The sequence below is a fragment of the Streptomyces sp. NPDC002795 genome, from assembly GCF_042888725.1.
Classification (GTDB): domain Bacteria; phylum Actinomycetota; class Actinomycetes; order Streptomycetales; family Streptomycetaceae; genus Streptomyces.
On sequence record NZ_JBIAQB010000013.1, the window covers coordinates 115,343 to 159,104 of the forward strand.

A 43,762-nucleotide genomic window follows, 5' to 3' on the forward strand; every position below is an offset into this window, starting at 1 on the left:
CTTCGAGGGCCTCAAGGCCTACCGCCGCCCCGACGGTTCGGTCGCCACCTTCCGCCCCGACATGAACGCCAAGCGCTTCCAGCACTCCGCCTGGCGCCTCGGCATGCCCGAGCTGCCGGTCGAGACCTTTGTCGAGGCCTGTGACCTGCTCGTCCAGCAGGACAAGGACTGGGTGCCCGCGCACGGTGGCGAGGAGTCCCTCTACCTGCGCCCGTTCATGATCGCGACCGAGGTCGGGCTGGGCGTGAAGCCCGCCAACGAGTACCTCTTCATCGTCATCGCCTCGCCCGCCGGCGCGTACTTCCCCGGCGGCGTGAAGCCCGTCTCCATCTGGCTCTCCGAGGACCGCGTGCGCGCCGTCCCCGGCGGCGTCGGCGACGCCAAGACCGGCGGCAACTACGCGGCGTCCCTGCTCGCGCAGGCCGAGGCCGCCGCGAAGGGCTGCGACCAGGTCGCCTACCTCGACGCCGTCGAGCACAAGTGGGTCGAGGAACTGGGCGGCATGAACCTGTACTTCGTGTACGGAAACAAGATCGTCACGCCCACCCTCACCGGTTCGCTGCTCGCCGGCGTCACCCGTGACTCGCTCCTCCAGGTCGCCCGCGACCTGGGCTACGAGTCGGAGGAGCGCCGCGTCTCCATCGACGAGTGGCAGGCCGCCACCGAGTCCGGCGAGCTGACCGAGGTCTTCGCGTGCGGCACCGCCGCCGTCATCACGCCGGTCGGCACGGTCAAGCGCGCGGGCGCCGAGTGGCAGCAGTCGGGCGGCGAGGCCGGCGAGGTCACGATGAAGCTGCGCAACGCGCTCCTGGACATCCAGCGCGGCAAGGCCGAGGACAAGCACGGCTGGATGCACGAGCTGGGCTAGTCCGGCTTACGCCTGAGCAGTTCGGCCCCCGTCCCGCGCCCGCGGAACGGGGGCCGACGCGTGTCCGGGGGCAGGTCAGTCGCCGCCGGACCCGCTCGACCGGCTGCCCGAGCCCTTCTTCGAGGCCTGTCCCAGCGCGCCGAGAACGATGAGCAGGACCTGCCCGCAGCGCAGGAGCCCGGCGGCGGTGTACTTCGCCGCGCGGATCGCCCTCGTCCGGGCGGGAGATCTCGTGGTCTCTGTCATGGGCCGGAACTTCCCACTTCTCCGGGCTCCAGTCATTGGAACCGCGATCTATACGCTCACTTCAGTACGGCAGGGGTCGGTGTGCAACTGAGCCGCTGGCGTTTAGAGTGGCGTTCTAAGTACGACGAGGAGGCGTGACGGCGTGAGACTGACCCCCACGGAACGTGACCGGCTGCTGCTGTTCGGTGCCGCCGAGCTCGCACGGGCCCGCAAGGCGCGCGGCCTGCGGCTCAACGTGCCGGAGGCGACCGCCCTGATCGCGGACACCGTCTGCGAGGCGGCCCGCGACGGGAGGCGGCTCGCCGAGGCGATCGAGGCGGCGCGCTCCGCGCTCGGGCCCGACGACGTGCTGCCGGGCGTCGCCGACGTGGTGACCGAGGTGCACGTCGAGGCGGTCTTCGACGACGGCTCGCGGCTCGCGGTCGTGAGCGATCCGATCGGCTCCGGCGAGGACTCCGGCTCCCTGGGCGAGGACGCCCCCGGCGCCCTGCTGCCGGGGCCCGAGCATGAGGACCCGCGGCCCGTGCTGACGCTCACCGTCACCAACACGGCGACCGTCCCGGTCTCCGTCACCTCCCACTTCCACTTCTTCGAGGCCAACCCGCGCCTGGACTTCGTACGGGACGAGGCGTACGGGATGCGGCTCGCGGTGCCCGCGGGGTCGTCCGTGCGGTTCGGGCCCGGGGAGACCCAGGACGTGGGGTTGCTGCCGATCGGCGGGGCCCGCGTCGCCATCGGGTTCGCGGGCCTCGTCGACGGACCGCTGGACGCGCCCGGAGCCCGCGAGGAGGCGCTGCGCCGCGCCGCCGCCTGCGGATATCTGGGCGTCGAGACTGAGGAGGATGGCCGATGAGCCGCCCCGGAGGCCACGCCGCCGAAGCCCGCCGACTGACCCCGTACGAGTACGCGGGGACGCACGGCCCGCGCGCCGGTGACCGCGTCAGGCTCGGGGACTCGGGACTCACCATCATGGTCGAGTCCGACTCCCAGAGCTACGGGGACGAGTTCCTCGCCGGGTTCGGCAAGACCGCGCGCGACGGGCTGCACCTGAAGGCCGCCGCGGTCCGCGACACCTGCGACATCGTGATCAGCAATGTGGTCGTGATCGACGCCGCGCTGGGGATCAGGAAGGTCTCCATCGGGATTCGGGAGGGGCGGATCCACGCCGTCGGCCGGGCCGGCAACCCGGACACCATGGACGGCGTCGACGTCGTGGTCGGCACGGGCACGACGATCGTCTCGGGCGAGGGCATGATCGCCACCGCCGGGGCCGTCGACACCCACGTGCACCTGCTGTCGCCGCGCATCATGGAGGCCTCGCTCGCCTCCGGCGTCACCACGATCATCGGCCAGGAGTTCGGCCCGGTCTGGGGTGTCGGCGTCAACTCGCCGTGGGCGCTCAAGCACGCGTTCTCCGCCTTCGACGCGTGGCCGGTCAACATCGGCTTCCTGGGCCGGGGTTCGTCCTCCGACGGCGCCCCGCTGGTCGAGGCCCTCGCCGAGGGCGGCGCCTGCGGGTTCAAGGTGCACGAGGACATGGGCGCGCACACCCGCGCCCTGGACACCGCCCTTCGCGTAGCCGAGGAGCACGACGTCCAGGTCGCCCTGCACAGCGACGGTCTGAACGAGTGCCTGTCGGTCGAGGACACCCTGAAGGTGCTCGAAGGCCGCACGATCCACGCCTTCCACATCGAGGGCTGCGGCGGCGGCCACGTACCGAACGTCCTGAAGATGGCGGGCGTCCCGAACGTCATCGGCTCCTCCACGAACCCGACCCTCCCCTTCGGTCGGGACGCCGTCGCCGAGCACTACGGCATGATCGTCTCCGTCCACGACCTGAAGACGGATCTGCCCGGCGACGCCGCGATGGCCCGCGACCGGATCCGCGCCGGGACGATGGGCGCCGAGGACGTACTGCACGATCTGGGCGCCATCGGCATCACGTCCTCGGACGCGCAGGGCATGGGGCGCGCGGGAGAGACCGTGCGCCGTACGTTCGCGATGGCCGGGAAGATGAAGGGCGAGCTCGGCGACCCGGGAGTCGGCCACGACAACGAGCGCGTCCTGCGCTACATGGCCAAGCTGACCATCAACCCCGCCATCGCACACGGCCTCTCGCACGAGATCGGCTCCATCGAGCCCGGCAAGATGGCCGATATCGTCCTGTGGCGCCCCGAGTTCTTCGGTGCGAAGCCGCAGCTCGTCCTGAAGTCCGGCTTCCCCGCGTACGGGGTGGTGGGCGACCCCAACGCCGCCACCGACACCTGCGAACCCCTCGTCCTCGGCCCGCAGTTCGGGGCGTACGGAGCGACGGCCGCCGAGCTGTCGGTCGCCTTCGTCGCGCAGGCCGCCGTCGACGACGGGCACGACACGATGCCCACCCGCAGGCGCCGCGTCGCGGTCCGCGGCACGCGCGGCATCGGCCCGGCCGACCTGCGCCTCAACTCCCGTACCGGAGCGGTCGACGTCGACCAGCGCACCGGCCTCGTCACCCTCGACGGCGACCCGCTGCGCTCCGAGCCGGCCGAGTCCGTCTCCCTCAACCGCCTCTACTTCCTGTGAGGACCCAAGCGATGACGACCTATGTGATGCCGCCCGAGTGGGCCCCGCACGAGCGCACGTGGATGGCGTGGCCGGGCCCCAACCCGACCTTCTCCGACGCGAGCGAGCTGGCCGGGGCGCGCTCCGCGTGGGCGAAGGTCGCCAACACGGTGCGCCGCCACGAGCCGCTGACGATGGTCGTCGGCACGGGTCAGTCGGAGTCCGCGAGGGCGCTCCTCGACCCGGCGGTCGAGCTGGTCGAGCGGGACCTGGACGACGCGTGGATGCGCGACATCGGCCCTACGTTCGTCACGTCGCGCGAGAGCGGTGAACTGGCCGCCGTGGACTGGACGTTCAACGGCTGGGGCGCGCAGAGCTGGGCCCGCTGGGAGCACGACGCGAAGATCGCGCGCCATGTCGCGGACCTCGCCGGTGTGCCCGCGCACTCGACGTCGCTCGTCAACGAGGGCGGCGGCATCCACGTCGACGGCGAGGGCACGGTGCTCCTGACGGAGACGGTGCAGCTCGACGCGGGCCGCAACCCCGGCCGGACGAAGGAGGAGGTCGAGGCCGAGATCCACGCCCGGATCGGCACGTCCAAGGCGATCTGGCTGCCGCGCGGACTCACCGCGGACTACGGCGAGTTCGGCACGCGTGGACATGTCGACATCGTGGCGGCCTTCGCGGCTCCCGGCGTCGTCCTCGTCCACTCGCAGCGGGACCCGGCGCACCCGGACTTCGAGGTCAGCAGGGAGATCATCGGCGTACTGTCCGGGCAGACCGACGCGCAGGGCAGGCCCCTGGAGATCGTCGAGATCCCGGCCCCGACGGTGCTCTCCGATGACGAGGGCTGGGTCGACTACTCCTACATCAACCACTACCTCTGCAACGACGGCGTGGTGCTGTGCGGCTTCGACGACCCGAACGACGAGGAGGCCGCGGCGATCTTCCGCAGGCTCTTCCCGTCCCGGACGGTCACCCTCGTCGACGCCCGCACGATCTTCGCGGCGGGCGGCGGCATCCACTGCATCACCCAGCAGCAGCCGCTCGGGGGGGCCTGAGCGGTGACCGGGACGCAGCGCAGGCGCACACCGGCGCCGCCGCGCGAGGACGTGCTCGCCGCGACCATGGCGATGATCGCCGAGCACGGCCTCGAACGGCTGACGCTCGCCGCCCTCGGCCGCGAGGTCGGCATGAGCAGCGGGCACCTCGCGTACCACTTCGGCAGCAAGGACGAACTGCTGCTGCGCACGCTGGAGTGGAGCGAGGGCCGGCTGGGCGCGCGGCGCAGGGAATTGCTGGTCCGTGCGGCCGGGGTGCGTGAACGCCTCGACGCGTACGTCGACCTGTACGTCCCAAACGCGCCGCGCGACCCGCACTGGACGCTGTGGCTTGAGGTGTTCAACCGCTCGCGCAACGCCGACGACGACGCGCGCGCCCGCCAGGCCGCCATCGAGGGCGCCTGGCACCGCGACCTCGTGGCGCTGCTCGCCGAGGGCACCTCACGCGGTGAGTTCACCACGCTCGACCCGGACCGCTTCGCGACCCGCCTGCGGGCGCTGCTCGACGGCTTCTCCATCGCGGTGGCGATCGGCCTGCGCGCGGACCGGGACCAGGTCATGGGCCACGTACGGGAATTCCTGGACGAGGGTCTGGAACCTAAAGCGTGAAGCGGATCGGGGTCCCGGGCGCCGCCTGGGCCGCCGCCGCGAGCGCGGCCTCCTCCACGACGGCGATCACCGGGTAGCCGCCGGTCGTCGGATGGTCGTGGAGGAACACCACGGGCCGCCCGTCCGGCGGCACCTGCACGGCACCCAGGACCATCCCCTCGCTGGGCAGCTCACCCTCCAACTCCCGTTCCAGGGCGGGCCCTTCGGTACGCAGCCCGATCCGGTTGCTGTTGCCCGAGACGGTGTACGTGGCGGTGCGGAAGGTCCGGCGCGCGGCCTCGGTGAACCAGTCCTCACGCGGCCCGAACCGCACCGGCAGGACGAGCTCGGCCGGGGGAGCGGGCCACGGCGCCGCCACGGGTGCGGCGGGCCGCGTACCGGGTGCCTCCCCGACGGGCAGCACGTCGCCCGTGCTCAAGGGGACGGGCCCAAGCCCGGAGAGCAGATCGGTGGACCGGCTCCCGAGTACGGCCTCGACGGCGATGCCGCCGGCGACGGCGACGTAGCTCCGCACACCGGCACTGGCGGCCCCCACGTCGAGGGTCGCTCCGGCGGGTACGTGCACGGGGGCACCCCAGGCCGCGGGCGCCCCGTCGACGGTGACCGGGCAGGGTGCCCCGCCCACGACAACGGCGACCCCGCGATCGGGGCGCAGCGCACACCCGGTGAGCGTGGTTTCGAGCACGGCGGCGTCCTCGGGATTCCCGACGAGCCGGTTGCCGAGCCGCAGCGCGCTTTCATCAAGCGCGCCCGACCGGGGCACGCCAAGGTGGGCATGCCCACCCCGCCCGAGATCCTGCACGGTGGTGAGCGCTCCGCCGCGGGTGACGGTGATCTTGCCGCTCACGGCTCCACCACCCCGTGACCAGGCCCCTCCGAGCGCCCGACACCGGGCATATCAAGCCCCGCCGGCGATTGAGGCGCGGGGTCCGGGGCGGAGCCCCGAGGCGTCAACGCCGCCGCGGCGAAACGAACCCGGGTCCCGGGGGCCAAGAGCGCCGCGGGCTCCCGCGACGGATCCCACAACCCGGCAGGGTCCCGCATCGTCCCGATCAACTGCCACCCACCCGGCGTAGCCCGCGGATACACGGCCGAGTACCCCCCGGCCACCGCAACCGCCCCGGCAGGGACCCGCGTCCGCGGCGTCGCCCGCCGCGGCACATGCAACTCCTCCGGCAACCCGGCCAGATACCCGAACCCCGGCGCGAACCCGCAGAACGCCACCCGGTACGTATACGACGCGTGCCGCGCGGCCACGTCCTCCTCGGACACCCCCCACAGCTCCGCCACCTCGGCCAGGTCGGGCCCGTCGTACACGACAGGAATCGTCACGACGTCCCCGTCCGCCACGGCGCCCAACGGCACATTCCACTCGCCCAGTTGGCGCGCGAGCGCATCCCGCTCCGCCACCCCGTCGAGCAGCACCGTCCGCGCCCCCGGCACGATCTCCCGCACCGGCGGCAGCACCCCCGCGCCCCGCCTGCGCAGCACCTCCGCGTGGAACGCCCCCGCCTGCTCGGCGTCGGCGAACTCCACCAGCAGCGCGTGCCGCCCGGCGGGCCTGACGCGCAGCTCCACGCTCACGTGAACGCCCCGACCTTGACCCCGGCCGCCTCAAGCGCAACCCGCACCCGCGCCGCGATGGCCGCCGCGCCCGGGGTGTCACCGTGCACGCACAACGACCGCGCGGCGACGGCGACTTGAGTACCGTCGACCGCCTCGACCCCGCCGTCCACCGCGAACGCGACGGACCGGCGCACCACGGCGTCCGCGTCCTCGACGACGGCGTTCGGCTCGCGGCGCGGCACGAGCGTGCCCTCGGGGGTGTAGGCGCGATCGGCGAAAGCCTCACGCACCGGACGCAACCCCAACTCCTCAGCAATAGCCAGCAGTTGAGACCCTTGAAGCCCCAGCACCGGCAGCTCCCCACCCGCGAGCCGCACGCCCTCGACGACCGCGCGGGCCTGTTCCCCGTCGCGCACGGTCCGGTTGTAGAGCGCCCCGTGCGGCTTCACGTACGCCACCTCGGCACCGGCTGCCTCCGCGAACACCCGCAACGCACCGATCTGGTAAGCCACTTCGGCCGCCAGCTCGTCCGGCGGCACGTCCATCGCGCGCCGCCCGAACCCGGCGAGGTCCCGGTACGAGACCTGCGCCCCGATCCGTACACCGCGCTCGGCGGCCAGGTCGCAGACCCGGCGCATCACGGAGGGATCGCCGGCGTGGAAGCCGCAGGCGACGTTGGCACTGGTCACCACGGAGAGCAGGGCCTCGTCGTCGGTGAGGGTCCACCGGCCGAAGCCTTCGCCGAGGTCGGCATTGAGGTCGATGACGTCCTGGATCACGGGCTCAACGTAGAGGATCGTTCAACGATCCGACAAGGGTCAGGATTTTCGCGCCCTGGAAAGTCCGCCCGGACGTCCGAACTCCGGAACCTCTTGTTAGATCGTTGAACGATCCCCTAAGGTCCGTGCATCTCTCATCCATAAGTGCGTCCCTCATCGAAAAGGCCGCCGCATGATCGTTCTGCTCGGCGTGCTCGTGGTGATCCTCGGATTCGTCACGCGCCGCAATCCCGTCCTCGTGGTCGGCGTCGCCGGTATCGTCACCGGACTGCTCGGCAAGATGAACCCGCTGGAGATCCTCGCCGCCTTCGGCACCTCCTTCGCCGACAGCCGCTCCGTCACCGTCTTCGCCATCGTGCTGCCGGTGATCGGCCTCCTGGAGCGCTACGGCCTGCGCGAACAGGCCCGCACGCTCATCGGGAAACTCGGCAATCTCAGCGCCGGCCGCTTCCTCACCGCGTATCTGCTGGTCCGCCAGGTCACCGCCGCCTTCGGCCTCAACAACCTCGGCGGCCCCGCGCAAGCCGTCCGCCCGCTCGTCGCCCCCATGGCGGAGGCCGCCGCCGAACGCAAGGCGGGGTCCGTACTGCCGGACAAGATGCGCGAGAAGGTGCGCTCCTACTCGGCGTCCGCCGACACCGTCGGCGTCTTCTTCGGTGAGGACTGCTTCATCGCGATCGGCTCGATCCTGCTGATCACCGGATTCGTGAACTCGACGTACCACGAGCACCTCGAACCCACCCAGCTCGCGCTGTGGGCCATCCCGCTGGCCGTCTGCGCCTTCGTCATCCACGGCGCACGGCTGCTGCTCCTCGACAGGCAGCTGGAGCGCGAGATGGCGCTCGCCGTCGCCGAACACGAGATCCCGCTGCCGAAGGAGCCCTCGAAGTGATCAAGGTCGAATGGCTCTACTGGCTGATCGGTCTCGTCTTCGTCGTCATGGCCGTGCAGATGGCGACCGACCGGACCAACCCCAAGCGCTGGACATCGGCGGCCTTCTGGGGACTGCTCGGACTGACCTTCCCCTACGGCACCGGGGTCGCGGGCGGCTCGAAGGCGCTGCCCGCCGAACCCCTCGGCGTCGCCGTCCTCGTGCTGATCGCGCTCGCCGGGTTCAACTTCATAGGCAAGGGCGAACCGGTCACCACCACGCAGGACCAGCGCGAGAAGTCGGCGGCCCGCCTCGGCAACAAGCTCTTCATCCCGGCGCTCACCATCCCGATCGTCGCGATCGTCTGCGCCTCCTTCCTCGACGAATCGGGCCTCTTCGAGACCGGCCAGGCCACCCTCCTCGGCCTCGGTGTCGGCTGCGTCGTGGCGCTCGTCGTCGGGATGCTGGTCACCGGCGAGCGCAAGGTGTCGACGCCGATCCACTCCGGCCGCTCGATGCTGGAGGCGATGGGCGCGGCGCTGCTGCTGCCGCAGCTCCTGTCCGTCCTCGGCTCGATCTTCGCGGTCGCGGGTGTCGGCAGCCAGGTCGGCAGGATCACCAACGCCGTGCTGCCGGACAACTCCAAGTACCTGGCCGTGATCGCGTACTGCGTCGGCATGTTCCTGTTCACCGTGATCATGGGCAACGCGTTCGCCGCGTTCCCCGTCATGACGGCGGCGATCGGCTGGCCGGTGCTCATCCAGCAGATGGGCGGCAACGAGCCGGCGGTCCTCGCGATGGGCATGCTCGCGGGCTTCAGCGGCACGCTCGTCACGCCCATGGCTGCCAACTTCAACATCGTCCCGGCGACACTCCTCGAACTGAAGGACCAGTACGGGCCGATCAAGGCCCAGTTGCCGACGGGCTTCGCGCTCCTCGGCTGCAACATCGTGATCATGTCGCTCTTCGCGTTCTAGGAGGTCCGTATGCCGGGGTCGTCGACGCCTCGTGTTCTGCTCACCGGGTTCGAACCGTTCGGCGGTGAGTCCGTGAACCCGTCGTGGCAGGCGGCGGAGGCGGTCGCCGCCGCGCCACCGACCAGCCTGGACGTCACGGCGGTCCAACTCCCGTGCGTCTTCGGCGAGTCACTGACGGTGCTGCGGGCCGCGGTGGCCGAGACCCGCCCCGACCTGGTCGTCTGCCTCGGCCAGGCGGGCGGGCGCCCCGGCGTCACCGTCGAGCGGGTGGCCATCAACGTCGACGACGCCCGCATCCCCGACAACACCGGGTCCCAGCCGATCGACGTACCAGTGGTGCCGGGCGGACCAGCGGCGTACTTCTCCACGTTGCCGGTGAAGGCGTGCGTGGCGGCGATGCGGGAGGCGGGGGTCCCGGCGGCGTTGTCCAACACGGCGGGAACGTTCGTCTGCAACCACGTGGCGTACGGCCTCGGCCACCTCCTGGCGACCGAACTCCCGGGCGTGCGGGGCGGTTTCGTCCACGTGCCGTGGGTGCCGGAGCAGGTCACGGACGGCGCGGCACCGGCACTCCCCGTCGAAACGGTAGCCACCGGCATCCGGGCGCTGCTGCTCGCGGCGGCATCGACCACCGACGACCTCCGAGTAACGGAGGGCGCAACGCACTGACGCTTTTAGGGGCGCGGGGAACTGCGCAAAAGACGCAACCACACGAGAACCGCACCCGGCGACGAACCGAAACGGAAACACATGCCCACCCCGGAGCAAACCGCCCAGCTGGCGGCAGCCAACGTCACCCGCGAATACCCCAACTTCCCCGCACACCTGCTCACTTCACCGGACGACACGACCCGCCCCTCCGAGCTCCACCCCGCCTTCTACGGCGCCTACGACTGGCACAGCTCCGTCCACATGCACTGGCTGCTGCTCCGGACCCGGCCCGAGGCCCACGCCGACGTACTGGACCGCCACCTCACGCGCGAGAACCTCGCCCGGGAAGCCGAGTACCTCCTCGCCCGCCCGAGCTTCGAGCGCCCCTACGGCTGGGCCTGGCTGATCGCACTCGCGGCCGAATGCGAAGGCACGCGCTGGTCGGAGGCCTTCGCCCCCGCCGTGGACGCGGTCGACCGCCTCCTCGCGGACTGGCTGCCCAAGGCCACGTATCCCGTACGCCACGGCAACCACCCCAACAGCGCCTTCGCCCTCGGCCTCATCCTCGACACGGGGGAGCGGGCCGGGCTGCCCGCCCGCACGCTCGACGCCGTACGCGACCGCCTGCGCAGCTGGTTCGCCGACGACCACGACGCGCCCGCCCACTGGGAGCCCTCCGGCCAGGACTTCCTGTCGCCGTCCCTGGCAGAGGCCGACGCGATGCGCCGCGTGTTCGAGCACGGTGAATCCGAGAACGCCGACGACTTCGCCGCCTGGCTCGACCGCTTCCTCCCCGCCCTCGCCACCGGCGCCCCCTGCCCCCTGCTCGACGTACCGGTCGTCTCCGACCACAGCGACCCGCAGATCGGCCACCTCCTCGGCCTCGCGCTCTCCCGCGCCGCCGCCCTGCGCGCGATCGCGAACGCCCTGCCGCAGGGAGCCGTGCGCGAGCGGCTCACGAAGGCCGCGCAGGAGCACCTGGACGCCGGGCTTCCGGCCGTCGAGAGCGGCGACTTCACGACCGACCACTGGCTCGCGACGTTCGCCGAACTGGCCCGTGAATCCCGTGCCTGAACACTATGAACGCAAGTAAGCGTGATCGTTGTCAGGTACACCCTTGCTCTGGGTGAGGCCCGTCCCGCAACCTGCCGATTATGGAACGAGAACAATGGAAGAAGGTCCTGGTCGGCTCGGCCGGGAACATGGTCGAGTGGTTCGACTGGTTTGTGTACGCGAGCTTCGCGACGTACTTCGCGGGATCCTTCTTCCCGAGCGACAACCCGACCGCCCAGCTGATGAACACCGCCGGCATCTTCGCCGTCGGCTTCTTCATGCGCCCCGTGGGCGGCTGGCTGCTCGGCCGGGTCGGTGACCGCAAGGGCCGCAAGGCCGCGCTGACGCTCACGGTCAGCCTGATGTCCGCGTCGGCGGTGCTCATCGCCGTCGCGCCGACCTACGGAGTGGCCGGATACGGCGGCGCCGCGGTGCTGCTGATCGCGCGCCTGCTCCAGGGCCTCTCGGTCGGCGGCGAGTACGCGGCCAGCGCCACGTACCTCACCGAGGCGTCCAGCCCGGAGAAGCGCGGCTTCGCCTCCAGCTTCCAGTACGTGTCGATGACGGCGGGCCAGATCGTCGGCCTCGGCCTGCAGATCCTGCTCCAGCGCACGATGTCCGACGAGGCCCTGCACAGCTGGGGCTGGCGCATCCCGTTCATCGTCGGCGCCCTCGGCGCGGCGGTCATCTTCTACCTGCGCCGCAACATGCTGGAGACCGACGTCTACGAGGAGTCGGCCGACGCCGACGCCACCGTGGGCGGCGACGACAAGGGCACCCTCAAGGCGCTGTGGGCGCACAAGCGCGAGGCGTTCCTGGTCATCGCGCTGACCATGGGCGGCACCGTCGCGTACTACACGTACACGACGTATCTGACGAAGTACCTGTCCAACTCGGCGGGCCTGAGCAAGGAGACGGCGACCCTCGTCTCGTTCTGCGCGCTCGTCGTCTTCGCCTGCCTGCAGCCGGTCGCCGGAGCGCTCTCCGACCGGATCGGCCGCCGCCCGCTCCTGATCACCTTCGCGATCGGCTCGACCTTCCTGACGGTCCCGATCATGACGCTGCTCCAGCACGCGGGTTCGTTCTGGCCGGCCCTCGGCCTCTCGCTGCTCGCTCTCGTGATCGTCACGGGCTATACGTCCATCAACGCCTGCGTAAAGGCGGAACTCTTCCCGACGGGCATCCGCGCCCTCGGCGTCGCCCTCCCGTACGCCATCGCCAACGCCCTGTTCGGCGGCACCGCCGAATACGTCGCCCTCTGGTTCAAGGACGCGGGCATCGAGTCCGGCTACTACTGGTACGTCGCCGGGTGCGCGGCCGTCTCGCTGATCGTCTACCTGCTGATGCGCGAGACCCGCGACATCGACCTGAACAAGGTCAAGGCGGAGGCACCCGTCAGCGGCGAACCCGCGAAGCAGAACGCCTGACCACATCGTGCGCAGCTCTGCCCGCCGAGCGAGTGGGCGGGTGGTCGCGCATCGCAAGGGCCGCTGGTCGACGTCTGTCCGCTGGCGACTCTCCACTGTCGTCAGCGGACAGGCGTCGGGGTTCCTTCTGCGCGGGTGCTGTAGCCGTAGCCGTCTGCTCGTTGGAGGAGGCGGAAGTGTTGATGGCGGATGCCCTGGACTAGGCCGTGGGCGGTTTTGATGTTGAAACTGCCGGTGGCCCGGACGGCGATCCGGCCGGTGTGTGTGCCGGTCTTCTTGCCACTGGGGACAACGGCTCGGGCGAGGTCTCCCGTCTGGTAGCCGAAGGCGTGCTTCCGCCTGGGGAGACGCAGGCGGGGAAAGCCGTACTTGTCGGTGCGGGTACGGGCGTATGTGCCGCGTCCGGTAGCCGCGACCGCGAGGACGCGGGCCGGGATGCGGGCGAGAACGTCGAAACGGCCTACGCACAGGGCGTCCAACGTGTGGGTCTTCGGCGTGCTGGTGCGCTGCCGGTTCCACTTGGTACGGCCACCGGATGCGGTGTGCACCGTGGGGAAGGTGGCGTTCAGGGCGCGCCACAGCGCCCGCCGCGTGGAGTTGACGGCCGCCGCGTCGCGGAGTGGGGTTTTGGCCTGGGCGAGGATGCGCGCCGAACGGCGCGGAGAGTCCCTGAGGAAGTCCTCGACGGGCTGGTTGGACTTCTTGTCATTGCAGGGGATGCAGGCGGTGCACAGGTTGGAGATGCGGTCGCTGCCGCCGCGTGAGCGGGGGTGGATGTGGTCGACGTTGAGGGGTACGCCGGTGGCGTCGCAGTAGGCGCAGGCCCTGCCCCATTTGGCCAGAAGGTATTCGCGAACCTCGGTCCCGGCCAGAGTGCCGTGCTGATACTCGGCTCCCTCCAGAGGGCCGCCGTTGGTGATGGCGTGCACGTCGAAGGCGACACGTTCCACGTGCACGGCGCGAATGAGTGCCCAGCGGGCGAGCCGCTTCGTCCACGACATGGTGGTGTCCACGCGGTGACGAAGCGATGGGGCCAGCCAGCCTTCGGGACGGGTCCGGTTGGCGAAACGAGGCGCACGGTGGCGCAGGTTGCGTGATCGGCGACCACGCCGGTAGGCGGCGCGGGCGGCCAGCTTGTCCCGGATGGTCCCGCCCCGGTGGGACAACTCGATCGCGTACAGGCCACGGCGCTCACCATCCTTGGCGGTGAACACGGCGATCCCGGTGTGCTTGGAGCCGGGGTCGATGCCGAGTTCCACCCCGTCCACCTCGGATTGGGCGACGGTGCGGTCCTTGAGCCGGATGACGAACGGGGTGTGCCGAGCCACGACGGCCCGGCCCTGCTTGAGGAGTTTGCGGGCCCGGGCGGGGTTGGTCGGTTGCAGTGGACGGCCGTGCTTGTCCAGGACGAACACGATGGGGTGGCCCTCACGGGCCCTCTCCCCAGCCGGACGGCTGGGGGTGACGTGCCCGACGCCAGGTGAGGTGTCGGGCATCTCCCCTCGCACATGTTCCACGCCGGTTACCGCACGAGTGCGGTGTCCGGGCCCTGTTTCGTCCCCGATCCGGGGGGTGTCTACTGACTCGGATTCCAGAGCAGACCGCTGAGGAAGCACGGACTGGTGGGTCTTCTCGCCTACGTGAAACGTAGCCAACTTCGTTCACCTCCAATGATGCTGTGTTGGCTGGTGCTGGTAACGGTGGCCCTCAAATGGGAGGGGGATCCCGTTACGGGACGAGAACAATGGACGAAGATCCTTGCTGCTCGTGAAGCTAGCCACCGTGTTGAACTCCAGCCCGCACAACCGATCCGCTTAGCCCATGTGGGTGATGCGCCCGCCTGACCGCATCGTGAGACCACGGCTCGGCCCTCGGCTGGGCTGTGGCAGACTGCGGGCGTGCTCTCGTTGGCAATGATTATTGGCAGCAGGCGCGCCGGTCCGCAGTGACCACCTCGTACGACCCGGTACAGGTGGACACCGTCGTCCTCGACCCGCGCGCAGACCTCTCGCACCCGCGAGGGGTTTTTCTGTTTCTGGCCCACCCTTAGCCGGACGGAGAGCGCGAGGGATCATAGATGGACGGTGGAACCGGTCATTCCGGTAGACCGAGATCCCATACAGGAGCCAGATCAGCATGAGCAGCAACCCGAGCGAACGCACCGGCGAACTCGACGATTCCTCCGACGCTTTCCACGTCTTCGACACCACGCTGCGCGACGGCGCGCAGCGCGAGGGCATCAACCTCACCGTCGCGGACAAGCTGACCATTGCCCGGCATCTGGACGACTTCGGCGTGGGCTTCATCGAGGGCGGCTGGCCCGGCGCCAACCCCCGGGACACCGAGTTCTTCGCCCGCGCGAAGGAAGAGATCGACTTCAAGCACGCGCGGCTCGTCGCCTTCGGCGCCACCCGCAGGGCGAACGCCAAGGCGAGCGAGGACCCGCAGGTGCGGGCCCTGCTGGAGTCCGGCGCCCCGGTGGTCTGCCTGGTCGCCAAGTCGCACGACCGGCACGTCGAGCTGGCCCTGCGCACGACCCTCGAAGAGAACCTGGAGATGGTCCGCGACACCGTCTCCTACCTGGTCGCGCAGGGCCGCAGGGTCTTCGTCGACTGCGAGCACTTCTTCGACGGCTACCGCGCCAACGCCGAGTACGCGAAGTCCGTCGTCCGGGCCGCGCACGAGGCGGGCGCCTCCGTCGTCGTCCTCTGCGACACCAACGGCGGCTTCCTGCCCGCCCAGGTCCAGGCGGTCGTCTCCACCGTCCTCGCCGACACCGGCGCCCGGCTCGGCATCCACGCCCAGGACGACACGGGCTGCGCCGTCGCCAACACCCTCGCCGCCGTGGACGCGGGCGCGACCCACGTCCAGTGCACGGCGAACGGCTACGGCGAGCGCGTCGGCAACTCCAACCTCTTCCCGGTCGTCGCCGCCCTGGAGCTCAAGTACGGCAAGAAGGTCCTGCCCGACGGCGCGCTGCGCGAGATGACCCGGATCTCGCACGCCATCGCCGAGGTCGTGAACCTCACCCCGTCCACGCACCAGCCCTACGTGGGGGTCTCGGCGTTCGCGCACAAGGCGGGCCTGCACGCCTCCGCGATCAAGGTCGACCCGGACCTGTACCAGCACACCGACCCGGACCTCGTCGGCAACCACATGCGGATGCTGGTCTCCGACATGGCGGGCCGCGCCTCCATCGAGCTCAAGGGCAAGGAGCTCGGCGTCGACCTCGGCGGCGACCGCGAGCTGGTCGGCCGGGTCGTCGAGCGGGTCAAGGAGCGCGAGCTCCAGGGCTACACGTACGAGGCCGCGGACGCGTCGTTCGAGCTGCTGATGCGCGCCGAGGTCGAGGGCAGGGAGCGCAAGTACTTCCGCGTCGAGTCCTGGCGCGCGATCGTCGAGGACCGCCCCGACGGCTCCCACGCCAACGAGGCCACCGTGAAGCTGTGGGCCAAGGGCGAGCGCATCGTCGCCACCGCGGAGGGCAACGGCCCGGTCAACGCCCTCGACCGCGCGCTCCGCGTCGGCCTGGAGCGGATCTACCCGCAGCTCGCGAAGCTGGAGCTGGTCGACTACAAGGTCCGCATCCTGGAGGGCAAGCACGGCACGTCCTCCACGACCCGCGTCCTGATCTCCACGAGCGACGGCACCGGCGAGTGGTCCACGGTCGGCGTCGCCGAGAACGTGATCGCGGCGTCGTGGGGCGCTCTTGAGGACGCTTACACCTTCGGGCTGCTGCGGGCTGGCGTGGAACCGGTCGAGTAAGCACCCGCATTTGTGCGCAAAGCGAGTTAGCGTCGATACATGAGGCCCTTTATCGCCGCCCTCGCCGCCCCGCTCCTCGCTCTGGGCGCCACCCTCATGGTGGCGCCACCCGCCTCGGCGGCCACGGACGTGTCCACCGTGGCCGACGCCTTGGAGAAGAGCCCTGTCTACGTCGCGCCCGGCGCGGCCCACGGCCTGACGTCGGACGACGTCGACGCGCTCGAGAGCAGGATCAAGGACGCGGACAAGCCGGTGATGGTGGCGGTGCTGCCCGCCGACTTCCCGACGCAGAAGCTGTTCACCGACCTGCGGTCGAAGACCGGGATCGTGGGCGTGTACGGGGTCCGCCTCGGCGATCGGTTCGACGCGCGCGCGGACTCCCGGGTCATGTCGCAGCAGGCCGTCCAGAACGCGGTGGACAGCGTTCAGGGCCAGTCGACCAAGAGCCAGCTCGACGATTTCGTGAGTACGTCGGTCCGTACGGCCAAGGGCTCGTCCCCGGCCGCCTGGGACGCGGGTGGCGGCGACGGCGGCGTCTCCGTCGGCCCCCTGATCGGCGTCGGCGCGGTCGTCGTGGTCGGCGGAGCCGGTGCGTACGCCCTGAGCAGGCGCAAGCGGCGCCGGCGCGAGGAGGAGCAGCGCGAGGCCCTCGACAAGCTGCGGGTCGTGGTGGACGAGGACATCACCGCGTTCGGCGAGGAGCTCGACCGGCTCGACTTCCACCCGGCGGAGGCCGGGGCCGACGACGCGATGCGCGCGGACTTCGAGCGGGCGCTCGACGCGTACGAGAAGGCCAAGCAGTACATGAACGACGCCCGGCGGCCCGACGACGTACGCGGTGTGACGCAGGCCCTGGAGGACGGCCGGTTCTCCCTCGCGCAGCTCGCCGCGCGCCGCGAGGGCCGCCCGCTGCCCGAGCGCAGGGCGCCGTGCTTCTTCGACCCGCGCCACGGCCCCTCCACCGAGGACGCCCAGTGGACGCCGCCCGGCGGCGCCTCCCGCGAGGTCCCGGTCTGCGCGGCGGACGCGACACGGCTGCGGGACGGCGAGGACCCGCACGTGCGCACGGTCGACGCGGGGGCGGGGGAGCGCCGCCCGTACTACGAGGCGGGTCCCGCGTACGGCCCGTGGGCCGGCGGCTACTTCGGCGGCGGCATGCTGCCCGGCCTGCTCGTCGGCACGGTGCTCGGCTCCATGCTGGCGAGCCCCGCCTACGCCGCCGACTACGGCGGCGGTGACTACGGCGGCGGCGGATTCGACGGCGGCGACGTCTCCGGCTCCGACTTCGACCCGGGCGACTTCGGCGGCTTCGGCGACGGCGGTGGCGGGGGCGACTTCGGTGGTGGCGGGGGAGGCGGCGACTTCGGGGGCGGCTTCTAGCGAACCTCCTGCCGCTCGCCCTCATCGCGGTCCCCGGCCGTGACCGCCGCCCGCGCCTTCGGCACCTGTGTCCCCTCCCCGAACATCCACCGCGACAACGCCACCCGTAGCCGCCGCGCCGCCCGCACCCGACGGCGTACGCCGTGCTCGTCCTCGTCCGGGAGCGGGGCCAGGGCGGCGGGCTGTTCGTGCTGGGTGAGGCGGTAGGACTCGCCCTGGTCCAGGGGCTCGTGGACCTCGACGTACCCGCCGTGGGGGAGGCGCCTGACGCGGCCCGTCTCCCGGCCGTGCAGGACCTTCTCCCGGTCGCGGCGCTGGAGCCCCAGGCACACCCGCTTCGTCACGATGAACGCGAGGACGGGTCCCGCGAACAGCGCCACCCGAGCGAACCACGTGATGGCGTTCACCGAGAGGTGGAAGTGCGTGGCCCAGAGGTCGTTGCCGCCGGCCGCCATCGCGACGAGGAAGCCGGTCAGCCAGGCCGTCCCGAGGGCCGTGCGCACCGGGCGGTTCCGGGGCCGGTCCAGGAGGTGGTGCTCCCGCTTGTCGCCGGTGATCCACGCCTCCAGATACGGATACACCCCGATCAGCACCAGCCACAGCGGGAACGCCAGGAACGGGATGAAGACGCCGAGCGCGAGAGTGTGGCCGCCCAGCACGATCTCCCAGCCCGGCATCACCCGCACCAGGCCCTCCGCGAACCCCAGGTACCAGTCCGGCTGGGCGCCGGTGGAGACGTGGTCCGGGCGGTAAGGGCCGTACACCCAGACCGGGTTGATGGACGCGACCGCCGAGACGAGCGTGACCACGCCGAACACGAGGAAGAAGAAGCCGCCCGCCTTGGCGACGTAGTTCGGGTAGAACGGCTCGCCCACGACGGTGCGTTCGGTCTTTCCCGGGCCCGGATACTGCGTGTGCTTGTGGTAGAAGACCAGGATCAGGTGGGTGACGACGAGGACCGCCATGATGCCGGGCAGCAGCAGGACGTGGATCGAGTAGAAGCGGGCCACGATGTCGTCCCCCGGGAACTCGCCGCCGAACAAGAAGAACGACAGATACGTGCCGACGACCGGAATGGCGAGCGTCATGCCCTCGATCAGCCGCATGCCCGCGCCGGAGAGCATGTCGTCGGGAAGCGAGTAGCCCAGCAGACCCTCGAAGAGGGCGAGGAACAGCAGCAACCAGCCGAACAGCCAGTTCAGCTCGCGGGGCCTGCGGAACGAGCCGGTGAAGAAGTGCCGCATCATGTGCACGAACATCGCCGCGACGAAGATCAGCGCCGACCAGTGGTGGATCTGCCGGATGAGCAGACCGCCCCGCACGTCGAAGCTGATGTCGAGCGTCGAGGAGTACGCCTCCGACATCCGGATGCCCTTCAGCGGCACGTAACTGCCGTCGTACGTCACCTCGTTCATCGACGGATGGAAGAAGAGCGTCAGATAGACGCCGGTGAGGATCAGGATGAGGAAGGTGTAGAGGCAGATCTCGCCCAGCATGAACGACCAGTGGTCGGGAAACACCTTGCGCAGATACGTGCGGCCGAGTCCGTAGATCCCGAGCCGCCCGTCCGCCCAGTCGGCGAGGCGTTCGCCTTTGGCGGGGGCGGGCGCGTTGCGTTCCGTACGTGCGGACATCCGGTTCCTCCCGTGGCTGCTCACGGAGGTGACGGATGGGGGAGTGCGGGGTGTGACACGCGGACGCGGGAATGTGGCGCGCGTCACGCACGCGTCAGTTCCGGCTGAGCGTCCGCGTCACACCGGCGAGCAGCGTCGTCGTCAGGATCCAGCCGACCGCGATCAGCGCGTACGACAGGCCCTGCACGCCCGCTTCGGCCCAGTGCCAGCCCCCGCGCTGGCCGAGGCCGCCGATCGGGATCAGGAGGTCGATGGTGTACGCGACCGGGTTGAAGGGCGCGCCCTCACCCGGCTTGTTCGGTACGGGCCTGTACGCGTGGAAGACGAGCGCGCCGATGAGCGTGAGCACGGCGAGCCAGATCCCGGCGATCCAGGGGCGGTAGCCGTACCCGACGGTCCCGTCGAGCAGCCGCCCCCACGCCTTCCCGGCCGGGCCGAGCGTGCCGCGCCGTCTGCGCTCCCGCACGAGGAGGACCCGGCGGGCCTCGTCCTCGTGCCCTGAACGCCGGTAGTGCGCGGCGAGTTGCTCATACGGCTGCGGCGCGTAGACGGGGTGGCGGCGCAGCCATGCCAGCCGGTTCGCGACATCCTCGCGGCGCGTGGGAGCGACATCGCCCAGCCAGTCGTACGTCAGTCCGTCGAGGCCCAGCGTCGCGGGCCATGTCCGGGGGTCGTCCTGGAGCCTGGCCACGTACGCGTTGCGCAGGTTCACCCCGCCGGCCGGGGTGCGCGCGAACGCGAGGTCGATGGCCTCGGCGCGCATGCCCACGCACATCAACGAGGAGCCGGTGCCGCCGAGTTCGGCGTCCTGGAAGGAGACGAGGTCCGTCACCCTCGCCCCGCGCAGCCTGATCCTGCCGTCGGCCCGCAGGCCCTGGCACCGTACGTTCGACGCGCTGAGGCCGTCGCCGTGGAACGCGTACGCGTCCGCCGCCCCCACGCGTATGCGGGCGCCGCGCATCCACAGTCCGCCCGGCAACTCGGCGCCGGGGAAGCCGACTTCGCCCTCCGCGACGAACCCGTTCTCGCAGAACACTCCGCCCCGTGCCACGGCGCCACCGCCCTCCAGGGCGATCCGCCCCGGTGCGACCAGGTGCGCCCCGTCGAGCCGGATGCCGCCCGCGAGGTCGGCGTGCACCAGGTCCACGGCGCTCCCGGCCCCGTCGCGCTCGCCGATCGTCGACCGCCGCAGGTCGACGCGCCCGCCGAACCGGGCCGTCGAGGCGTGCAGCCCCGGCAGCACGCACTCCGTGAACGCGACGCCGAGCGTGCTCGCCCCCTCCAGGCTCACCGCTTCGTCGAACCGGCAGGCCTCGAACCGCACGGCCCGCCGGACCTCCGCCCCGTCCAGCCGCAGCGCTCCCGTGACGCGGGTGTCGCGCAGCACGTACGGCGCGGATCCCGCGCTCTCGTCGAGGATCTCCCGTCTGACGCCCTCGGCGTCGGCACGTCGCTCAGGGGGCGCCATAGGAGGCAGTCTCGCACGCGGGTTCGCGCACACACACCGCACACACACCAAGGGCACCCACGTCGAGCTGCTCGAACGGGGCGCCCTCTACGCCGAGTTGGCGGCCACGTACCTCGTGGCCGCCGCAACTCGTGGCTGAACCTCAGGCCTCCTTGATGGCCGAGATGTCGAAGTTCAGCTTGATCTTGTCCGAGATCAGGACGCCACCGGTCTCGAGCGCGGCGTTCCAGGTCAGGCCCCACTCCGAGCGCAGGATCTCGGTCTTGCCCTCGAAGCCGACGCGCTCGTTGCCGAACGGGTCCTTCGCGACGCCGTTGAACTCCAGGTCGATGCTGAGCGGCTTGGTGGTGCCGAGGATCGTCAGGTCGCCCGTGATGCGGTAGTCGTCGCCGCCCAGGGACTCGGCGGAGGTCGACCGGAAGGTCATCGTCGGGAACTCGTCGATCTTGAAGAAGTCGGCGCTCTTCAGGTGGCCGTCACGGTCCTCGTTACCGGTCGAGATGCTCGCCATCTGCACGTCGAAGGAGGCGGTGGACTTCGCCGGGTCCGAGCCGTCCAGGTGCAGCGAGCCCGTGAAGTCGCTGAAGCCGCCCTTCACGTTGGTCACCATGGCGTGCCGGGCGACGAAGCCGAGCGAGGTGTGAGCGGGGTCGACGGTGTAGTCGCCGGTGACGGAGGCGAGGTCCGGGTTCGCCTGCGCGGCGGCAGCGGCGGGGGTGGTGGCGGACTCGTTCTTGCGGCCGAAGATGCCCATGACGTGCTCCTTGGGGACGGGCGGCACGGGTGGTGCCAGGTGGAGAGATGCGGTGATGTTGAAAGTTGAACCATCAACGGATCCGACTGTAGCGCGATGATGTTCAATGTTCAACATCAAACGATGCGTGTCCTCTCGATTACAGCCCGATATGGCCGGTGTCGCCCTTTCGGGCGTGCGTGTAGCGCGCGGTCGCGGAGCTGGTGTGAGGCGGGTCTCAGAGCGCCGCTTTGTGTGACGTCTACAAGACGGACCCGCGCTGAGCAGTCACTTCACCCCCCTCGCGGGAGGGTTCTGTTCAGGGCTACCAGGAAAACGGGCCGGAGACTGTACAGAGTCGACGGCCCGTTTCCCCATGTGCGTTTCGTAAGGTCACTACATGACCGTTTTGGACGACACCGCCTCGAACCCGGGGGACGAGCCCACCGACGCACGCGGACGCGTGGCCGAGCTGCACGCGATCCGTGCGCAGGCACTGGCCGGACCCAGCGAGAAGGCGACGCAGGCCCAGCACGCGAAGGGCAAGCTGACGGCGCGCGAGCGCATCGAGCTGCTCCTCGACGAGGGTTCGTTCAACGAGGTCGAGCAGCTGCGCCGGCACCGGGCGACCGGCTTCGGCCTGGAGGCCAAGAAGCCCCACACCGACGGTGTCATCACCGGCTGGGGCACGGTCGAGGGCCGCACGGTCTTCGTCTACGCGCACGACTTCCGGATCTTCGGCGGCGCCCTGGGTGAGGCCCACGCCACGAAGATCCACAAGATCATGGACATGGCCATCGCGGCCGGTGCCCCGCTGGTCTCGCTCAACGACGGCGCGGGCGCCCGTATCCAGGAGGGCGTCTCCGCGCTCGCCGGTTACGGCGGCATCTTCCAGCGCAACACCAAGGCGTCCGGTGTCATCCCGCAGATCAGCGTGATGCTCGGCCCGTGCGCGGGCGGCGCGGCGTACAGCCCCGCCCTCACGGACTTCGTGTTCATGGTCCGCGAGACCTCGCAGATGTTCATCACGGGCCCGGACGTGGTCAAGGCGGTGACGGGCGAGGAGATCACTCAGAACGGCCTGGGCGGCGCCGACGTCCACGCGGAGACCTCCGGCGTCTCGCACTTCGCGTACGACGACGAGGAGACCTGCCTCGCCGAGGTCCGCTACCTCCTCTCGATGCTCCCGCAGAACAACCGGGAGAACCCGCCGACCATCGAGTCCGACGACCCGGCGGAGCGCCGCGGCGACGTCCTGCTCGACCTGGTCCCGGCCGACGGCAACCGCCCGTACGACATGACCAAGGTCATCGAGGAACTCGTCGACGACGGCGACTACCTGGAGATCCACGAGCGCTGGGCGCGCAACATCATCTGCGCGCTCGCCCGACTCGACGGCCAGGTCGTCGGCATCGTCGCCAACCAGCCGCAGGCCCTCGCGGGCGTCCTGGACATCGAGGCCTCGGAGAAGGCCGCACGGTTCGTCCAGATGTGCGACGCTTTCAATATCCCCATCGTGACGCTGCTCGACGTCCCCGGCTTCCTGCCCGGCGTCGACCAGGAGCACGGCGGCATCATCCGGCACGGCGCCAAGCTGCTGTACGCGTACTGCAACGCCACCGTGCCCCGGATCTCGCTGATCCTGCGCAAGGCGTACGGAGGCGCGTACATCGTCATGGACTCCCAGTCCATCGGTGCCGACCTCACCTATGCCTGGCCGACCAACGAGATCGCGGTCATGGGCGCGGAGGGCGCGGCCAACGTGATCTTCCGCCGGCAGATCGCCGAGGCCGAGGACCCCGAGGCGATGCGCCAGAAGATGGTCAAGGAGTACAAGGCCGAGCTGATGCACCCGTACTACGCGGCGGAGCGCGGCCTGGTCGACGACGTGATCGACCCCGCCGAGACGCGCGAGGTGCTGGTCAGGTCCCTGGCGATGCTGCGCACCAAGCACGCCGACCTGCCGTCCCGCAAGCACGGCAACCCGCCGCAGTAACCGGCACTACTCGTAGGAGACCTGCCACATGTCCATGCCTGACATCCGCGTCGAGAAGGGCCACGCCGAGCCCGAGGAGGTCGCGGCCATCACCGCGATCCTGCTGTCCCGCGCCGCCGCCACTCCTGACGCGCCTCGCCTTCGGCGGGACCGGGCGGGGTGGCGTCGTCTGGAGCGCGAGCCGGGGTTCCGGGCGCCGCACAGCTGGCGTTGAGCCGTACACGTGGCTGAGGCCCTCCTCCCGAATCGGGAGGAGGGCCTCAGTGCGTTTGCCTGCGGTGGGACGGGGGCGCGGACTCGGGGCTCTGCCCCGGACCCCGCGCCTCAATCTCCCCCAGCTAACGCTGGGAGGTGCCCCCTGCGGGGCTTGAAATTACCGCAGCCGCGCCATGAGCGCGTGCTCCACCAAAGTGATCAGCGTCGACTTCGCGTCCGCGCGGTGGCGGGCGTCGGTCGTGATGATCGGGGTGTCCGGGCCGATCTGGAGGGCCTCGCGCACCTCGTCCGGGTTGTACGGCTGTCCGCCGTCGAAGCCGTTGAGGGCGATGACGAAGGGGAGGCCGGAGTTCTCGAAGTAGTCGACCGCGGGGAAGCAGTCGGCGAGGCGGCGGGTGTCGACGAGGACGACGGCGCCGATCGCGCCGCGCACCAGGTCGTCCCACATGAACCAGAAGCGGTCCTGGCCCGGCGTACCGAAGAGGTACAGGATCAGGTCCTGGTCGAGCGTGATGCGGCCGAAGTCCATGGCGACCGTCGTGGTCGTCTTGTCCCCGGTGTGAGTGAGGTCGTCGATGCCCGCGGACGCGGACGTCATGACGGCCTCGGTGCGCAGCGGGTTGATCTCGGAGACGGCGCCCACGAACGTCGTCTTGCCGACGCCGAAACCACCTGCCACCACGATCTTCGCCGATGTGGTGGAACGGCTTGGAGCAGCCGGCCCTCCGCTAGAGCTTGCGAAGTCCACTGAGCACCCTTTCGAGCAATGTCACGTCTGGCTGGCCGCCGGCGCTCTCGTCGCCGCCGGGCTGATGGATGGCGACCAGTCCCGCCTCCGCGAGGTCGGCGACGAGGATCCTGGCCACACCGAGAGGGATCGCGAGCAGGGCCGAGATCTCGGCCACCGACTTGATCTCCCGGCACAGATTGCAGATCCGCTGGTGCTCGGGCAGTTGGCCCTGCAACTGGTGCGGCTGCGCGGTGGTGTGAACCAGCGCCTCGATGGCGAGCTGGTACCGCGGCCTTGTGCGACCGCCCGTCATGGCGTACGGGCGGACCAGCGGGTTGTTCTTCGCGGCGGGTGCGGGATTCGCGTCGGGACGCGGCTGCGGCTGCACGGGCTGGATGCGCGGCGCGGGCGGCTGGTCGTAGGGACCGGGCTGCCGGGTCGGTCGGGCGTGGTTCGCCGACGAGGGGGAAGACGGGAAGTTGTACCGGTTCTGGGATCCGTCGTCACCCATACCCGCCTGGCCGCGCCCCTGGCCGTGGCCGTAGGGCGGCCACTGGGCCGACGAACCGCTCGGGGGTGTTGCTGAACCAGACACGAACTTCCTCCTCCGACTGCGCTGGGCACCATCACTGTGGAGCCGCGTCCCGAAACCTTACGGCCCCGGGACACGAATACGCACTGCCTGTCTGTTAGTTGAGAAGGCTTCCCTGAAGCTCCGCCCGCAGGTCCGGTGTGAGAACCGTGCCCGCCCGGTCGACAAGAAGGGCCATCTCGTACCCAACGAGACCAATGTCCGCCTCGGGGTGTGCAAGGACGGCGAGAGAAGAGCCGTCCGAGATGGACATGATGAAGAGGAATCCTCGCTCCATCTCCACAACTGTCTGGTTCACCGGGCCGCCTTCGAAGATGCGGGAGGCGCCCGCGGTCAACGAGGTCAGACCCGAGGCGACGGCCGCCAGCTGGTCGGCGCGGTCGCGGGGGAACCCTTCGGACATCGCCAGAAGGAGTCCGTCGGCGGAGACCACCACCGTGTGGGACACCCCGGGGGTGTTGTCCACGAAGTTGGTGATCAACCAGTTCAGGTTCTGTGCCGCCTGGCTCATCGGGCTCACACTAACGCTCCTGGTTGTAGGTGCTGTCAGGACCACTGTGCTGATTTGGAGTGGCCTGGCCGTTCGTATCACTGCTGCCCTCGCTGCGTCCCCGCTGTACGCCGCGACGCAGGTTGCTGAGCCTGCCCCTGACGTCCTCGGGGGCGCGGGAGACCTGTGGGCCGCCCTGCGGCGTCGACTCCGCCGTGCCCTCGACCAGGTTGGCCCTGGGTACCCGGCGCGGCAGCCCGGACGCGGTGACCCCGCCCGCCTTCGGCTTCTTGAGCTGCTCGGCGCGCACCCACCGGGCGTCGTTGGCCGAGCGCCAGGTGGTGTCCTCGTCGGGGCCGGTCTCGGGGTCCTGCTGGGGGGCCGGTGCGGGCTCCTGCGGGGCGCCGCCACCGCGCCGCGGCAGACCTGCGTCGGTCAGCGCGTGGGGTGCGGAGGGGGCCGGTCCGGTCGGATCCGCCGAGGGGGTGGCGCCGTGCCCGTCGAAGCCTACGCGTTCCCGGTCCGCTGCGGCAGTGCCCTGAGCGGATTCCGCTTCGGTGCCGAACTGGCCCTGGAAATCGTCCTGGTAGGGCTCCCGGTAGGCGTCCTGCGCCTGCCAGTCGGCCCGCTGCGCGGACGGCTCGAAGGGGTTGTACGGCTCCTGCGGGGATTCCGCATAGCCGTCCTGAGGGGCGTACCCGGAGTCGTACCCGGAGGTGAACCCGTCTGGCTGACCGTTGTCATGAGTGGGCTGCACAGGAACAAACCCGTCGAACCCGTCGAAACCGCCCTGCTGCCGGCCGTCGTAGCCGCCCTGGTACTCGTCGTAGACGCCCTGCTGGGGATCGTCGTAGGCGAGCTGCCGGCGGTTGTCGTACGGGGCCTGCCGGGTGTCGTACGCGTTCTGCTCCGCGAAGGGCGGACGGTCCTGCTGCGGCTGCTGTGGCTGGAAGTCGTCGCGGAAGAGCGGGCGTTCCTGCTGCGGCTGCTGCTGGTCCTGGGCGGGGTCGTGCTGCTGCGCCTCCAGGGCCGCACGGCGCTCCTCACGCATGAGGGAACGGCCGACCGGGTCCAACTCGCGGGCGTCGTCCGGGACGTCGTAACGGCTGTCGTCGAAGCCGAGTTCGGCGGCCGTGCGCAGCGGGGTGTGCTCGAACGCGGCCTGCTTCGGGATCATCGTCGAGACGGTGAACTCGGAGTCCTCCAGGACCCCGCCGCCACCACCGTGCGTGATCGGCTCGGGCAGCATGACGAGCGACGTCGTCCCCGCCTGCTCGCCCGAGGGGCGCAGCTGCACGCGGATGCCGTGCCGGTCCGACAGACGGCCGACCACGAACAGGCCCATGCGCTGGGAGATCGCGGCGTCCACCGTCGGCGGGTTGGCCAGCTTGTGGTTGATGTCCGCGAAGTCCTCGGCGGTGAGGCCGATGCCCTTGTCGTGGATCTCGATCATGACGCGGCCGTCCGGGAGACGGGTCGCGGTGACGCGGACCTTGGTCTGCGGCGAGGAGAACGTCGTCGCGTTCTCCAGAAGCTCGGCGAGCAGGTGCACGAGGTCGGTGACCGCGCGGCCGTGGATCTCGGCCTCGGGGACGCCGGCCAGCTCGATGCGCTCGTACTGCTCCACCTCGGACGTCGCGGCGCGCAGCACGTCGACCAGCGGGACCGGCTGGTCCCAGCGGCGGCCGGGCTCCTCGCCCGCGAGCACCAGGAGGTTCTCGCCGTTGCGGCGCATACGGGTCGCGAGGTGGTCCAGGCGGAAGAGGTTCTCCAGCTGGTCCGGGTCGGCCTCGTTGTTCTCCAGGCTGGTGATGAGGGTCAGCTGGCCCTCGATCAGCGACTGGTTGCGGCGCGACAGGTTGGTGAAGATCGCGTTGATGTTGCCGCGCAGCAGCGCCTGCTCGGCGGCGAGCCGGACCGCCTCGCGGTGCACCTGGTCGAAGGCGCGGGCGACCTCGCCGATCTCGTCGGTCGTGGTGATCGGGATCGGCTGTACGCGGGTGTCGACGCGGCCCGGTTCGGTGCGCGAGAGCTGGTCGACGAGCATCGGCAGACGCTGCTCGGCCACGTCGAAGGCGGCGGAGCGCAGCCGGCGCATCGACCGGGACATCTGCCGCGCCATCTGCCCGGCGATCAGGAAGGCGGCGAGCAGGGCGACCACGACGGCGGCACCGATGATGATCGCTTCGCGCTTGGCGTCGGCGGCGATCCCGGAGGCCTCGGTCACGGCCTTGTTCGCCAGTTCCGACTCGATCGTGCGGTAGGCGTCGAACTTCGCGGTGTTGACCGCCCACCAGTTCTCGGGCGTGACGCCCTTCTGGGCGAGGGCGAGCCGCGCGCTCGGCTGGGTGCTGGGCAGGGCCACCACGGCGCCGACCATCTTCGTGTTCTCGGGCGGCGGGATGTACGAGGGGTTCTTGGCCTTGGCCGCGGCGGCCTGCTTGGCGCCGTCGGACTTCAGCTTCTTGATCGTGTCCTCGAGCTTCTTGAGGTCCTCGGGCGTACCGCCGCCCTTGTACTCCTCAATGGCGATGTTCTCGAGGTAGGCGTAGCTGCCGAGCGCGGTGCGCTGGCGGCTCAGGTTCGTCGCGCCGGGGCCCGGCTTCACCAGGAGGTGCATGCCGATGGACCGCTCAAGCGAGAGCGCCGCCTTGGTCAGCGAGATCGCGTAGACGGTGCGGCCGTAGCTGGTGATGTTTCCGGTGCCGAGGCCGAGCTCGTTGGCGAACTCCATCAGCGGGTGCTGGATGGCGACGTAGCCCTCTTCGGTCTGCACGCCGGGCAGCTTGGAGGTGTACGCGGCCGCGCGCAGCTTCTTCAGCTGGGGCTCGACCTTGGTGAACTGCGCCAGGCGGCGCTCAAGGCCTTCCTTCTGCGGCATGTCCTGGGCCGCGGCGTGGAACTTCTCGGCGGCGGCGTCAGTGGCCTCGCGGGACTCGGCGACCTTGGGGTCGTCCGTCTTGCCCTGGAGGAGGGGCGCGGCGGTGCTGTCGCGCTCCTCGATGAGGCGGTTGCCGAACGTCAGCGAGGCCTGCACGAGACGTGCGGTGCTCTCGGCGTCCTCGGCCTCCTGCCAGGTGTCGATCGAGTTCGACACCTGGAAGCCACCCATGACGAGGCCGACGACCACGGGTATGAGGAGGATGGCGTTCAGCTTGGTGGGTACACGCCAATTTCGGGGCGACATGCGCCCGCCCGACGACGCCGGGGCCGTGGCCTCGGCCGCCGGTGCGGTCCGCGCCGCGTCGCGCGGGGGCGGGGTGAAGTTGCCCCGCGCCGAGACCGGCTCGGGACTGTTCTTGCTTCGCCTCACTCGACCAACAACCTCTCGGCGTCGGCACCTACGTTGTGCCGCTGTATGTCTCCAGGCCCATTCCTACTGGGCAGTTCAGCGCATTCCAGCACGTCAGGAGGCGCACCTCCAAACAGTCGGAAGCGGAAGCTCCGGGTGACGCACACCCCAGATAAAACGGTCATAAAGAGCGAGCCCCGCCAAAAGGCGGGGCTCTTGTGAGCGCAGTGGAACCGGCTGTGCGCGACGTGTGTCGGTGCCCTGGGAATTCTCTTTCGAAACGTTATGAACAGCGCGGCCCGGCGTGTCAAAGGCCACAGGGGTCGCCGAAAACGCTACGACAACTACCGTATGGATCCAGCCACTTGCTGACCGAGATCTGACCGCTTCTGACCAGCCCCGGTTACTTCAAGCGGGCCATGAGCGCGTGCTCCACCAGCGTGATCAGACCGCTCTTCGCATCCGCGCGGTGGCGGGCGTCGGTCGTGATGATCGGGGTGTCCGGGCCGATCTGAAGGGCCTCGCGCACCTCTTCGGGGGCGTACGGCTGGTGCCCGTCGAAGCCGTTGAGGGCGACGACGAACGGGAGGCCCGAGTTCTCGAAGTAGTCCACGGCCGGGAAGCAGTCGGCGAGGCGGCGGGTGTCGACGAGGACGACGGCGCCGATCGCGCCGCGCACCAGGTCGTCCCACATGAACCAGAAGCGGTCCTGGCCCGGCGTACCGAAGAGGTACAGGATCAGGTCCTGGTCGAGCGTGATGCGGCCGAAGTCCATGGCGACCGTCGTGGTCGTCTTGCCCCCGGTGTGCGTCAGGTCGTCGATCCCGGCGCTCGCCGAGGTCATCACGGCCTCGGTGCGCAGCGGGTTGATCTCGGAGACGGCGCCCACGAACGTCGTCTTGCCGACGCCGAAGCCGCCCGCCACCACGATCTTCGCCGAGGTGGTGGCACGGGGGGTCGCGCCCAGCGCGCCGTCAGAGCTTGCGAAGTCCACTGAGCACCCTTTCGAGCAGAGTCACGTCCGGCGCACCGCCGTTGGCCTCGTCGCCGCCCGGCTGGTGAATGGCGACGAGCCCGGCCTCGGCCAGGTCCGCGACGAGGATCCGGGCCACACCGAGCGGCATCGAAAGCAGCGCCGAGACCTCGGCCACCGACTTCACCTCGCGGCACAGGTGGCAGATGCGCTGGTGCTCCGGCAGCAGCGTCATCAGGGCCGCGGGGTCGGCCGTCGTGCTCACCAGCGCCTCGATGGCGAGCTGGTAGCGCGGGCGGGTCCGGCCACCGGTCATCGCGTAGGGGCGGACCAGGGGCTGGTCGCCCTCAGGACCGTATGCGGCGTGGGCGGTGGCGCCGTACGGGTCGTATGAGTCGGTGGGCGGGGTCATGGATCCTCCGGGCGGGACGACAAGTGCGGGGGCCTGCCGTCTGAGGGTGGGCCGGTGGGGGGATTGTGACGGCGGAATATCGGGTGTGCGGATTGCGTGCGCTGACTGGATTCCTGGGCTGCCGATGAAGCAGACTGCGGACGTGGCCGGGGTTACCGGCCGTTACGGTCCTCAGTGCAGCAGGCTGCCCTGGAGCTCGGCGCGCAGGTCGGGGGTGAGCACGGAGCCCGCCCGGTCGACCATCAGCGCCATCTCGTAGCCGACGAGGCCGATGTCGCAGTCGGGGTGCGCCAGTACGGCGAGCGACGAGCCGTCCGAGATGGACATGAGGAAGAGAAAGCCGCGCTCCATCTCCACGACCGTCTGATTCACCGGGCCGCCCTCGAAGATCCGGGACGCGCCGGCCGTGAGCGACGTGAGACCCGACGCCACGGCCGCCAACTGGTCCGCGCGATCGCGCGGGAACCCCTCGGACATCGCGAGCAGCAGCCCGTCCGCGGACACCACGACCGTGTGGGAGACACCCGGTGTGTTGTCCACGAAGTTCGTGATCAACCAGTTCAGGTTCTGTGCCGCCTGGCTCATCTGGCTCAACTAACGCTCCTGCTGGTGAGTGGGGCGGGGGTAGCTGCCGGTGTTGCCGGCCTGCCGCCCCTGCTGGATGCCCCGACGGAGATTGGTCAGCCGACCGCGCACCTCGTCGGGCGCGCGCGAGACCTGGGGACCGGTCTGAGTCTGCTGCTCCTGGGCGGTTCCCGCCACAAGGTTCGCCCTCGGCACACGGCGCGGCAGACCGGAGTGGGTGACGCCGCCCGCGGCGGGCTTGCGCACCCGCTCGGCCTGACGCATCAGGTCGTCGTTGGGGGACTGCCGCCAGTTGGCCTCGGCCGGGTCCGGGGACGCGGCGGGCCGGGCGGGGGCGGCCGAGGGGGCCTGTGCCTGCGGCCGCTGCGGGAGGCCCTGGTCGGGGCGGCCGTTCGGTGACTGCATGCCCTGGCCGCGGCCCTGACCGTTCTGGTTCCGGCCGTTCTGAGCGTGGCCCTGGTTCTGGCCCTGGTTCTGGTTCTGGTTCTGGTTCTGGTTCTGACCAGGGTGCTGACCCTGAGCCGGACCCTGGTTCTGGTTCTGGGCGTTCTGGCCGTGGAACCAGTTCGTCTCCAGCGTGTCGTACAGCGGCGTACGGCCGTCCCCGCCCGACGCGTCGCCCGGCGGCAGGAAGTCCTCCTGCGAGGGCTGCGCCGGGATGCCCTGGCCCTGAGCGTTGTTGCGCTGAGGCGGCTTCGGGGGCGTGAACTCGAACTGGCCGGTGGCCGAGCGGCCCTCGGGCTGCGCGTACTGGCCGGTGTTCGCCGGGTCGCTCGGGGGACGGTTGTACTGGCCGGTGTTCGCCGGGTCCTGCGAGCGCGGGGGTCGCGGGAAGCCGCCGCTGTCCGGCTGGCCCTGCGGCTGGTTGTACTGACCGGTGGCCGACGGGTCCTGCACGCGCGGGAACTGGGCGGTGCCCGGGTCCTGCGGGCGCTGGTGCCTGCCGGTGGCCGGCGGGCCGCCCTGCGGCTGGTTGAACTGGCCGGTGCCGGACGGGTCCTGACGGTCCGTCGGGCCGTTGCCATCGCGCGGGCCGAAGACGTCCGAGCGGACGAACTGGCCGGAGTCCTGCGCCTGGCCCTGGCGGTCGTCGCGGACGCGCGGGAAGCGGGCCGTGGAGTCCGGCTCGTCGTGACCGCGCGGAACGTCCAGGTTCGGCTGCGCGTTCTCGTCGCCCCAACTCGGCGTACGGGGCTGCGGGTTGCCGCCCGGAAGCTCGGCGCGCGGGCCACCGCGAGGGGGCAGCACCGGGCGCCGGCCCTGCGGCTCGTTCGGGTCGCTGTGGGTGCGCTGCTGTGGCGGCACGGGACCGCCGGGCGCCTGCCCCTTGCCGAACATGTCGGGACCGGAACGACCGGCAGGACCGGAAGGACCAGAGGAAGGGGAAGAAGCCGAAGGAGCCGGAGGACCGGAGCGGCCCGAAGGACCGTTGGCACCGGAACCGGCCGGCGCCTGCGGGCCACCGCCGCGTCCGGGCAGCGCCGCACGCGGCCCACCCGTACCGGCACCGACCTGCGGCCGCCCGCCGGGGGCACCGGAGCCACCACCGAGGAGACCGGCCGGACCGCCGGCGTTGCCGGGCGCCTGGCCGCGACGCGCGGCGGCGACACCGGCCGCGGCCTGCGCGGCGGCCGGGCCACCGGAGACACCGGGGCCGCCCTTGCCGGAAGGCTTCTTGCCGCCCTGCGCGACGTCCACGGGGAGCATGACCAGCGCGGTCGTACCACCGGAGTCGGAGGGGCGGAGCTGGATGCGGATGCCGTGGCGCTGCGACAGGCGGCCGACCACGAACAGACCCATGCGGCGGGACACCGAGACGTCCACGGTGGGCGGCGACGCGAGCCGCTCGTTGATCGCGGCGAGGTCCTCGGGGGAGAGGCCGATGCCGGTGTCGTGGATCTCGATCAGCACACGCCCGTCGGGCAGCGCGTGACCGGTCACCTTGACCTTGGTCTGCGGCGAGGAGAACGAGGTCGCGTTCTCGAGCAGCTCGGCGAGCAGGTGCACGAGGTCGTTGACCACACGTCCCGCGACCTCGGTCGCGGGCACGGCGGACAGTTCGATGCGCTCGTACTGCTCCACCTCGGACGCGGCGGCACGCAGCACGTCGACGAGCGGCACGGGCCGCGTCCAGCGGCGGCCGGGCTCCTCACCGGCGAGAACGAGCAGGTTCTCACCGTTACGGCGCATGCGGGTCGCGAGGTGGTCGAGCTTGAACAGCGACGACAGCTGGTCCGGGTCGGCCTCGCGGGACTCCAGCTCGGAGATGAGGGAGAGCTGACGCTGGATGAGGCCCTGCGAACGACGCGAGAGGTTGGTGAACATCGCGTTGACGTTGCCTCGCAGGAGGGCCTGCTCGGCGGCGAGACGCACGGCCTCGCGGTGCACGTCGTCGAAGGCCGCGGCCACCTTGCCGATCTCGTCGCGCGAGTGCACGCCGACCGACTCCACGGACGTGTCGATGTCCTGCGGGTCGGACTCGGAGAGCTCCCTGACCAGCTCGGGCAGGCGGTCCTGGGCGACCTTGGTCGCGGTGTCCTGGAGCCGGCGCAGCGAGCGGATCATGGACCGGGCCACGACGAAGGCGCCGACGAGCGAGACGCCGAGCACGAGCAGGATCAGCGCACCGTTGATGATCGCCGACTGCTCGGAGGCGTTGCGCAGCTCGCGGGCCTGCTGCTCCATCTGGTTGAGCAGCGTCAGCTCGATCTTGGACATTTCCTGGATGCGCGTGGTGTCCGCGTCGACCCAGTCCTTGTACGAGCGCTTGTCCTGCGACTTGATGCCGTCGGACTTCTGCAGCACACGGTTCGCGTAGGTGTCCGCGGCCTTGATCGTGGAGTTGTTCTCCTCGATCGGCTTCAGCAGCTCCTGCGCGGGCACGGCGCCGTAGACGGCCTTGAACGACTGGAGCTGCGACTCCTGGTTCTCGGCGGCCGCGAGACCGTACTGCCGGTCGGTCTCCGAGAGCTTGCCGAACCGGGCGCTGTTGGGCGGCAGCGCGGCCGCGATGATGGCGCGCTGCTCGGAGGCGTACTCCTTGGCGGAGGAGAAGGCCGCCAGGGCGCGCGTGCGCTGGATCATCTCGGGGCTGCTGGTCGCCTGCGCCATGTCCGTGGACAGCGAGAGCAGCTCGTCGATGATGCGGGCGTAGGAGTCGACGGTCTGCGAGGAGTTCGACTTGTCGTCGTACGCCCCCTGCCGGATCTTGTTGAGGTTGATCAGCTCGTGGGCGATCTGCACCGCGTGCTCTCGCACACCGTTGAGGCTGCCGGTCTCGCCGTCGGCCTTGATGTCGGTGGTGCTCTGCAGGAACGTGTCCTGGGCGCGGTCGGTCTTCTCCCGCGTCGACTTGACGTTGAAGTCGCGCGTCGAGGAGCCGTTGGAGAGCGGGCCCGCCGCCTGGTCGCGCTCCTCCTGGAGCGCCGAGGCCAGCTCGGTGGCCTCCTTGGTCATCTGGGTCAGCAGCTTCATGTTGTCGAGCTGCTGGATGTCGTTCAGGGACTCGGCGATACGCAGCGCGCCGAGCGAGGTCGCCGCGACCACGGGCAGCGCGAGCAGCGAGACGAGACGCGTGGAGATGCGCCAGTTGCGCAGCGCCATCCGTGAACCGGGCCCCGTGGGGTTCTTGGGCCTCGCCGAGGACGGCGTGGCAGAGCCCGAAGCGCCGCCCCGGCCGTCGGTCTCCGAGGTGTCGACGGACGCGGTGCGTCCCGGGTTCTGGGCGTGCGGGGGCCGGGTGCCGCCGGCTGTCGAGCCGGTCCCGCCGCGCGGCTCCGGCTCCGCCGCAGCGCTGCCATCCCTGTTCTTACGTCCCTGCACTAGCGTCGCAACCTCTGGACCAGGCGCCCCGCCCGTATGCACGGACAAGACGGTGTCGGCGTCTTTCGGGGGGCGACCTGAAACGTCCCCCTGTGGTCGTGAGTGACCGGCGCTGGTTTCCCCCGTCTCCGCCGCGGCTCGGCGCTGCGATGCGCCCGTGCGCGCCGGTTCTGTACCCGCGGCGGTCCACGCGATTCCAGCACAGTGCAGGATCTCCAACAAGGCCCGAGGGGACGGCCGCACCCTGCGTGACGCGACGTAAGAGGAGAGTCACACGGCGTGCGACTCGACCTGCCGCTACCCGGTCATTTCGGGGCTTTCCGCGTACGCCAGGGGGGTGTCCCGGCCGCTGTGATCGGGAGCGGAATAGTGGCTTCAGTTGTGTAATGTCCGTTTCCCTGGCGGGAGTTGGCGGCCCGAAGTGCCCCATTTGCGAGGTACTCCGTGAGCAAACTCACATGCGGGTGATCGCAACTTCCCGGCTTTCGGCGGGAATCAGATGTTTAGCCTGAAGTTCTATAAGGGATGGCCCACCAGTACTACGGAGAAGGTTCCCGAGCCCAGTCATGACGAAGACGATGATGTTCCAGAACATTGCCAACCCGCGGCGCACGACGCTGGCGCACCTCGCGGACGCCGACGAGATCCAGACCGGGCCGGCCGTACCGGAACACTCGGCGACGCTCCCCCCGAACACGGCCAACCCGAAGCGCACGATCCTGATGGTGGCGCCGGAGACCGCCCCGGCGGCGTAACCACCGGGCCGACGGCGCCCGCCCCACAGCGTTAGCCTGGCTCTGTCACCTCCCACCCGGCCCAACGCCAGAAAAAGGGGCGCAGCAGACCGTGCGCATCGCAAGATTCTCCATCGACGGGAACGTCGCCTTCGGCGCGGTCGAGGGCGACAAGCCAGACGAGCTCGTCCTCGACATCATCAAGGGCATCCCGTTCGCGGACTTCGAACTCTCCGGTACGAAGGTCCCGGTCAGCAAGGTCCGGCTGCTGCCCCCCGTGCTCCCGAACAAGGTGATCGCCTTCGGCCGCAACTACGCGGAGCACGCGAAGGAACTGGGCAACGAGGTACCGGACACCCCCTTCGCCTTCTTCAAGCCGTCGACGTCGGTGATCGGCCCGGACGCCGAGATCCAGTACCCCGGCTTCTCCGAAGAGCTGCACCACGAGGCGGAGCTCGCCGTCGTCATCGGCCGCATGTGCCGCGAGGTCCCGCGCGAGCGCGTCAAGGACGTCGTCTTCGGCTACACGGCCGCCAACGACGTCACCGCCCGTGACGTACAGAAGCGCGAGAAGCAGTGGGCGCGGGCGAAGGGCTTCGACACGTCCTGCCCGCTGGGCCCCTGGGTCGAGACCGACCTCTCCCTGGAGCAGGCATCCGACCTCACCATCCAGTGCACGGTCAACGGCCAGCAGCGCCAGCTCGGCCGTACGTCGCAGATGATCACGTCCATCGAGGACCTGATCGTCAACATCTCCGAGGCCATGACGCTGCTCCCCGGCGACGTCATCCTCACGGGCACCCCGGAAGGGGTAGGCCCGCTCAGCGTCGGCGACGAGGTCGCCGTCAGCATCGAAGGCATCGGCACTCTCACCAACAAGGTTGTCAAGCGTGGCTAGCGCACCCGTACGCGTCCGTTTCTGCCCCTCGCCCACCGGTAACCCCCACGTGGGCCTGGTCCGCACCGCCCTGTTCAACTGGGCCTTCGCGCGCCACAACCAGGGCACCCTGGTCTTCCGCATCGAGGACACCGACGCGGCCCGCGACAGCGAGGAGTCGTACGAGCAGCTCCTGGAGGCGATGCGCTGGCTCGGCTTCGACTGGGACGAGGGCCCGGAGGTCGGCGGCCCGCACGCGCCGTACCGCCAGTCCCAGCGGATGGACATCTACAAGGACGTCGCGCAGAAGCTCCTCGACGCCGGTCGCGCCTACTACTGCTACTGCTCCACGGAGGAGCTCGACGCTCGCCGTGACGCGGCCCGCGCCGCGGGCAAGCCCTCCGGCTACGACGGCCACTGCCGCGACCTCACCGCCGAGCAGAAGGCCGCGTACGAGGCCGAGGGCCGGGCGCCCATCGTCCGCTTCCGCATGCCCGACGAGCGGATCACGTTCAACGACCTGGTCCGCGGCGAGATCAGCTACGAGCCGGAGAACGTCCCGGACTACGGCATCGTCCGTGCCAACGGCGCCCCGCTCTACACGCTGGTCAACCCGGTCGACGACGCGCTGATGGAGATCACCCACGTCCTGCGCGGCGAGGACCTGCTCTCCTCCACCCCGCGCCAGGTCGCCCTCTACTGGGCGCTCAAGGACCTCGGCATCGCCAAGCTGGTGCCCGAGTTCGGGCACCTGCCGTACGTCATGGGCGAGGGCAACAAGAAGCTGAGCAAGCGCGACCCGCAGTCCTCGCTCAACCTGTACCGCGAGCGCGGCTTCCTCCCGGAGGGCCTGCTCAACTACCTCTCCCTCCTCGGTTGGTCCCTCTCCGCCGACCGCGACATCTTCTCCATCGACGAGATGGTCGCGGCCTTCGACGTCAAGGACGTCCAGCCGAACCCGGCCCGCTTCGACCTCAAGAAGTGCGAGTCGATCAACGGCGACCACATCCGCCTGCTCGACCCGAAGGAGTTCGCGGCGCGCTGCGAGCCGTGGCTGAAGGCCCCGGTCGCGCCGTGGGCCCCGGAGGACTTCGACGAGGCGAAGTGGGCGGCGATCGCCCCCCACGCCCAGACCCGCCTCAAGGTCCTCTCCGAGATCACGGACAACGTGGACTTCCTCTTCCTCGCCGAGCCGGTCTTCGACGAGGCGAGCTGGACGAAGGCCATGAAGGAGGGCTCCGACGCGCTCCTCACCACGGCCCGCGAAAAGCTGGACGCCGCCGACTGGAACTCGCCCGAGTCCCTCAAGGAGGCCGTCCTGGCCGCCGGCGAGGCCCACGGCCTCAAGCTCGGCAAGGCCCAGGCCCCGGTCCGGGTGGCCGTCACAGGACGCACGGTCGGCCTGCCCCTCTTCGAGTCCCTCGAGATCCTGGGCAAGGACACGACCTTCGCCCGCATCGACGCGGCCCTGGCCAAGCTCACCGCGTGACCATGTGAGAGACCCGGAAGCGACCCGCTTCCGGGTCTTTCGCCGTTACGGTCGCCGTATGTCTATCCGAGCCATCGTCTGGGACATCGACACTGCATTCTTCGGGGGGCGACCCCCGAGCCCCCAGCCGGTGGCGGTACGGGGTTGAGGTTGTCGTGCGATCTCGCCTCGGTTCGGGGGCTGCCGTTACGGTCGTCGTATGCCTATCCGAGCCATCGTCTGGGACATCGACGACACGATCTTCGACTACGCGACGGCCGACACCGTCGGCATGCGGGAGCATCTCGCGGCGGAGGGGCTGCTCGACGGCTACGGCACCGTCGAGGAGGCGCTCGTGCGGTGGCGGGCCGCCACGCGGGAGCACTGGGCCCGGTTCGAGGCGGGGGAGGCCGACTGGGAGGGGCAGCGCAGGGACCGCGTGCGCGGCTTCGTGGGGCGCGCGATGGAGGCCGAGGAGGCCGACGGCTGGTTCGCCCGTTATCTCGGTCACTACGAGGCCGCGTGGAGCCTCTTCCCCGACACCGTCCCGGCCCTCGACACCCTCGCGGACGGCTACCGGCACGCCGTGCTGTCCAACTCCTCGCTGCACAACCAGGACCGCAAGCTGCGCGTCCTCGGCGTGCGCGACCGCTTCGAGGCCGTCCTGTGCGCCGCCGAACTCGGCGTCGCCAAGCCCGACGCGGCCGCCTTCCACGCCGTCTGCGAGGAGCTCTCCCTGGAGCCGCACGAGATCGCGTACGTCGGTGACCAGCCGGACACGGACGCCCGCGGAGCCGTCGACGCGGGCCTGAGCGGAATCTGGCTCGACCGCGCGGAACTGGGTGGCAGGCCCGAACTCGTGCGCATCACAGGGCTCGGGCAACTGCCTGCGCTGTTGGCCGGGGATACCCGTTTTGGAGCGCAGTCCACCTTCAGGTAATGTTCTTTCTGCGCCGAGGGGAGCAAGCCGAAAGGCCGGTGTCCCGGAAGCGCAAGCCAAGCAAAATCCCCTCGGGGGTTGCGTTTCGGTGGCCTATGGTGTAATTGGCAGCACGACGGTTTCTGGTTCCGTTAGTCTAGGTTCGAGTCCTGGTAGGCCAGCTCGCAGAGCTCATCTGCAACCGTGGACATGGCGTCCACAAAGCCCCCGTTGTGTAGCGGCCTAGCACGCCGCCCTCTCAAGGCGGTAGCGCCGGTTCGAATCCGGTCGGGGGTACAGATCCTTCCCGCGGGGACGGCTTGGGTAGCTCCCACCGACCCTGCGGTGACAATATCCGGCTTCCGCCGGGTGGAGGATCGCTAGGGCCCCCGTTGTGTAGCGGCCTAGCACGCCGCCCTCTCAAGGCGGTAGCGCCGGTTCGAATCCGGTCGGGGGTACGCATTGAGTTCGCAGGCCGCAAGGTCTTGAACTTCAGTGGTCTATGGTGTAATTGGCAACACTACGGTTTCTGGTACCGTCATTCTAGGTTCGAGTCCTGGTAGACCAGCTTGGCCCCCGTTGTGTAGCGGCCTAGCACGCCGCCCTCTCAAGGCGGTAGCGCCGGTTCGAATCCGGTCGGGGGTACTCGCGAACGATTAAGGCCCTTCCCGAAGTCGGGAAGGGCCCTTTTCGTATGCGGCGACATGCGGTGACATGTGCGGGCGTGCGTACGGGAGTTGAAGCCAGGAGTGGACAACTCCGGCCGGTCGCTGCGGCGTTGGAGCGACCGGCCGGGAATGGGCGGGGAACGTAAGGGGAGTTGAGGCGGCCGGGTCAACCGGTGCGGCGCAGGGCCTCGGAGAGGCGCCCCGCGGCGTCGATGATCGCCTGAGCGTGCATCCGGCCCGGGTGACGCGTGAGGCGCTCGATCGGCCCGGAGACCGAGACCGCGGCCACGACGCGGTTGGAGGGGCCGCGGACGGGCGCGGAGACGGACGCGACGCCCGGCTCCCGCTCGCCGATCGACTGGGCCCAGCCGCGGCGCCTGACGCCCGACAGGGCCGTCGCCGTGAAGCGGGCGCCCTGGAGGCCGCGGTGCAGGCGCTCCGGCTCCTCCCAGGCCATCAGGATCTGCGCGGAGGAACCCGCCTTCATCGTGAGGGTGGAGCCCACCGGGACCGTGTCCCGCAGTCCGGAGAGCCGCTCCGCCGCGGCGACGCAGATGCGCATGTCGCCCTGGCGGCGATAGAGCTGGGCGCTCTCGCCCGTCACGTCCCGCAGGTGCGTGAGCACCGGGCCCGCCGTCGCGAGGAGGCGGTCCTCGCCGGCCGCCGCCGAGAGCTCCGAGAGGCGCGGGCCGAGAATGAAACGGCCCTGCATGTCTCGCGCCACCATGCGGTGGTGCTCAAGGGCCACCGCGAGGCGGTGGGCTGTGGGTCTTGCCAGTCCGGTGGCCGCGACAAGGCCTGCGAGGGTCGCGGGTCCGGACTCCAGGGCACCCAGGACAAGGGCTGCCTTGTCCAGAACGCCGACGCCGCTACTGTTGTCCATGCGTCGATACTCCCGTCTCACTCTGTGAAACGCAAGTTCAATTTTCCGTGGAACTTGCCACCCTGTACGTCACACCGGCCCGTGGACCAAACGGGCCCGGCCGCCGACGTCCGGCACGAGGGGTACGGACGTAAGCGATCCGAAATCTCTAGTTGGGCCGGCGCACCTCAAGCCGGCCGGAGGGAAAGCGATGGGTAGCACACTCGCGGAGAAGGTCTGGGACGACCACGTCGTCCGGCGCGCCGAGGGCGAGCCCGATCTCCTCTTCATCGATCTGCACCTGCTGCACGAGGTGACCAGCCCGCAGGCCTTCGACGGCCTCCGCCAGGCGGGTCGTCAGGTGCGGCGCACCGACCTCACCATCGCCACCGAGGACCACAACACCCCGACCCTCGACATCGACAAGCCGATCGCCGACCCGGTCTCGCGCGTGCAGCTGGAGACGCTGCGCAAGAACGCGGCCGAGTTCGGGGTCCGCCTGCACTCCCTGGGCGACGTCGAGCAGGGAGTCGTGCACGTGGTCGGCCCGCAGCTGGGCCTGACGCAGCCGGGCACCACCGTCGTCTGCGGCGACTCCCACACCTCGACGCACGGCGCCTTCGGCGGCCTGGCGTTCGGCATCGGCACCTCGCAGGTCGAGCACGTGCTGGCCACGCAGACGCTGCCGATGGACCGCCCGAAGACGATGGCGATCACGGTCGAGGGCGAACTGCCCGAGGGCGTCACCGCCAAGGACCTGATCCTCGCCATCATCGCGAAGATCGGCACCGGCGGCGGCCAGGGCTACATCCTGGAGTACCGCGGCTCGGCCATCGAGAAGCTGTCGATGGAAGCGCGGATGACCATCTGCAACATGTCCATCGAGGCCGGTGCCCGCGCGGGCATGGTCGCCCCCGACGAGACCACCTTCGCGTACCTCGAAGGCCGGGCGCACGCCCCCAAGGGCGCCGACTGGGACGCCGCCGTCGAGTACTGGAAGACGCTGAAGACGGACGACGACGCGGTCTTCGACGCCGAGGTCTTCATCAAGGCCGAGGAACTGTCGCCGTTCGTCACCTGGGGCACCAACCCCGGTCAGGGAGCGCCGCTTTCGGCGAACATCCCCGACCCGGCTTCGTACGAAGACGCTTCGGAGCGGTTCGCCGCCGAAAAGGCCCTGGAGTACATGGGGTTGGAGGCCGGGCAGGCGCTGCGCGACGTCAAGGTCGACACGGTCTTCGTAGGCTCGTGCACCAACGGCCGCATGGAGGACCTGCGCGCCGTCGCCGAGATCCTCAAGGGCCGCAAAATCGCCGACGGCGTACGGATGCTGGTCGTTCCCGGCTCCGCGCGCGTGGGCCTCCAGGCCGTCGAGGAGGGCCTCAACGAGGTCTTCACGCAGGCCGGCGCCGAGTGGCGCTACGCGGGCTGCTCCATGTGCCTGGGCATGAACCCGGACCAACTCGCGCCCGGCGAGCGCTCCGCGTCCACCTCCAACCGCAACTTCGAGGGCCGGCAGGGCAAGGGCGGCCGTACGCACCTGGTCTCGCCCCAGGTCGCCGCGGCCACCGCCGTTCTGGGCCACCTGGCCTCGCCCGCCGACCTGTCCGACGCCCCTGTCGCCGCTGGAGTCTGAGAGTCATGGAAGCATTCACCACGCACACCGGCCGGGCCGTCCCGCTGCGCCGCAGCAACGTCGACACCGACCAGATCATCCCCGCCCACTGGCTCAAGAAGGTGACGCGGGACGGGTTCGAGGACGGGCTCTTCGAGGCCTGGCGCAAGGACTCCGGGTTCGTGCTCAACAAGCCCGAGCGCGAGGGGGCCACCGTCCTGGTGGCCGGTCCCGACTTCGGCACCGGCTCGTCCCGCGAGCACGCCGTCTGGGCCCTGCAGAACTACGGATTCAAGACCGTCATCTCCTCCCGCTTCGCGGACATCTTCCGCGGCAACTCCCTCAAGAACGGTCTGCTGACCGTGGTTCTCGACCAGAAGGTCGTGGACACGCTGATGGAGCTGGTCGAGAACGACCCGCAGGCCGAGATCACGGTCGACCTCCAGGAGCGCGAAGTTCGGGCCGAGGGCGTCACCGCGTCCTTCGAGCTGGACGAGAACTCCCGCTGGCGGCTGCTCAACGGGCTCGACGACATCAGCATCACGCTGCGCAACGAGGCGGACATCGCCGCCTACGAGGCGAAGCGCCCGGTCCACAAGCCGCAGACGGTCCAGGTCTGAGCCGACCGGATCCCTACGGCTCGCCAATGGATCCGTAGCCGGGCAAGGCTTATTCAGGCCACATACACAGGGCCTCGTACCCCCAATCGTGCATCGGTTGGGGGTACTTCTGTGTCGGGCTCCGGAGCCCCTCCCGGGCCCTGCCGGAGGTGCCCCCGGCGTGCCTCAACTCCCTTGAATACCAAGGGTGTTCCAGGGGTACACGTGCGTCGGCGGCACTCTTGGCGGAGACGGCACGGGAGGCTCCAGAAGGGCCTTCTGCGGCGGGAGTTGCACCCTGCGGAGGCGACAACTCGCCCCAGATGGCACAATCTGTGCATGGAACACGACGGCCAACTCCAGCTGTACGCGGCGGTCGCGGACCAACTCAAGGAAGCGCACGCCAGAGTGCGCGCACTGCAAGTCCCGGAGGGCGTACGGATGGCGCTGACCCGGAAGCTGCTGGCCGTCACGGCCGCGGCCAAACACGATCTCGCCGGTGCGGCAAGGCGTCTGGAGCGATTCATGGCGGACCTCGACGACTTCGAAGAGGGCTCCATCACTGAAGAGGAACTCTGAGACTGTCCAGTTCGTTGCGGCACAAGGGTGATTAGCCCGTTTCGCGTTTGATTTGCGGTATATATCTGCCTAACGTGCGAAAAAGCCGGTGCGAAAGAGATTCGTTCCGGCAATGTCTCCGAAGGGGAAGACGTGAACAAGGCGCAGCTCGTAGAAGCCATTGCCGACAAGGTTGGTGGCCGTCAGCAGGCCGCTGACGCCGTCGACGCCGTACTCGACGCCGTCGTGCGTTCCGTGGTCAGCGGTGACCGTGTCTCGGTGACGGGCTTCGGCTCGTTCGAGAAGGTCGACCGCCCGGCCCGCTACGCCCGCAACCCGCAGACCGGCGAGCGTGTCCGGGTCAAGAAGACCTCGGTGCCGCGCTTCCGTGCGGGCCAGGGCTTCAAGGACCTCGTCGCGGGTTCGAAGAAGCTCCCGAAGAACGACGTCGCGGTCAAGAAGGCGCCCAAGGGCAGCCTGAGCGGCGGCGCTTCGGCGACGGTCAAGAAGGCGGCCGCCAAGAAGGCGACGACCGCCAAGAAGGCCGCGGCGAAGAAGACCACGGCCAAGAAGGCGGCCCCGGCGAAGAAGGCCACCACCGCCAAGAAGGCCACGGCCAAGAAGACCACCGCCAAGAAGGCGGCCCCGGCGAAGAAGGCCACCACCGCCAAGAAGGCCACGGCCAAGAAGACCACCGCCAAGAAGGCGGCCCCGGCGAAGAAGGC

General features: G+C 70.0%; 39 protein-coding genes and 5 tRNA genes (1 of these 44 only partly in view). 27 read left to right on the top strand and 17 right to left on the bottom strand.

Annotation, left to right across the window (positions count from 1 at the left end; genetic code table 11):
* Positions 1-868, top strand: the 3' portion of a protein-coding gene (locus ACFYWS_RS33155; RefSeq protein WP_389282598.1) for a branched-chain amino acid aminotransferase. It extends 221 nt beyond the left edge of the window; 868 of the gene's 1,089 nt are visible here — the last part of the coding sequence; the start codon falls outside the window, past its left edge; it ends in the stop codon at positions 866-868.
* Positions 869-943: 75 nt separating this feature from the next.
* Here the strand turns inward: ACFYWS_RS33155 and ACFYWS_RS33160 are convergent, their stop codons facing one another.
* Positions 944-1,114, bottom strand: coding sequence for a hypothetical protein (locus ACFYWS_RS33160; protein WP_389282600.1), 171 nt, complete (start codon positions 1,112-1,114; stop codon positions 944-946).
* A gap of 142 nt (positions 1,115-1,256) precedes the next feature.
* Between ACFYWS_RS33160 and ureA the strand changes: the two genes are divergently transcribed.
* The 4 genes from ureA (at position 1,257) to ACFYWS_RS33180 (ending at position 5,325) form a co-directional block, all read left to right on the top strand.
* A complete protein-coding gene (gene ureA / locus ACFYWS_RS33165; protein ID WP_389282601.1) occupies positions 1,257-1,967 on the top strand; it encodes an urease subunit gamma in 711 nt (236 codons plus the stop codon).
* Entirely contained in the window at positions 1,964-3,676 is a 1,713-nt protein-coding gene (locus ACFYWS_RS33170; protein WP_389282602.1) for an urease subunit alpha, read from the top strand. Before ureA ends, ACFYWS_RS33170 begins: the two co-directional genes overlap by 4 nt.
* Before the next feature lie 11 nt (positions 3,677-3,687).
* On the top strand, positions 3,688-4,716 hold the full coding sequence (locus ACFYWS_RS33175; protein ID WP_389282604.1) for an agmatine/peptidylarginine deiminase: 1,029 nt from the start codon (positions 3,688-3,690) through the stop codon (positions 4,714-4,716).
* Between the two features lie 66 nt (positions 4,717-4,782).
* Positions 4,783-5,325 carry a TetR/AcrR family transcriptional regulator gene (locus ACFYWS_RS33180; protein WP_389282796.1) on the top strand — a complete coding sequence of 181 codons (543 nt, stop codon included), beginning with the start codon at positions 4,783-4,785 and terminating at the stop codon, positions 5,323-5,325.
* Here ACFYWS_RS33180 and ACFYWS_RS33185 read toward each other — a convergent pair.
* From ACFYWS_RS33185 to ACFYWS_RS33195, 3 genes are read right to left on the bottom strand one after another with little or no spacing between them, the layout of a single operon-like run.
* Entirely contained in the window at positions 5,315-6,172 is an 858-nt protein-coding gene (locus tag ACFYWS_RS33185) for a biotin-dependent carboxyltransferase family protein (protein WP_389282605.1), read from the bottom strand. The two genes, ACFYWS_RS33180 and ACFYWS_RS33185, sit on opposite strands and share 11 nt — an antisense overlap.
* The gene (locus ACFYWS_RS33190) at positions 6,169-6,909 is read right to left on the bottom strand and encodes an allophanate hydrolase subunit 1 (protein ID WP_389282607.1); all 741 of its coding nucleotides are present in this window, start codon (positions 6,907-6,909) and stop codon (positions 6,169-6,171) included. The genes ACFYWS_RS33185 and ACFYWS_RS33190 overlap by 4 nt, the downstream gene beginning before the upstream one ends.
* Positions 6,906-7,670, bottom strand: coding sequence for a LamB/YcsF family protein (locus tag ACFYWS_RS33195; protein ID WP_389282608.1), 765 nt, complete (start codon positions 7,668-7,670; stop codon positions 6,906-6,908). The genes ACFYWS_RS33190 and ACFYWS_RS33195 overlap by 4 nt, the downstream gene beginning before the upstream one ends.
* A 172-nt stretch (positions 7,671-7,842) precedes the next feature.
* Here ACFYWS_RS33195 and ACFYWS_RS33200 point away from each other — a divergent pair, with 172 nt between their 5' ends.
* From ACFYWS_RS33200 to ACFYWS_RS33220, 5 genes are all read left to right on the top strand, one after another.
* Positions 7,843-8,562 carry a DUF969 domain-containing protein gene (locus ACFYWS_RS33200; RefSeq protein ID WP_389282610.1) on the top strand — a complete coding sequence of 240 codons (720 nt, stop codon included), beginning with the start codon at positions 7,843-7,845 and terminating at the stop codon, positions 8,560-8,562.
* Positions 8,559-9,518, top strand: coding sequence for a DUF979 domain-containing protein (locus ACFYWS_RS33205; RefSeq protein WP_389282611.1), 960 nt, complete (start codon positions 8,559-8,561; stop codon positions 9,516-9,518). Before ACFYWS_RS33200 ends, ACFYWS_RS33205 begins: the two co-directional genes overlap by 4 nt.
* A 9-nt stretch (positions 9,519-9,527) precedes the next feature.
* Positions 9,528-10,187, top strand: a complete 660-nt coding sequence (pcp, locus tag ACFYWS_RS33210; protein ID WP_389282612.1) for a pyroglutamyl-peptidase I — start codon at positions 9,528-9,530, stop codon at positions 10,185-10,187.
* Positions 10,188-10,268: 81 nt separating this feature from the next.
* Complete coding sequence (locus ACFYWS_RS33215; RefSeq protein ID WP_389282614.1) at positions 10,269-11,243, top strand: DUF2891 domain-containing protein; 975 nt, start codon at positions 10,269-10,271, stop codon at positions 11,241-11,243.
* A gap of 80 nt (positions 11,244-11,323) precedes the next feature.
* Positions 11,324-12,649: an MFS transporter gene (locus ACFYWS_RS33220; protein ID WP_389282615.1), complete on the top strand. Its 1,326-nt coding sequence runs from the start codon at positions 11,324-11,326 to the stop codon at positions 12,647-12,649.
* 101 nt (positions 12,650-12,750) lie between these two features.
* Here the strand turns inward: ACFYWS_RS33220 and iscB are convergent, their stop codons facing one another.
* Positions 12,751-14,145: an RNA-guided endonuclease IscB gene (gene iscB, locus ACFYWS_RS33225; RefSeq protein ID WP_389282617.1), complete on the bottom strand. Its 1,395-nt coding sequence runs from the start codon at positions 14,143-14,145 to the stop codon at positions 12,751-12,753.
* A 640-nt stretch (positions 14,146-14,785) separates the two neighbouring features.
* On the opposite strand from iscB, the gene cimA reads away from it, so the two are divergent.
* Together cimA and ACFYWS_RS33235 are read left to right on the top strand one after the other, a co-directional pair.
* The gene (gene cimA, locus ACFYWS_RS33230) at positions 14,786-16,414 is read left to right on the top strand and encodes a citramalate synthase (RefSeq protein WP_389282618.1); all 1,629 of its coding nucleotides are present in this window, start codon (positions 14,786-14,788) and stop codon (positions 16,412-16,414) included.
* 39 nt (positions 16,415-16,453) lie between these two features.
* Positions 16,454-17,794 carry a hypothetical protein gene (locus ACFYWS_RS33235; RefSeq protein WP_389282619.1) on the top strand — a complete coding sequence of 447 codons (1,341 nt, stop codon included), beginning with the start codon at positions 16,454-16,456 and terminating at the stop codon, positions 17,792-17,794.
* Here the strand turns inward: ACFYWS_RS33235 and ACFYWS_RS33240 are convergent.
* From ACFYWS_RS33240 to ACFYWS_RS33250, 3 genes are all read right to left on the bottom strand, one after another.
* Positions 17,791-19,428: a cytochrome bc complex cytochrome b subunit gene (locus tag ACFYWS_RS33240; protein WP_389282621.1), complete on the bottom strand. Its 1,638-nt coding sequence runs from the start codon at positions 19,426-19,428 to the stop codon at positions 17,791-17,793. The genes ACFYWS_RS33235 and ACFYWS_RS33240 overlap by 4 nt on opposite strands.
* 94 nt (positions 19,429-19,522) lie before the next feature.
* Positions 19,523-20,896, bottom strand: a complete 1,374-nt coding sequence (locus tag ACFYWS_RS33245; protein ID WP_389282623.1) for a pentapeptide repeat-containing protein — start codon at positions 20,894-20,896, stop codon at positions 19,523-19,525.
* A gap of 142 nt (positions 20,897-21,038) precedes the next feature.
* On the bottom strand, positions 21,039-21,650 hold the full coding sequence (locus ACFYWS_RS33250) for a YceI family protein (RefSeq protein ID WP_389282624.1): 612 nt from the start codon (positions 21,648-21,650) through the stop codon (positions 21,039-21,041).
* Positions 21,651-22,029: 379 nt separating this feature from the next.
* On the opposite strand from ACFYWS_RS33250, the gene ACFYWS_RS33255 reads away from it, so the two are divergent.
* Together ACFYWS_RS33255 and ACFYWS_RS33260 are read left to right on the top strand one after the other, a co-directional pair.
* A complete protein-coding gene (locus ACFYWS_RS33255; RefSeq protein WP_389282626.1) occupies positions 22,030-23,625 on the top strand; it encodes an acyl-CoA carboxylase subunit beta in 1,596 nt (531 codons plus the stop codon).
* 28 nt (positions 23,626-23,653) lie between these two features.
* Positions 23,654-23,839: an acyl-CoA carboxylase subunit epsilon gene (locus ACFYWS_RS33260; RefSeq protein ID WP_389282628.1), complete on the top strand. Its 186-nt coding sequence runs from the start codon at positions 23,654-23,656 to the stop codon at positions 23,837-23,839.
* Positions 23,840-23,998: 159 nt separating this feature from the next.
* Here ACFYWS_RS33260 and ACFYWS_RS33265 read toward each other — a convergent pair whose 3' ends face one another.
* The 8 genes from ACFYWS_RS33265 to ACFYWS_RS33300 form a co-directional block, all read right to left on the bottom strand.
* Positions 23,999-24,589, bottom strand: a complete 591-nt coding sequence (locus tag ACFYWS_RS33265; protein ID WP_326015373.1) for an ATP/GTP-binding protein — start codon at positions 24,587-24,589, stop codon at positions 23,999-24,001.
* Entirely contained in the window at positions 24,570-25,166 is a 597-nt protein-coding gene (locus ACFYWS_RS33270; protein ID WP_389282630.1) for a DUF742 domain-containing protein, read from the bottom strand. Before ACFYWS_RS33270 ends, ACFYWS_RS33265 begins: the two co-directional genes overlap by 20 nt.
* A gap of 94 nt (positions 25,167-25,260) precedes the next feature.
* Positions 25,261-25,674 (bottom strand): roadblock/LC7 domain-containing protein, encoded by a 414-nt coding sequence (locus ACFYWS_RS33275; protein WP_266714481.1) that lies wholly within the window; start codon positions 25,672-25,674, stop codon positions 25,261-25,263.
* A gap of 10 nt (positions 25,675-25,684) precedes the next feature.
* Positions 25,685-28,966, bottom strand: coding sequence for a nitrate- and nitrite sensing domain-containing protein (locus ACFYWS_RS33280; RefSeq protein WP_389282633.1), 3,282 nt, complete (start codon positions 28,964-28,966; stop codon positions 25,685-25,687).
* 382 nt (positions 28,967-29,348) lie between these two features.
* Positions 29,349-29,939, bottom strand: coding sequence for an ATP/GTP-binding protein (locus ACFYWS_RS33285; RefSeq protein ID WP_389282635.1), 591 nt, complete (start codon positions 29,937-29,939; stop codon positions 29,349-29,351).
* The gene (locus ACFYWS_RS33290) at positions 29,920-30,330 is read right to left on the bottom strand and encodes a DUF742 domain-containing protein (RefSeq protein ID WP_389282636.1); all 411 of its coding nucleotides are present in this window, start codon (positions 30,328-30,330) and stop codon (positions 29,920-29,922) included. The genes ACFYWS_RS33285 and ACFYWS_RS33290 overlap by 20 nt, the downstream gene beginning before the upstream one ends.
* 171 nt (positions 30,331-30,501) lie before the next feature.
* Positions 30,502-30,915: a roadblock/LC7 domain-containing protein gene (locus tag ACFYWS_RS33295; protein ID WP_266718905.1), complete on the bottom strand. Its 414-nt coding sequence runs from the start codon at positions 30,913-30,915 to the stop codon at positions 30,502-30,504.
* A gap of 9 nt (positions 30,916-30,924) precedes the next feature.
* Positions 30,925-34,737 (bottom strand): nitrate- and nitrite sensing domain-containing protein, encoded by a 3,813-nt coding sequence (locus ACFYWS_RS33300; protein ID WP_389282637.1) that lies wholly within the window; start codon positions 34,735-34,737, stop codon positions 30,925-30,927.
* Between the two features lie 566 nt (positions 34,738-35,303).
* Between ACFYWS_RS33300 and ACFYWS_RS33305 the strand changes: the two genes are divergently transcribed.
* From ACFYWS_RS33305 to ACFYWS_RS33345, 9 genes are all read left to right on the top strand, one after another.
* Positions 35,304-35,492 (top strand): hypothetical protein, encoded by a 189-nt coding sequence (locus ACFYWS_RS33305; protein WP_389282639.1) that lies wholly within the window; start codon positions 35,304-35,306, stop codon positions 35,490-35,492.
* Between the two features lie 91 nt (positions 35,493-35,583).
* Entirely contained in the window at positions 35,584-36,369 is a 786-nt protein-coding gene (locus tag ACFYWS_RS33310; RefSeq protein WP_389282641.1) for a fumarylacetoacetate hydrolase family protein, read from the top strand.
* Complete coding sequence (gene gltX, locus ACFYWS_RS33315) at positions 36,353-37,837, top strand: glutamate--tRNA ligase (protein WP_389282643.1); 1,485 nt, start codon at positions 36,353-36,355, stop codon at positions 37,835-37,837. The genes ACFYWS_RS33310 and gltX overlap by 17 nt, the downstream gene beginning before the upstream one ends.
* Positions 37,838-38,036: 199 nt before the next feature.
* The gene (locus ACFYWS_RS33320; protein ID WP_389282645.1) at positions 38,037-38,756 is read left to right on the top strand and encodes an HAD family hydrolase; all 720 of its coding nucleotides are present in this window, start codon (positions 38,037-38,039) and stop codon (positions 38,754-38,756) included.
* Positions 38,757-38,845: 89 nt separating this feature from the next.
* Positions 38,846-38,917, top strand: a tRNA-Gln gene (locus tag ACFYWS_RS33325).
* 42 nt (positions 38,918-38,959) lie between these two features.
* A tRNA-Glu gene (locus tag ACFYWS_RS33330) sits at positions 38,960-39,032 on the top strand.
* Positions 39,033-39,120: 88 nt separating this feature from the next.
* Positions 39,121-39,193: transfer RNA gene (locus ACFYWS_RS33335), tRNA-Glu, on the top strand.
* 38 nt (positions 39,194-39,231) lie between these two features.
* Positions 39,232-39,303, top strand: a tRNA-Gln gene (locus tag ACFYWS_RS33340).
* Positions 39,304-39,307: 4 nt separating this feature from the next.
* A tRNA-Glu gene (locus ACFYWS_RS33345) sits at positions 39,308-39,380 on the top strand.
* A gap of 189 nt (positions 39,381-39,569) precedes the next feature.
* Here the strand turns inward: ACFYWS_RS33345 and ndgR are convergent.
* On the bottom strand, positions 39,570-40,286 hold the full coding sequence (ndgR, locus tag ACFYWS_RS33350) for an IclR family transcriptional regulator NdgR (protein WP_351341353.1): 717 nt from the start codon (positions 40,284-40,286) through the stop codon (positions 39,570-39,572).
* Positions 40,287-40,476: 190 nt separating this feature from the next.
* Between ndgR and leuC the strand changes: the two genes are divergently transcribed.
* The 4 genes from leuC to ACFYWS_RS33370 all read left to right on the top strand — a co-directional run.
* Positions 40,477-41,901 (top strand): 3-isopropylmalate dehydratase large subunit, encoded by a 1,425-nt coding sequence (leuC, locus tag ACFYWS_RS33355; RefSeq protein ID WP_389282647.1) that lies wholly within the window; start codon positions 40,477-40,479, stop codon positions 41,899-41,901.
* Between the two features lie 5 nt (positions 41,902-41,906).
* Positions 41,907-42,500 (top strand): 3-isopropylmalate dehydratase small subunit, encoded by a 594-nt coding sequence (gene leuD, locus ACFYWS_RS33360; RefSeq protein WP_389282649.1) that lies wholly within the window; start codon positions 41,907-41,909, stop codon positions 42,498-42,500.
* Between the two features lie 318 nt (positions 42,501-42,818).
* A complete protein-coding gene (locus tag ACFYWS_RS33365) occupies positions 42,819-43,058 on the top strand; it encodes a hypothetical protein (protein WP_389282651.1) in 240 nt (79 codons plus the stop codon).
* Positions 43,059-43,190: 132 nt separating this feature from the next.
* A partial coding sequence (locus ACFYWS_RS33370) for an HU family DNA-binding protein (protein ID WP_389282653.1) occupies positions 43,191-43,762 on the top strand: 572 nt, incomplete at its 3' end.

What these genes read in the sequence shown, in the direction of transcription:
- ACFYWS_RS33275 (WP_266714481.1), bottom strand. Translation starts at nt 25,674, where the DNA reads ATGAGCCAGGCGGCACAGAACCTGAACTGGTTGATCACCAACTTCGTG.
- iscB (WP_389282617.1), bottom strand. Translation starts at nt 14,145, where the DNA reads ATGCCCGACACCTCACCTGGCGTCGGGCACGTCACCCCCAGCCGTCCG.
- ACFYWS_RS33290 (WP_389282636.1), bottom strand. Translation starts at nt 30,330, where the DNA reads ATGACCCCGCCCACCGACTCATACGACCCGTACGGCGCCACCGCCCAC.
- ACFYWS_RS33160 (WP_389282600.1), bottom strand. Translation starts at nt 1,114, where the DNA reads ATGACAGAGACCACGAGATCTCCCGCCCGGACGAGGGCGATCCGCGCG.
- ACFYWS_RS33260 (WP_389282628.1), top strand. Translation starts at nt 23,654, where the DNA reads ATGTCCATGCCTGACATCCGCGTCGAGAAGGGCCACGCCGAGCCCGAG.
- ACFYWS_RS33215 (WP_389282614.1), top strand. Translation starts at nt 10,269, where the DNA reads ATGCCCACCCCGGAGCAAACCGCCCAGCTGGCGGCAGCCAACGTCACC.
- ACFYWS_RS33240 (WP_389282621.1), bottom strand. Translation starts at nt 19,428, where the DNA reads ATGTCCGCACGTACGGAACGCAACGCGCCCGCCCCCGCCAAAGGCGAA.
- cimA (WP_389282618.1), top strand. Translation starts at nt 14,786, where the DNA reads ATGAGCAGCAACCCGAGCGAACGCACCGGCGAACTCGACGATTCCTCC.
- pcp (WP_389282612.1), top strand. Translation starts at nt 9,528, where the DNA reads ATGCCGGGGTCGTCGACGCCTCGTGTTCTGCTCACCGGGTTCGAACCG.
- leuD (WP_389282649.1), top strand. Translation starts at nt 41,907, where the DNA reads ATGGAAGCATTCACCACGCACACCGGCCGGGCCGTCCCGCTGCGCCGC.
- ACFYWS_RS33180 (WP_389282796.1), top strand. Translation starts at nt 4,783, where the DNA reads ATGGCGATGATCGCCGAGCACGGCCTCGAACGGCTGACGCTCGCCGCC.
- leuC (WP_389282647.1), top strand. Translation starts at nt 40,477, where the DNA reads ATGGGTAGCACACTCGCGGAGAAGGTCTGGGACGACCACGTCGTCCGG.
- ACFYWS_RS33250 (WP_389282624.1), bottom strand. Translation starts at nt 21,650, where the DNA reads ATGGGCATCTTCGGCCGCAAGAACGAGTCCGCCACCACCCCCGCCGCT.
- ACFYWS_RS33235 (WP_389282619.1), top strand. Translation starts at nt 16,454, where the DNA reads ATGAGGCCCTTTATCGCCGCCCTCGCCGCCCCGCTCCTCGCTCTGGGC.
- ACFYWS_RS33305 (WP_389282639.1), top strand. Translation starts at nt 35,304, where the DNA reads ATGACGAAGACGATGATGTTCCAGAACATTGCCAACCCGCGGCGCACG.
- ACFYWS_RS33170 (WP_389282602.1), top strand. Translation starts at nt 1,964, where the DNA reads ATGAGCCGCCCCGGAGGCCACGCCGCCGAAGCCCGCCGACTGACCCCG.
- ACFYWS_RS33320 (WP_389282645.1), top strand. Translation starts at nt 38,037, where the DNA reads ATGCCTATCCGAGCCATCGTCTGGGACATCGACGACACGATCTTCGAC.
- ACFYWS_RS33220 (WP_389282615.1), top strand. Translation starts at nt 11,324, where the DNA reads ATGGAACGAGAACAATGGAAGAAGGTCCTGGTCGGCTCGGCCGGGAAC.
- ACFYWS_RS33175 (WP_389282604.1), top strand. Translation starts at nt 3,688, where the DNA reads ATGACGACCTATGTGATGCCGCCCGAGTGGGCCCCGCACGAGCGCACG.
- ACFYWS_RS33295 (WP_266718905.1), bottom strand. Translation starts at nt 30,915, where the DNA reads ATGAGCCAGGCGGCACAGAACCTGAACTGGTTGATCACGAACTTCGTG.
- ACFYWS_RS33245 (WP_389282623.1), bottom strand. Translation starts at nt 20,896, where the DNA reads ATGGCGCCCCCTGAGCGACGTGCCGACGCCGAGGGCGTCAGACGGGAG.
- ndgR (WP_351341353.1), bottom strand. Translation starts at nt 40,286, where the DNA reads ATGGACAACAGTAGCGGCGTCGGCGTTCTGGACAAGGCAGCCCTTGTC.
- ACFYWS_RS33255 (WP_389282626.1), top strand. Translation starts at nt 22,030, where the DNA reads ATGACCGTTTTGGACGACACCGCCTCGAACCCGGGGGACGAGCCCACC.
- ACFYWS_RS33200 (WP_389282610.1), top strand. Translation starts at nt 7,843, where the DNA reads ATGATCGTTCTGCTCGGCGTGCTCGTGGTGATCCTCGGATTCGTCACG.
- ACFYWS_RS33365 (WP_389282651.1), top strand. Translation starts at nt 42,819, where the DNA reads ATGGAACACGACGGCCAACTCCAGCTGTACGCGGCGGTCGCGGACCAA.